This is a genomic window from Humitalea sp. 24SJ18S-53 (assembly GCF_050632385.1).
In the GTDB taxonomy this organism is placed as follows: Bacteria; Pseudomonadota; Alphaproteobacteria; order Acetobacterales; family Acetobacteraceae; genus Humitalea.
Genome location: NZ_CP192599.1, coordinates 4,640,807 through 4,695,241, shown reverse-complemented (window position 1 = coordinate 4,695,241; position 54,435 = coordinate 4,640,807). Strand labels below are relative to the sequence as shown.

General features: G+C 69.3%; 55 protein-coding genes (2 of these 55 only partly in view). 20 read left to right on the top strand and 35 right to left on the bottom strand.

What is annotated here, in order from left to right; all coding sequences use genetic code 11:
• A protein-coding gene (locus tag ACQW02_RS22570) for a serine hydrolase domain-containing protein (RefSeq protein WP_431282158.1) crosses the window boundary here: on the bottom strand, positions 1–1,126 show its 5' portion. It extends 137 nt beyond the left edge of the window; 1,126 of the gene's 1,263 nt are visible here — the first part of the coding sequence; the start codon lies at positions 1,124–1,126; its stop codon lies beyond the left edge, outside the window.
• 175 nt (positions 1,127–1,301) lie between these two features.
• Between ACQW02_RS22570 and ACQW02_RS22565 the strand changes: the two genes are divergently transcribed.
• The 5 genes from ACQW02_RS22565 to ACQW02_RS22545 all read left to right on the top strand — a co-directional run bounded on the left by ACQW02_RS22565 (position 1,302) and on the right by ACQW02_RS22545 (position 6,341).
• On the top strand, positions 1,302–2,468 hold the full coding sequence (locus tag ACQW02_RS22565) for a M23 family metallopeptidase (protein ID WP_431282157.1): 1,167 nt from the start codon (positions 1,302–1,304) through the stop codon (positions 2,466–2,468).
• Between the two features lie 81 nt (positions 2,469–2,549).
• Positions 2,550–3,593, top strand: a complete 1,044-nt coding sequence (locus ACQW02_RS22560) for a permease (protein ID WP_431282156.1) — start codon at positions 2,550–2,552, stop codon at positions 3,591–3,593.
• Complete coding sequence (locus ACQW02_RS22555; RefSeq protein ID WP_431282155.1) at positions 3,590–4,162, top strand: cytochrome b; 573 nt, start codon at positions 3,590–3,592, stop codon at positions 4,160–4,162. Before ACQW02_RS22560 ends, ACQW02_RS22555 begins: the two co-directional genes overlap by 4 nt.
• Complete coding sequence (locus tag ACQW02_RS22550) at positions 4,159–4,389, top strand: thioredoxin family protein (RefSeq protein WP_431282154.1); 231 nt, start codon at positions 4,159–4,161, stop codon at positions 4,387–4,389. Before ACQW02_RS22555 ends, ACQW02_RS22550 begins: the two co-directional genes overlap by 4 nt.
• Complete coding sequence (locus tag ACQW02_RS22545) at positions 4,386–6,341, top strand: heavy metal translocating P-type ATPase (RefSeq protein ID WP_431282153.1); 1,956 nt, start codon at positions 4,386–4,388, stop codon at positions 6,339–6,341. The genes ACQW02_RS22550 and ACQW02_RS22545 overlap by 4 nt, the downstream gene beginning before the upstream one ends.
• Here the strand turns inward: ACQW02_RS22545 and ACQW02_RS22540 are convergent.
• Positions 6,338–7,405: a c-type cytochrome gene (locus ACQW02_RS22540; protein ID WP_431282152.1), complete on the bottom strand. Its 1,068-nt coding sequence runs from the start codon at positions 7,403–7,405 to the stop codon at positions 6,338–6,340. The two genes, ACQW02_RS22545 and ACQW02_RS22540, sit on opposite strands and share 4 nt — an antisense overlap.
• Positions 7,406–7,460: 55 nt before the next feature.
• Positions 7,461–8,696 carry an MFS transporter gene (locus tag ACQW02_RS22535; RefSeq protein ID WP_431282151.1) on the bottom strand — a complete coding sequence of 412 codons (1,236 nt, stop codon included), beginning with the start codon at positions 8,694–8,696 and terminating at the stop codon, positions 7,461–7,463.
• A 147-nt stretch (positions 8,697–8,843) separates the two neighbouring features.
• Between ACQW02_RS22535 and ACQW02_RS22530 the strand changes: the two genes are divergently transcribed.
• From ACQW02_RS22530 to ACQW02_RS22510, 5 genes are all read left to right on the top strand, one after another.
• On the top strand, positions 8,844–9,425 hold the full coding sequence (locus ACQW02_RS22530; RefSeq protein WP_431282150.1) for a cytochrome P460 family protein: 582 nt from the start codon (positions 8,844–8,846) through the stop codon (positions 9,423–9,425).
• A gap of 45 nt (positions 9,426–9,470) precedes the next feature.
• Positions 9,471–10,382 (top strand): AEC family transporter, encoded by a 912-nt coding sequence (locus tag ACQW02_RS22525; protein ID WP_431282149.1) that lies wholly within the window; start codon positions 9,471–9,473, stop codon positions 10,380–10,382.
• A gap of 97 nt (positions 10,383–10,479) precedes the next feature.
• A complete protein-coding gene (locus ACQW02_RS22520) occupies positions 10,480–11,517 on the top strand; it encodes an aspartate-semialdehyde dehydrogenase (protein ID WP_431282148.1) in 1,038 nt (345 codons plus the stop codon).
• A gap of 106 nt (positions 11,518–11,623) precedes the next feature.
• Positions 11,624–12,517 carry a metal ABC transporter solute-binding protein, Zn/Mn family gene (locus ACQW02_RS22515; RefSeq protein WP_431282147.1) on the top strand — a complete coding sequence of 298 codons (894 nt, stop codon included), beginning with the start codon at positions 11,624–11,626 and terminating at the stop codon, positions 12,515–12,517.
• A 130-nt stretch (positions 12,518–12,647) separates the two neighbouring features.
• Complete coding sequence (locus ACQW02_RS22510) at positions 12,648–12,806, top strand: peptide chain release factor 1 (protein ID WP_431282146.1); 159 nt, start codon at positions 12,648–12,650, stop codon at positions 12,804–12,806.
• Positions 12,807–12,815: 9 nt separating this feature from the next.
• Here ACQW02_RS22510 and ACQW02_RS22505 read toward each other — a convergent pair whose 3' ends face one another.
• The 6 genes from ACQW02_RS22505 to ACQW02_RS22480 all read right to left on the bottom strand — a co-directional run bounded on the left by ACQW02_RS22505 (position 12,816) and on the right by ACQW02_RS22480 (position 17,914).
• On the bottom strand, positions 12,816–13,580 hold the full coding sequence (locus ACQW02_RS22505; RefSeq protein ID WP_431282145.1) for a TlyA family RNA methyltransferase: 765 nt from the start codon (positions 13,578–13,580) through the stop codon (positions 12,816–12,818).
• A gap of 5 nt (positions 13,581–13,585) precedes the next feature.
• The gene (gene dxs / locus ACQW02_RS22500; protein ID WP_431282144.1) at positions 13,586–15,508 is read right to left on the bottom strand and encodes a 1-deoxy-D-xylulose-5-phosphate synthase; all 1,923 of its coding nucleotides are present in this window, start codon (positions 15,506–15,508) and stop codon (positions 13,586–13,588) included.
• Positions 15,505–16,416 carry a polyprenyl synthetase family protein gene (locus ACQW02_RS22495; protein WP_431282143.1) on the bottom strand — a complete coding sequence of 304 codons (912 nt, stop codon included), beginning with the start codon at positions 16,414–16,416 and terminating at the stop codon, positions 15,505–15,507. The genes dxs and ACQW02_RS22495 overlap by 4 nt, the downstream gene beginning before the upstream one ends.
• Complete coding sequence (locus ACQW02_RS22490) at positions 16,416–16,652, bottom strand: exodeoxyribonuclease VII small subunit (protein ID WP_431282142.1); 237 nt, start codon at positions 16,650–16,652, stop codon at positions 16,416–16,418. Before ACQW02_RS22490 ends, ACQW02_RS22495 begins: the two co-directional genes overlap by 1 nt.
• Before the next feature lie 87 nt (positions 16,653–16,739).
• A complete protein-coding gene (locus tag ACQW02_RS22485; RefSeq protein ID WP_431282141.1) occupies positions 16,740–17,675 on the bottom strand; it encodes a histone deacetylase family protein in 936 nt (311 codons plus the stop codon).
• Entirely contained in the window at positions 17,672–17,914 is a 243-nt protein-coding gene (locus tag ACQW02_RS22480; RefSeq protein WP_431282140.1) for a sulfurtransferase TusA family protein, read from the bottom strand. The genes ACQW02_RS22485 and ACQW02_RS22480 overlap by 4 nt, the downstream gene beginning before the upstream one ends.
• A 77-nt stretch (positions 17,915–17,991) precedes the next feature.
• Here ACQW02_RS22480 and ACQW02_RS22475 point away from each other — a divergent pair, with 77 nt between their 5' ends.
• Positions 17,992–18,894, top strand: coding sequence for an ROK family protein (locus ACQW02_RS22475; protein ID WP_431282139.1), 903 nt, complete (start codon positions 17,992–17,994; stop codon positions 18,892–18,894).
• On the opposite strand, the gene corA is transcribed toward ACQW02_RS22475, so the two are convergent.
• The 5 genes from corA to ACQW02_RS22450 form a co-directional block, all read right to left on the bottom strand.
• Positions 18,872–19,858 carry a magnesium/cobalt transporter CorA gene (corA, locus tag ACQW02_RS22470; RefSeq protein WP_431282138.1) on the bottom strand — a complete coding sequence of 329 codons (987 nt, stop codon included), beginning with the start codon at positions 19,856–19,858 and terminating at the stop codon, positions 18,872–18,874. The genes ACQW02_RS22475 and corA overlap by 23 nt on opposite strands.
• A gap of 64 nt (positions 19,859–19,922) precedes the next feature.
• Complete coding sequence (mtnC, locus tag ACQW02_RS22465; RefSeq protein ID WP_431282137.1) at positions 19,923–20,618, bottom strand: acireductone synthase; 696 nt, start codon at positions 20,616–20,618, stop codon at positions 19,923–19,925.
• The gene (locus tag ACQW02_RS22460) at positions 20,615–21,154 is read right to left on the bottom strand and encodes a 1,2-dihydroxy-3-keto-5-methylthiopentene dioxygenase (protein ID WP_431282136.1); all 540 of its coding nucleotides are present in this window, start codon (positions 21,152–21,154) and stop codon (positions 20,615–20,617) included. Before ACQW02_RS22460 ends, mtnC begins: the two co-directional genes overlap by 4 nt.
• Positions 21,151–21,768 carry a methylthioribulose 1-phosphate dehydratase gene (locus tag ACQW02_RS22455; RefSeq protein ID WP_431282135.1) on the bottom strand — a complete coding sequence of 206 codons (618 nt, stop codon included), beginning with the start codon at positions 21,766–21,768 and terminating at the stop codon, positions 21,151–21,153. Before ACQW02_RS22455 ends, ACQW02_RS22460 begins: the two co-directional genes overlap by 4 nt.
• 42 nt (positions 21,769–21,810) lie before the next feature.
• Positions 21,811–22,077, bottom strand: a complete 267-nt coding sequence (locus tag ACQW02_RS22450; protein WP_431282134.1) for a twin-arginine translocase TatA/TatE family subunit — start codon at positions 22,075–22,077, stop codon at positions 21,811–21,813.
• Positions 22,078–22,460: 383 nt separating this feature from the next.
• Between ACQW02_RS22450 and ACQW02_RS22445 the strand changes: the two genes are divergently transcribed.
• The gene (locus ACQW02_RS22445; RefSeq protein ID WP_431282133.1) at positions 22,461–23,429 is read left to right on the top strand and encodes a TerC/Alx family metal homeostasis membrane protein; all 969 of its coding nucleotides are present in this window, start codon (positions 22,461–22,463) and stop codon (positions 23,427–23,429) included.
• Between the two features lie 123 nt (positions 23,430–23,552).
• On the opposite strand, the gene ACQW02_RS22440 is transcribed toward ACQW02_RS22445, so the two are convergent.
• A complete protein-coding gene (locus tag ACQW02_RS22440; protein ID WP_431282132.1) occupies positions 23,553–24,521 on the bottom strand; it encodes a Bug family tripartite tricarboxylate transporter substrate binding protein in 969 nt (322 codons plus the stop codon).
• Here ACQW02_RS22440 and lpdA point away from each other — a divergent pair.
• On the top strand, positions 24,511–26,031 hold the full coding sequence (gene lpdA / locus ACQW02_RS22435) for a dihydrolipoyl dehydrogenase (protein WP_431285959.1): 1,521 nt from the start codon (positions 24,511–24,513) through the stop codon (positions 26,029–26,031). The genes ACQW02_RS22440 and lpdA overlap by 11 nt on opposite strands.
• Before the next feature lie 94 nt (positions 26,032–26,125).
• Positions 26,126–26,425: a hypothetical protein gene (locus ACQW02_RS22430; protein WP_431282131.1), complete on the top strand. Its 300-nt coding sequence runs from the start codon at positions 26,126–26,128 to the stop codon at positions 26,423–26,425.
• Here ACQW02_RS22430 and ACQW02_RS22425 read toward each other — a convergent pair.
• The 7 genes from ACQW02_RS22425 to ACQW02_RS22395 all read right to left on the bottom strand — a co-directional run bounded on the left by ACQW02_RS22425 (position 26,422) and on the right by ACQW02_RS22395 (position 33,817).
• Positions 26,422–26,997 carry a phosphonate degradation HD-domain oxygenase gene (locus tag ACQW02_RS22425; protein ID WP_431282130.1) on the bottom strand — a complete coding sequence of 192 codons (576 nt, stop codon included), beginning with the start codon at positions 26,995–26,997 and terminating at the stop codon, positions 26,422–26,424. The genes ACQW02_RS22430 and ACQW02_RS22425 overlap by 4 nt on opposite strands.
• A gap of 68 nt (positions 26,998–27,065) precedes the next feature.
• Complete coding sequence (locus tag ACQW02_RS22420; protein WP_431282129.1) at positions 27,066–27,953, bottom strand: TAXI family TRAP transporter solute-binding subunit; 888 nt, start codon at positions 27,951–27,953, stop codon at positions 27,066–27,068.
• 24 nt (positions 27,954–27,977) lie between these two features.
• Complete coding sequence (locus ACQW02_RS22415) at positions 27,978–28,412, bottom strand: MaoC family dehydratase (protein WP_431282128.1); 435 nt, start codon at positions 28,410–28,412, stop codon at positions 27,978–27,980.
• Positions 28,409–29,941 (bottom strand): acyl CoA:acetate/3-ketoacid CoA transferase, encoded by a 1,533-nt coding sequence (locus tag ACQW02_RS22410; RefSeq protein ID WP_431282127.1) that lies wholly within the window; start codon positions 29,939–29,941, stop codon positions 28,409–28,411. The genes ACQW02_RS22415 and ACQW02_RS22410 overlap by 4 nt, the downstream gene beginning before the upstream one ends.
• Positions 29,938–31,950 (bottom strand): dipeptide ABC transporter ATP-binding protein, encoded by a 2,013-nt coding sequence (locus tag ACQW02_RS22405; RefSeq protein WP_431282126.1) that lies wholly within the window; start codon positions 31,948–31,950, stop codon positions 29,938–29,940. The genes ACQW02_RS22410 and ACQW02_RS22405 overlap by 4 nt, the downstream gene beginning before the upstream one ends.
• On the bottom strand, positions 31,950–32,810 hold the full coding sequence (locus ACQW02_RS22400; protein ID WP_431282125.1) for an ABC transporter permease: 861 nt from the start codon (positions 32,808–32,810) through the stop codon (positions 31,950–31,952). Before ACQW02_RS22400 ends, ACQW02_RS22405 begins: the two co-directional genes overlap by 1 nt.
• Positions 32,807–33,817, bottom strand: coding sequence for an ABC transporter permease (locus ACQW02_RS22395; protein WP_431282124.1), 1,011 nt, complete (start codon positions 33,815–33,817; stop codon positions 32,807–32,809). Before ACQW02_RS22395 ends, ACQW02_RS22400 begins: the two co-directional genes overlap by 4 nt.
• A gap of 79 nt (positions 33,818–33,896) precedes the next feature.
• On the opposite strand from ACQW02_RS22395, the gene ACQW02_RS22390 reads away from it, so the two are divergent.
• Positions 33,897–34,664, top strand: a complete 768-nt coding sequence (locus tag ACQW02_RS22390) for an enoyl-CoA hydratase/isomerase family protein (RefSeq protein ID WP_431282123.1) — start codon at positions 33,897–33,899, stop codon at positions 34,662–34,664.
• On the top strand, positions 34,661–35,638 hold the full coding sequence (locus tag ACQW02_RS22385; RefSeq protein ID WP_431282122.1) for an NAD(P)-dependent oxidoreductase: 978 nt from the start codon (positions 34,661–34,663) through the stop codon (positions 35,636–35,638). The genes ACQW02_RS22390 and ACQW02_RS22385 overlap by 4 nt, the downstream gene beginning before the upstream one ends.
• On the opposite strand, the gene ACQW02_RS22380 is transcribed toward ACQW02_RS22385, so the two are convergent.
• The gene (locus ACQW02_RS22380; protein ID WP_431282121.1) at positions 35,625–37,238 is read right to left on the bottom strand and encodes an ABC transporter substrate-binding protein; all 1,614 of its coding nucleotides are present in this window, start codon (positions 37,236–37,238) and stop codon (positions 35,625–35,627) included. The two genes, ACQW02_RS22385 and ACQW02_RS22380, sit on opposite strands and share 14 nt — an antisense overlap.
• A gap of 129 nt (positions 37,239–37,367) precedes the next feature.
• On the opposite strand from ACQW02_RS22380, the gene ACQW02_RS22375 reads away from it, so the two are divergent.
• Together ACQW02_RS22375 and ACQW02_RS22370 are read left to right on the top strand one after the other, a co-directional pair.
• A complete protein-coding gene (locus ACQW02_RS22375) occupies positions 37,368–38,348 on the top strand; it encodes a Gfo/Idh/MocA family protein (RefSeq protein WP_431282120.1) in 981 nt (326 codons plus the stop codon).
• On the top strand, positions 38,345–39,148 hold the full coding sequence (locus ACQW02_RS22370) for a shikimate dehydrogenase family protein (RefSeq protein WP_431282119.1): 804 nt from the start codon (positions 38,345–38,347) through the stop codon (positions 39,146–39,148). Before ACQW02_RS22375 ends, ACQW02_RS22370 begins: the two co-directional genes overlap by 4 nt.
• On the opposite strand, the gene ACQW02_RS22365 is transcribed toward ACQW02_RS22370, so the two are convergent.
• From ACQW02_RS22365 to ACQW02_RS22355, 3 genes are read right to left on the bottom strand one after another with little or no spacing between them, the layout of a single operon-like run.
• Positions 39,115–39,582: a MaoC family dehydratase gene (locus tag ACQW02_RS22365; RefSeq protein WP_431282118.1), complete on the bottom strand. Its 468-nt coding sequence runs from the start codon at positions 39,580–39,582 to the stop codon at positions 39,115–39,117. The genes ACQW02_RS22370 and ACQW02_RS22365 overlap by 34 nt on opposite strands.
• Positions 39,579–40,715 carry an acyl-CoA dehydrogenase family protein gene (locus ACQW02_RS22360; protein ID WP_431282117.1) on the bottom strand — a complete coding sequence of 379 codons (1,137 nt, stop codon included), beginning with the start codon at positions 40,713–40,715 and terminating at the stop codon, positions 39,579–39,581. The genes ACQW02_RS22365 and ACQW02_RS22360 overlap by 4 nt, the downstream gene beginning before the upstream one ends.
• The gene (locus ACQW02_RS22355) at positions 40,712–41,713 is read right to left on the bottom strand and encodes a LacI family DNA-binding transcriptional regulator (protein WP_431282116.1); all 1,002 of its coding nucleotides are present in this window, start codon (positions 41,711–41,713) and stop codon (positions 40,712–40,714) included. The genes ACQW02_RS22360 and ACQW02_RS22355 overlap by 4 nt, the downstream gene beginning before the upstream one ends.
• Before the next feature lie 160 nt (positions 41,714–41,873).
• Here ACQW02_RS22355 and ACQW02_RS22350 point away from each other — a divergent pair, with 160 nt between their 5' ends.
• The gene (locus ACQW02_RS22350) at positions 41,874–42,710 is read left to right on the top strand and encodes a substrate-binding domain-containing protein (RefSeq protein ID WP_431282115.1); all 837 of its coding nucleotides are present in this window, start codon (positions 41,874–41,876) and stop codon (positions 42,708–42,710) included.
• A 61-nt stretch (positions 42,711–42,771) separates the two neighbouring features.
• Here the strand turns inward: ACQW02_RS22350 and ACQW02_RS22345 are convergent, their stop codons facing one another.
• The 4 genes from ACQW02_RS22345 to ACQW02_RS22330 all read right to left on the bottom strand — a co-directional run bounded on the left by ACQW02_RS22345 (position 42,772) and on the right by ACQW02_RS22330 (position 46,052).
• Positions 42,772–43,746 carry a Bug family tripartite tricarboxylate transporter substrate binding protein gene (locus ACQW02_RS22345; RefSeq protein ID WP_431282114.1) on the bottom strand — a complete coding sequence of 325 codons (975 nt, stop codon included), beginning with the start codon at positions 43,744–43,746 and terminating at the stop codon, positions 42,772–42,774.
• Positions 43,747–43,775: 29 nt separating this feature from the next.
• Complete coding sequence (locus tag ACQW02_RS22340) at positions 43,776–44,435, bottom strand: hypothetical protein (RefSeq protein ID WP_431282113.1); 660 nt, start codon at positions 44,433–44,435, stop codon at positions 43,776–43,778.
• A 70-nt stretch (positions 44,436–44,505) separates the two neighbouring features.
• The gene (locus ACQW02_RS22335) at positions 44,506–45,414 is read right to left on the bottom strand and encodes a tyrosine recombinase XerC (RefSeq protein WP_431282112.1); all 909 of its coding nucleotides are present in this window, start codon (positions 45,412–45,414) and stop codon (positions 44,506–44,508) included.
• Entirely contained in the window at positions 45,411–46,052 is a 642-nt protein-coding gene (locus ACQW02_RS22330; protein WP_431282111.1) for a hypothetical protein, read from the bottom strand. The genes ACQW02_RS22335 and ACQW02_RS22330 overlap by 4 nt, the downstream gene beginning before the upstream one ends.
• 87 nt (positions 46,053–46,139) lie before the next feature.
• Here ACQW02_RS22330 and ACQW02_RS22325 point away from each other — a divergent pair, with 87 nt between their 5' ends.
• Entirely contained in the window at positions 46,140–48,251 is a 2,112-nt protein-coding gene (locus tag ACQW02_RS22325; protein WP_431282110.1) for a protein-disulfide reductase DsbD family protein, read from the top strand.
• A gap of 16 nt (positions 48,252–48,267) precedes the next feature.
• On the opposite strand, the gene ACQW02_RS22320 is transcribed toward ACQW02_RS22325, so the two are convergent.
• The 5 genes from ACQW02_RS22320 to sucC form a co-directional block, all read right to left on the bottom strand.
• Positions 48,268–48,537, bottom strand: coding sequence for a hypothetical protein (locus tag ACQW02_RS22320; RefSeq protein WP_431282109.1), 270 nt, complete (start codon positions 48,535–48,537; stop codon positions 48,268–48,270).
• Between the two features lie 92 nt (positions 48,538–48,629).
• A complete protein-coding gene (gene odhB, locus ACQW02_RS22315; protein WP_431285958.1) occupies positions 48,630–49,871 on the bottom strand; it encodes a 2-oxoglutarate dehydrogenase complex dihydrolipoyllysine-residue succinyltransferase in 1,242 nt (413 codons plus the stop codon).
• Between the two features lie 50 nt (positions 49,872–49,921).
• Positions 49,922–52,810 carry a 2-oxoglutarate dehydrogenase E1 component gene (locus ACQW02_RS22310; protein WP_431282108.1) on the bottom strand — a complete coding sequence of 963 codons (2,889 nt, stop codon included), beginning with the start codon at positions 52,808–52,810 and terminating at the stop codon, positions 49,922–49,924.
• 171 nt (positions 52,811–52,981) lie between these two features.
• Entirely contained in the window at positions 52,982–53,872 is an 891-nt protein-coding gene (gene sucD, locus ACQW02_RS22305) for a succinate--CoA ligase subunit alpha (protein ID WP_431282107.1), read from the bottom strand.
• Between the two features lie 3 nt (positions 53,873–53,875).
• Positions 53,876–54,435 carry the final stretch of an ADP-forming succinate--CoA ligase subunit beta gene (gene sucC / locus ACQW02_RS22300; RefSeq protein ID WP_431282106.1) on the bottom strand. 637 nt of this gene lie beyond the right edge of the window, so the window shows 560 of its 1,197 coding nt (coding positions 638–1,197); its start codon lies off the right edge, out of view; its stop codon occupies positions 53,876–53,878.

Below are 54,435 nucleotides of genomic sequence, written 5' to 3'. Positions count from 1 at the left end.
AGGAATAGGTGCCGACCGGCTGGCGCGTATTGGCCGCCGCCGGATCGGTGACAACGGCGAAGCCGAAGCCGAAGTCATTGCCCGGCCCGCGCAGGTTGATCGCCATGCCGCCCGTCTGCGGCGCCCGCATCGCCGCCACCGTTTCGGCCCGCAGGATGCGCGCGCCATCCAACGCACCCTCGTTCAGCAGCATCCGTGCGAAACGAGCGTAATCGCCGATCGTCGCGGTCGCGCCGGCGCCGCCGGAGGGATAGGCGGTGGCGCTGAAGGCGCGTTCCGGGTCCGCCGTCCAGGTGCCGCGCGACAGCGGGTAGGGCACCGTCTGCGGGCTGGCCATCGGGATCAGGCCGCGCCCATCCTCGGGGAAGACCGGCACCACCATGCGCGGCCGTTCGGCGCCGGCGACGCGAAAGGTGAAGCTGTCCAGCCGCAGCGGCGCCGCCACATGTTCGCGCAGATAGGCATCGAGCGGCTGGCCCGTGACCTTCGTCACCACCGCGCCCAGCACATCGGTGCTGAGGCTGTAGCGCCAGGCGCTGCCCGGCTGCACCGCGAGCGGGGCCTGCGCCAGGCGTGCCATGTTGTCGTCCAGCGCGCGATCCGGCTGCGCCAGGCCGTCATCGACGCCAAGCCGCCGGTATTCCTCCACGACACCAGGCAGGTTCAGGAAGGTGTAGGACAGGCCCGAGGTGTGCCGCAGCAGGTCGCGGATCGTGGGCTCGCGCGCCGCGGGTTCGGTGGCCCCGCCCTCGCGCACCACCCGCAGGTTGGCGAAGGCCGGCAGGTGGCGCGATAGCGGATCGTCGAGGTTCAGCCGCCCCTGCTCGATCAGTTGCATCACCGCGACCGAGGTGAAGGGCTTGGTCATCGAGGCCAGGCGGAACAACTGGTTGGCCGCGACCGGTTCGGCTGCGGCGGGGTCGCGGCGCCCGGCGGCGCCCTGGTACAGCACCTCCCCGTCGGCGCGCACCACAAGCGCGGTGATGGCGGAGACGCGGCTATCGGCCACGGCCTTTTGCAGCAGCGCGTCCAGTGTCGTCGAGCGCGAGGTATCGAAGGCGAGGCTGATCTGCGACCATGCCAGCAACGGCAGGGCCACAAGCATCCACAGGGTTCGACGCAACATGCTTTCCATCCCTTGTTCTTATCGTTACATTTTGATGGAAGCCTAACGCACAGGTCGTGCGGATTGGAAGCATTCATGCGCAGGTTGTGCATCGCGCCTCCGCAACGCAGGGCCGGTTGTCGTCACCTTCGCGCCGACCGCTTGATCGTTGCGCGGCATCGGTAGGAGGACGCCCATGCGTCGCGCCCTGTTTGCTGCCCTTCTCTGCCTTGCCTTGGCCCATCCCGGTCCTGGGCGGGCGCAACCCGTGCCGCAGCCTTTTCCCCTGGTCGCCGAGGTCCTGGCGCCCCCATGGATCTTTCCGGGTGCCGATGGGCAGCGGCACATGCTGTATGAGCTGCAACTGCTGAACGTGATGCCCGGCCCGGTGCATCTGCGCCGCATCACCATCAGCGACACCACCAGCGGCGCAACCCTGGGCACGCTGGACGAGGCCGAGATCGCCCGGCGGTTCGAAATCGGTGCCCAACGCGACAAGGGCGGCACGGTGCTGGGCGCGGGACAATTCGGCATCGGCTTCCTGCATCTGGCGCTACCAGCCGATGGCCCCACGCCGGCGGGGGTGGTGCATGACGTCGAACTCTACGCCGAGCCGGCGCGCCAGGTGTTGCGCCTGGCCATCGGGCAGAGCCCGGTGATCGTGACGCCGCCGCCGGTGTTGGGCCCGCCGCTGCGTGGCGGGCGCTACATCGTGGGCGATGGCTGCTGCGATTCCACGCGGCATATCCGCGCGCTGTTGCCGTTGAACGGGCGCTTTCGCCTGGCGCAGCGCTTTGCCGTGGATTGGGAGCGGCTGGACGATGATGACCGTATTTTCGTCGGCGAACGCACCGACCCGCGCAGTTATCGCATCCATGGCGCGCCGGTGCTGGCGGTGGCGGATGGGTCGGTCGTGGCGGCGCTGGACGGTTTGCCCGAACAGGTGCCCGGCACCTATCCGGCGGACCTGCCGATCGAACAGGCGGACGGAAACTTCGTTGTGTTGGACATCGGTGGCGGCGCCTTCGTGCTCTACGCGCATCTGCGGCCGGGCAGTGTCGCGGTGCAGGCGGGCGCGCGCGTCAAGCGAGGCGATGTGCTGGGCGCGGTCGGCAATACCGGCAATAGCGTTGCGCCGCATTTGCATCTGCATGTGATGGACGGCCCATCGGCGCTGATGTCGAATGGGATTCCCTCGGTCTTCGATGCCTTTGCCGTGACGGCATTTAACCCGGCGGGGACGGCGGATTTCGATCGGGCCGAGGGCACCGGGTCGCGCATGACGCTGACGCCCATCACACCACCGCGCCAGGTGCGCGGTGCGATGCCGATGGATCTGACCATCGTCGATTGGGGCCCCTGAACCGGCGCGCATTGCGACGGATCAAGGCGCGCCGTGGCGGGATGCGCCATGCAGCGGCGCCGCCGCCAGGATTACCCCCCAATGCCCGCCCGAGACTTGCGCGCCCCTGCCTTCGACCCCGTGCTGTTGTGGTTGCTGGCCCTGCCGGTCTGGGTGCTGCTCTATGCAAGCCTGGTGCCGATGGCGGATGCGGTGTTCTCGGCCTTGCCGCTGACACGCGGGACACGGCTGGGTGAGGCTGTTTGGTTCTTCCTCTACGACACGCCAAAGGTGCTTCTGCTGCTGACGGGCGTGGTCTTCGCCATGGGCATCGTCCGCTCGTTCTTTTCGGCCGAACGCACCCGTGCCGTCCTGGCCGGGCGCCGCGAGGGTCTGGGCAATGTGCTGGCGGCGACGCTCGGCATCGTCACGCCCTTCTGTTCCTGTTCTGCCGTGCCGCTGTTCATCGGCTTCGTCTCGGCCGGTGTGCCGCTGGGTGTCACGTTTTCCTTCCTGATCTCGGCGCCCATGGTGAACGAGGTCGCGCTGGGTCTGCTGCTGGCGATGTTCGGCTGGAAGGTCGCCGCTCTTTATCTGGTGCTCGGCCTGTCGGTTGCGATCGGTGCGGGCTGGGTGCTGGGGCGGATGCGACTGGAACGCTGGGTCGAGGATTGGGTGCTGGCGCAGCGCGCCGTGGCCGCCCCCACCGGCGACGCGCCCCTGACCTGGACCGACCGTATTCGCCTGGGGCGTGAGGCGGTGGTCGAGATCGTGGCCAAGGTCTGGCCCTGGATCGTCGTCGGGATCGCGGTCGGCGCCGGCATCCATGGCTATATGCCGGAGGAATTCCTCGCCTCCTTCATGGGGCGCGATGCCTGGTGGTCGGTGCCGCTGGCGGTGCTGCTCGGCATCCCGATGTATTCCAACGCCGCCGGCGTGATCCCGGTGGTGGAGGCGCTGTTGGGCAAGGGTGCTGCACTCGGCACGGTGCTGGCGTTCATGATGTCGGTGGTGGCGCTGTCGCTGCCGGAAATGCTGATCCTGCGCCGCGTGCTGAAGCCGCGGTTGATCGCGACCTTCGTCGCGGTCGTCGCCGCCGGCATCCTGCTGGTCGGCTTTGTGTTCAACCTGGTGCTGCGGACATGACGAACGACATCGACGCACGGCCCCATGGCATCGCCACCCGCGCGATGCATTGGGGTGTGGCGCTGCTGGTGGTGCTGGCCTGGCTGACCGGCAGCACGATGGAATGGTTCCCGCGCGGCGCCGGCCGCGATGCGGCGACGATGGTGCACTACAGCCTGGGCGTGCTGGTGCTGGGGTTCGCCGCACTGCGTGTGGCGTGGCGGGCGGTGTCGCCGCTGCCACCAGTGCCGGGCCAGCCGCGCTGGCAGCATCTGGCCGCGGTCGCGGTGCATGTGGCGCTGACGGTGCTGACGATCGCCCTGCCGCTGTCGGGGCTGTTCGACCGCTGGGCGCGTGGTCGCCAGGTCACGGTCTTCGGTAGCCTGGACCTGCCGGCCCCGTTGCCTATCCCTGGCGGCCGGCTTTGGGGAGAGGTGCATGAGGTGATGGGCAACCTGCTGCTGGCCGTCGTGGCCGCGCATGTCGCCGCCGCGCTTTGGCACCACGTCGTGATGAAAGACGGCACGTTGCGGCGCATGCTGCCGCCACGCCGGCCCGCCCAAACCCTTTCGTCAGGGAGCCCATCATGAACATCCAGATCCTCGGCGCCGGCTGCGCCAAATGCCGCACTCTGGCCGAGCACGCCGAACAGGCGGCGCGCACGCTCGGCCTGGCCTTCACGATCGAGAAGGTGACCGACCCCGCGGCGATCGCCGCGATGGGGGTGATGCGCACGCCGGCCCTGGCGGTGGATGGGGTGGTGAAGACCATGGGCCGCGTGCCAACGGCCGATGAGATCAAACCGCTGCTGGCGTGACCCGCGCCGCCGATTCCCACAGCCTGGCCAGTGTCGAACTGGGCTTCGCCCTGGCCTGCGGCACCTTGCTCGCCACCGGGGTCACGCTGTCGGTGCTGACGGCGGCGCCGGCCTGGTTGCCGCACGCGCTCTACATCCTGGCCTGCGGCTTTGGCGGCGTCTTCACCCTTCGCGGCGCGTTCCAGGCGCTGCGGGCGGGGCGGCTCGATATCGACACACTGATGCTGATCGCGGCGGTTGGCGCCGCCGTGCTGGGCGCCTGGGCCGAGGCCGCGTTGCTGCTGTTCCTCTTCACCCTGGGCCATGCGCTGGAACATTACGCCATGGGCCGCGCGCGGCGCGCCATCGCGGCGCTGACCGCGCTGGCGCCGCTGACCGCGGAAGTGCGCCGGGGCGACACCACGGCCGAGGTCCCGGTCGAGGATCTGGTGCTGCGCGACATCATCATCATCCGCCCCAATACCCGCATCCCCGCCGATGGTTTTGTCGTCCACGGCAGCAGCAGCGTGGACCAGGCGCCGATCACCGGCGAAAGCGTGCCGATCGACAAGCGCGCGGTGGATGATTTTTCGCGCGCGAGCCAGCGGCCGGATGGCGTGGCCGCGGAACACCGCGTCTTTGCCGGCACCATCAACGGCCATGGCGTGCTGGAGGTGATGGTGACGCGCATGGCCCAGGACAGCACGCTCGCCCGGCTGGTGCGGATGGTGAACGAGGCCGAAGCCCATAAATCCCAGACACAGCGTTTCACCGAACGGTTCGAGCGCGGCTTCGTGCCGGTCGTGCTCGGCATCGTCGGGCTGCTGCTGTTTGCCTGGGTGGTGGTGGACGAGTCGTTTGCCGCCAGTTTCTATCGCGCGATGGCGGTGCTGGTGGGCGCCAGCCCCTGTGCGCTGGCGATCTCGACCCCCAGCGCCGTCCTGTCCGGTGTCGCACGGGCGGCGCGGGGCGGGGTGCTGATCAAGGGGGGCGGGCCGCTGGAGATCCTGGGCGGGATCGGCGCCATCGCCTTCGACAAGACCGGCACCTTGACCGAGGGGCGGCCAAGGGTGACCGACGCGCGCCCGGCCCCCGGGGGGGACGCCGCCGAATTCTTGGCCGTCGCCATCGCGGTCGAAAGCCTGAGCGACCACCCCCTGGCCGCCGCGGTGGTGCGCGACGGGCGGGCCATGCTGCCGCCGGGCGCGGTGCCCCTGGTCGCCGACGACCTGCAAAGCATCACCGGCCGGGGGTTGAGCGCACGGATCGGGGACGACCCGGTCTTCGTCGGCAAGGCCGCGTTGTTCGGTGAGATCGACGGCCCGCCCCTGGCGACCCCGGTGCTCCGCATGATCGCCGATCTGGAACAGGATGGGCGCACGACCATGGTGGTGCGGCGCGGCGATCGCGTGCTGGGCGTGATCGGGTTGATGGACACGCCGCGCCCCACGGCGGCGGCGGTGATCGCGCGGCTGCGCGGCCTGGGCATCGCGCGGATGGTGATGCTGTCGGGCGACAATCCGCGCGTGGCCGGGGCCGTCGCGGGCCAGGTCGGGCTGGACGAGGCCTGGGGCGACCTGATGCCGGCCGACAAGGTCGCGGCCATCGGGTTGCTGCGGGCCGGGCATCGCGTGGCGATGGTGGGCGATGGGGTGAATGACGCGCCCGCGCTGGCGGTCGCCGACATCGGCATCGCCATGGGCGCGGCCGGATCGGATGTGGCGCTGGAAACCGCCGATATCGCGCTGATGGGCGATGACCTGGGGCGGCTGCCCTTTGCCATCGGGCTGAGCCGGCAGACCGGGCGGATCATTCACCAAAACCTGTGGATCAGCCTGGGGATGGTGGCGGTGCTGGTGCCATCCGCGATGCTGGGCTTGCCGCTGGGGGTGGCGGTGTTCCTGCACGAGGGTTCCACCGTCGCGGTGGTGGCGAATGCGCTGCGGCTGCTGGGGTATCGGGAAGCCGCTTAATTGGCGCGGGGGTTGTCGCGCAGCCAATCCAGGATCGGCTGCCATGGCCCAAACCGGTGCTGCGCCGCGGGGAAGGGGCCGATGAAGGGCGGGTAGCCGGCGTCCACGGGCTTCAGCGCATGGTTCGGGTAATCCGCCTCGGTCCCCGCCATATGCGGCCGTGGCTGGCTGTTGATGAAAGCCATGACGTCAAAAGCATCTTCGGCCGAGATCTGCGGCGTTTCGAAGGTGGTGCCCATCGGCATATTGGCATGCACGAAGCGCGCGGCGGTGATGACGCGCCCCATGCCGGCGCCGTCATTGTAGCTGTCCGGACCCCAGAGCGGCGGGAAGCGGTAGCGCCGGCCGGCAGTCGCGGCCTCGGCCGCATCCAGGCGCTGGCCCTGGCCGTCGTCGCCATGACAGACGGCGCAGGAGGCGGCGTGGACCGCTCGCCCCTTTTCGGGATCGGCCGCGCGGCTGGGCAGCGGCAGCACCGGGGAGCCCCGGCCGGTCAGCGACTGGCCGACGCGCTCATCGCCGCTGATGAAGCGGATGTAGCTCAGCATCGCCTTCATCTCGTCCCCGTCGGGGGCCAGGGCGCGGCCGTTCATGCTGCGCTGCATGCAGCCGTTGATGCGGTCTTCCAGGGTGCGGACCTCGCCCTCGCGCCCGATGAATTCGGGAAAGACCCCCCAGATGCCCGCCAGCGGCAGGGCGAATTGCTGCGTGCCGGCCTGCAGATGGCAGGATTGGCAGTCCAGCCCATTGCCGGCGAAGCGCCGCGCCGGATCGGCATTGTCGGGGCCGATCAGCGAGGAGGTCTTTGCGATCAGGTCGCGACCGTGGCGCACGCTGCGGGCGAAGGGGGTGTCGGGCAGGGCGTCGGGGTCGGGGACCTGCCAGGCGGGCGGCGCGGCGGCTGCTTGCATGGGGGCGGGGGCGGGCGCCAGGCCGATGGATGGCGCCGGGCGGCTTTGCGGCGGCGGTCCGCCGCGGCCGCCCGGCGTGACCGGGTGCCGCGCGAAAAGGGCCACGACGCCGACAGCGAAGATGCCGGCCACCAGGAGTGTTGCCGTGCGCATGGGAGGTCCCTCTCAGATGCCGCCTGGCCAGCATCGCGCCGATGGCATCCGGGCGTCACGCCTCTTTTGGCGAAAGGCGTGCGTGGCTGCCGGCGGTGGTCAGGTCGGGCGATGTTTCCGGCATCATCCGCCAGAACACCAGCGCCCCCAAGACCGCGATGCCGGCCAGCACAAGGAAGGCCATCGAATACCCGCCCCAGACCACGATGAACCCGGCGGCCCCGACGCTCAGGCTGGCGCCGATGCCCTGGGCCGTGGCGATCGCGCCCAGGGCCGCGCTGAAATGCCCGGTGCCGCGCGTCAGGTCGGCGACGATGATCGGGAACAAGGCCCCGAACAGCCCCGCGCCGACACCATCCAGCAACTGCACGCCGACCAGCCAGAAGGGATCATCCGACAGGGTGTAGAGGCCACCGCGCGCCGCCAGCACGCAGAACCCGCCCAGGAACAGCGCCTTGCGGCCCCAGGTATCGGCCCTGGCACCGACCAGCAGCGCCATCGGCACCATCACCACCTGGGCCGCCACGATGCAGACCGACATCAGCGCCGTCGCCTGCGCCGCATCCGTCTGGGCGAGTTTCTGGCCGACCAGCGGCAGCATCGCGGCATTGGCCGCGTGGAACAGCGCGACGCATCCGGCGAAGACCAGCAGCGGGCGGGATGCCAGGAGCGCCGACCAGGCCGAAGGGGCGGAGGCAGCGCGGGCGCCCCCGGCCTCCAGCCCGCGCGCCACGTCGTGGTCGATCGCCGCGGCCGGAATGCGCAGCACGGCGGCGATGCTGAGCACCGCCATGATCGCCAGCAGCCAGAACACCACGATCGGGCCGAAAAAATACGACAGCCCGCCCGCCGTCGCCGCGGCGAAGGCGTTGCCGGCGTGGTTGAAGGATTCATTCCGCCCGGTGCGTCGGGTGAACGCGGCCCGGCCCGCGACCCCCAGGGTCAGCGCCGCGATCGCCGGGGCAAAGACCGAAGCCGCGGCGCCCGACACGACCTGTGACAGCAGCACCGGCCAAAAGCCGGGCATCAGCGGCACCGCGATGCAGGTTGCGGCGACGATGGCCGCCGCGACCGCGATCAGCCCGCGCCTGGCCCGCAGCGCATCCACCAGCATCCCGCCCGGGGCCTGCGCCAGCAGCCCCGCGACGCCTGACGCCGCCAGGGCCACGCCGATGCTGCCCGCATCCCAGTTATGGGCCGCCAGAAGATAGACCGCCAGGTAAGGCCCCAGCCCGTCGCGGACATCGGCCAGGAAGAAATTGAGCGCATCGAGCGCGCGACCCGTGGTCATGCAGGCATCCTTGTTCGCGGCGCCCCATGCGCATCGATCGCGCCGGATGAACACGCGCGCTGCCCGTGGGTTGCAAAGTGCCGCGGCGTCAGCATCTGATTGCCGCAACCTTCACCGCCAAGCCGACGCCCAGCCCGGAGGTTTCCCATGATCCCATCGTTTCGCCTCGCCGCCTGCCTCCTGGCCCTTGGGGCCGTCGTCGCGGGCGGTCCGTCCTGGGTGCCCGCCGCCGCCCAATCGCCCGCACCGGTGGCCGGGCCGCTGAACATCGACCTGCCGCCCGACTGGGAAAGCCGTTTCATCCGCTATGCCACGGTGGACAAGGCCGACCGCAAGATCATCCGGTTCCTTTTTGTGAACCCGGAAGCCTTTGCCGCCGCCCGGCCCGGCCAGCCGTTGCCGAACGATACGATGATCGTGATGGCCGACCGGCGCGCCAGGCTCGGCCCCGATGGCAATCCGCTGCTGGACCAGCAGGGCCGCTTCATCGCGGAGCCGAACTACATCGCCATCGCCGTGCAGCAGAAACACCAGGGATGGGGCGAGTCCTACCCGGCCGAGTGGCGCAACGCCGATTGGGAATACGCCCGCTTCAACCCGGACGGGACGCGCCTGGCCGGTGCCACGACGCCGGAATCGGTCCGCGCCTGCTTCACCTGCCATATCGGAACCCGCCCGGCGCAGGATTTCGCCTTCAATTTCTGGGACTACGTGCAGACCCGCCGCTGATCGGCCGCTTGTCCTGGCGGGCTGGCCGGGCCACACCCCGGGCCGATGACCGCCTGGATCGATGCTTTTGCCCCGGCCTTCGGGCTGCTGGCCCTGGGGGCCGTGCTGCGGGCGCGGCTGTTGCGCGACGACGCGATCTGGGCGGGGATCGAGCGCCTGGTCTTCTGGGTGCTGCTGCCGTCGCTGCTGGCCTATGGCATCGGCGGTGTCGATCTGGGGGCGCTGCCGCTGGGCCGGATGGCGGCGGTGTTCTGGGGGGCGCTGTCGCTGGGGGCCGTGCTGTCGGTGCTGCTGGCGCGGGCGCTCGGCCATGGGCATCCGGCCATGACATCGGTGTTGCAGGGCGGCATCCGCTTCAACAACCTGATGGGCTTCGCCATCGCGGGCAGCGTCTTTGGCGGGCCGGGCATCGCGCTCGGGGCCATCGCCACGGGGCTGATCGTGCCCTTCGTGCAGGTCGCGACGACGCTGGCTTTTGCCGTCGGCGGCGGGCGGCGGCCGCGGCCGGTCGCGGTGCTGCGCCAGATGGTGCTGAACCCGCTGATCATCGGATGCGCCGCGGGCTTCGGTTTTTCCGTCCTGGGTGGGGTGCCGATCGGCCTGTCGCCCATCCTGCGGGTGCTGGGCCAGGCGTCAGTGGCGCTAGGGCTGCTGACGGTGGGGGCGGCGCTATCGGCCGATGCGCTGCGCGACCGGATCGGCACCCAGGCGCTGACCGGCGCGCTGAAGCTGCTGGTGATGCCGCTGATGACCTGGGGGCTGTGCATCCTCTTCGGGCTGGACCCGCTGGCGACGGCGATCTGCGTGCTGTTCATGGCGCTGCCGACGGCCGCGACATCCTATGTCATGGCGCGGGCCATGGGCGGGGATGCGCCGCTGATGGCGGCCATCACCACGACCGAGCACCTGGCGGCGGTGCTGACCCTGCCGCTGTGGATGCTGTTGATGGCGCCCTGACGCTTGCCGCATGGGCGCCCTGCGCAAGGCTTTCTTGCGGTGCGCCGTGGATTCCCCTAATCGCGCGCTGTTATCCACACACGCAAGGAACAGGGTCATGGGTTACAGGATCGCAGTCATGGGCGCCACCGGGGCGGTCGGGCGCGAGACGCTGAAAACCCTGGCCGAGCGCGAGTTCCCCGCCAGCGAGGTCATTGCCCTGGCCTCCGCCCGTTCGGTCGGGCGTGAGATTTCCTACGGCGAGAAGACGGTCCTCAAGGTCCGCAACCTCGACACCTTCGATTTCACGGGCACCGACATCGTGTTCGGCGCGGCGGGGTCCTCCGTCTCGGCCATCCATGGGCCGCGCGCGGCCGCCGCCGGCGCCATCGTGATCGACAAGACCAGCCAGTTCCGCATGGAGCCCGACGTCCCCCTGGTGGTGCCGGAGGTGAACCCGCAGGCCCTGGCCCAGGTGCGCCGCCGCGGCATCATCGCGGTGCCCAATTGCTCGACCATCCAGATGGTCGTGGCGCTGAAGCCGCTGCATGAGATCGCCCGCATCAAGCGCGTCGTCGTCGCGACCTACCAGGCCGTGTCCGGCGCCGGGAAGGATGCGATGGACGAGTTGTTCAACCAGACGCGCGGCGTCTACGTGAACGATCCGCCGACGATCGAGCAGTTCACCAAGCCGATCGCGTTCAACTGCATCCCGCACATCGACAAGTTCCTGGACGATGGTTCGACCAAGGAAGAATGGAAGATGGCCGTGGAGACGCGGAAGATCCTCGATCCGGATATCCAGGTCATCGCGACCTGCGTCCGCGTCCCGGTCTTCATCGGCCATGCCGAGGCGATCCATGTCGAGTTCGAGACGCCGATCACCGAGAAGCAGGCCTGGGACGCCTGGCGCGCGCAGGAGGGCATCACCGTGCTCGACCACCGCGAAGACGGCGGCTACGCCACCCAGAGCGAGACGGCCGGCGAGGACCCCGTGTTCGTCTCCCGCCTGCGCCGCGACCCGACCGTGCCGCATGGCCTGGCCTTCTGGTGCGTCGCCGACAATCTGCGCAAGGGTGCTGCGTTGAACGCGGTGCAGATCGCCGAGACGTTGGTGGCGCAAGGCCTGATTGGAACCTGGAAGGCGGCGGCCTAAGCCGTCCATAAGGCGGCGCGCCATCGGCGCGCCGCCACGGACAGCCACGGGATGATGCTGTAAGCGCCGTCTGGACAGGCGCGTTGTGCAATAGTATATCATTCCAATGAATCGTCGTTCCCTGCTCCTCGCCCCGCTGCTCGCAGCCCCCGCCATCGCCCGGACGGCGCAAGGCCAGGCCGCCGCGCCCGTCGTCGCCTCCTTCAGCATTTTGGGCGACCTGCTGCGCCAGACGGGCGGCGAGGCGGTGGCGGTGCGCGCCATCGCCGGGCCGGATGCCGATGCCCATGTCTTCCAGCCGCGCCCGTCGGATGCCGGGTCGCTGCGCGGTGCCAAGATGCTGCTGCGCAATGGCTTGGGCTTCGACCCCTGGTTCGACCGCCTCGCCCGCGGGGCCGCGCCGACCGTGCCCATGGTCACCGCCGCCGAGGGCCTGCCGCGCCGCATGATGCCCGGTCACGCCCATGGTGGTGCCGCACCACGTGAGGTCGCGGACCCCCATGCCTGGCAGGATGTGACGGCCGCTGCACATTACGTCCGCAACATCGCCGCCGGGCTGGCCGCGGCCGGGATCACGGCATCGGGAGCAGAACCCTATCTGGCACGTCTGGCCGCCCTGGATGCCTGGGTCCGGGCGGAGATCGCGCGGGTTCCGGCGGCGCGGCGGGTGGTCGTGACCAGCCATGACGCCTTCGGCTGGTTCGCCGCCGCCTATGGCGTGCGCTTCCTGGCCCCGCAGGGGGTTTCGACCGATGCCCAGGCCAGCGCCGCCCAGGTCGCCCGCCTGATTCGCCAGTTGCGGCAGGACAACATCACCGCGGTCTTCATCGAGAACATGAGCCAGCCCGCCACCTTGCAACGCCTGGCCACGGAGGCCGGGGTGCGCGTGCAGGGGCGGTTGTTCGCCGATGCCCTGTCGCCCCCGGATGGACCGGCCCCGAGTTATGAGGCGATGATGCGGCACAATGTCGGGCTTATGGTCCCCGCGATGCTGGGCTGATCCGCCGCCGGCGCATCTCACGCACGCGGGTGTGATCGCACCCCTGGTGCCGGGATGGCCTAAACAGACTGACCTTTGGGGTCACCGACGACGGCCTGCCTTGAGGGGATCACGTCTGGAGTGACAGGCCATGAATCAACAGGAGCGCGATCGAAAGATCGCTGAATTGGAGACCCTGTTGAACGACCCCGCGATCCGTATGGATCCCGAACGCATCTGGTCGCTGCTGGCCGAGGTTTCGGGCGGGCTTGGCCCGGCGCCGCCGGTGAAGCGGCCGGCCCAGGGTTAGGCTGAAGGGTTAGTTCGTTTCGTCCCGCTGCGCCGCGATCAGGAATTCGCGGTTGCCTTCCGGTCCCAGGATGGGGCTCGGCTCGATCCCCAACACCGTCCAGCCGGGCAGCGCCGACCACCAGCCGCGCACCCGATCACAGACTTCTTGGTGGATCGCGGGGTCGCGCACCACCCCGCCCTTGCCGACCTGGCCGCGCCCGGCCTCGAACTGCGGCTTGATCAGCGCCACCGCCCAGGCCCCCGGCGCGCAGAGCGACAGCGGTGCCGGCAGCACCGTCCCCAATCCGATGAAGGACGCGTCGCAGACCAGCGCGCCGGCGGGTACGGGCACCTGTTCGGCGCTCAGGTGGCGGGCATTGACCCGTTCCAGCACGGTCACGCGCGGGTCGTTGCGCAGGTTCCAGGCCAGTTGCCCGTGGCCCACATCCACCGCGATGACCCCGGCGGCCCCGCGCGTCAAAAGAACGTCGGTAAAACCGCCGGTCGAGGCGCCGATGTCAAGGCAAAGCCGCCCGGTCGGGTCCAGGCCGAAATGCGTCAGCGCATGGTCCAGCTTCAACCCGCCCCGGCTGACCCAGGGGTGGTCCTGGCCGCGCAGGTCCAGCGGTTGGTCGGGGCGGATCAGGTCGCCGGGTTTGTTGATGCGGGCTTCGCCGGAAAACACCTTGCCCGCCAGGATATAGGCCTGGGCGCGGGTGCGGCTTTCGGCGAGGCCGCGTTCGACCAGCGCCAGGTCGGCGCGTAGCCGCTTGGCGGGCACGGCGCCTTCCATGGCGGTCAGGCCCGTGCCGGCAGCGCCCGCGCGTCGGTCCCGAGGGCGGCGAGCGTCGCGGCCACGATCTGCGGCGCGTTCAGCCCCGCCTCGTCATACTGGCGGCGAGGGGTGTCGTGGTCGATCAACCGGTCCGGCAGGGTCAGGGTGCGGATCTTCAGCCCCCGGTCCAACAGCCCGCGCGAGGCCAGATGGTGCAACACCAGGGCGCCGAAGCCGCCGATGGAGCCTTCCTCGACCGTCAGCAGCACTTCGTGATCGCGGGCCAGGCGTTCGATCAGGTTGGTATCGAGCGGCTTGGCGAAACGGGCGTCCACGACGGTGCAGGACAGGCCATGGGTGGCCAGGTCCTCGGCCGCCAGCAGGCATTCGGCCAGGCGCGTGCCGTAGGACAGGAGCGCGACGGAGGTGCCTTCGCGCAGCACCCGGCCGCGTCCGATCTCCAGCACCGTGCCGCGTTCGGGAATGGCCAGGCCCGTGCTGTCGCCGCGTGGGAAGCGCAGGCCGATGGGGCCACCGTCGAAGGCGGCGGCGGTGGCGACCATATGGGTCAGTTCCACCTCATCGGACGGCGCCATCAGGGTCATGCCCGGCAGGCAGCCCAGGAAGGCGATGTCATAGGCGCCCGCATGGGTCGCGCCATCGGCCCCGACCAGTCCCGCGCGATCCATCGCGAAACGCACCGGCAGGTTCTGCAAGGCGACGTCATGCACGACCTGGTCGTAGCCGCGTTGCAGGAAGGTCGAATAGATCGCGACGAAGGGTTTTAGGCCCTCGGTTGCCATGCCGGCAGCAAACGTAACTGCGTGCTGTTCGGCGATGCCGACATCGAAGCAGCGGGTCGGGAATTTTTTGGCGAAGGCATCCAGGCCGGTGCCGTTCGGCATGGCGGCGGTGACGGCGACGATGCGGTCGTCGAGAGCGGCCTCGGTGATCAGGGCCTGGGAAAACACCTTGGTATAGGCGGGCGGGCCGGGTGGGGCCTTCTGCTGTTCGCCGGTGATGACGTTGAATTTTTGCACGCCGTGGTATTTGTCGGCCGAAGCCTCGGCCGGCGCGTAGCCGCGGCCCTTTTGCGTGACGGCATGCAGCAGGATCGGCCGCGCATCCTCGGCATCGCGCAGGTTGCGCAGGATCGGCAGCAGATGGTCGAGTTCGTGACCGTCGACCGGGCCGACGTAGTAAAAGCCCAATTCCTCGAACAACGTGCCGCCGGTCAGCAATCCGCGGGCGTATTCATCGGCCCGGCGCGCGGCGCGTTCCAAGGGCGCCGGGAAGCGGCGGGCGACCTTGGCCATCACTTCCCGCAGCGACAGGAAGGGGCGGGAGGAGATCAGCCGCGACAGATAGGCCGATAGCGCGCCCACGGGCGGTGCGATCGACATGTCGTTGTCGTTCAGGATGACGATCAGCCGCGCCTTCTGGCTGCCGGCGTTGTTCATCGCCTCATAGGCCATGCCGGCGCTCATCGCGCCGTCGCCGATCACCGCGATCACATGGCGATGGTCGCCCTTGAGGTCGCGCGCCACGGCCATGCCGAGCCCGGCGGAGATTGAGGTCGATGAATGCGCCGCGCCGAAGGGGTCGTATTCGCTTTCCGACCTGCGGGTGAACCCCGACAGCCCGCCCGCCTGGCGCAGGGTGCGGATGCGGTCCCGCCGCCCGGTCAGGATCTTGTGCGGATAGGCCTGGTGCCCGACGTCCCAGATCAGCCGATCATTCGGCGTTTCGAACACGGCATGGATCGCGACCGTCAATTCCACCACACCCAACGAGGCGCCCAGGTGACCGCCGGTTGTGGAGACCGTGTGGATCGTTTCCGCCCGGAGTTCATCGGCCAGTTGCTTCAACTGATCGGGCGAGAAATTCCGCAGGTCCGAAGGGATCTGGACGCGATCGAGGAGCGGGGTCGCGGGGCGAGCGGTCATGACCGGCGGCCAAGCACGTACTGGGCGAGCATCCTTAAATTATCGCCACGTTCGCCGAAACTGTCCAGATGCCTGATCGCCTGGTCCACCAGGCGCTCCGCCTGGGCGCGGGCGCGGTCGGGGCCGAGCAGCCCGACCAGGGTCGCCTTGCCCTGCGCCGCGTCCTTGGATGTGCGCTTGCCGGCTTCCTCGGGGGTGGCCGTCAGGTCCAGCAGGTCGTCGGCGATCTGGAAGGCGGCGCCTACGTCGCGGCCGAACAGGGCCAGCGCGTGGCGCTGGGCGCTGGGGGCCTTGCCGAGCAGGGCCCCGGCCTCGGCCGAGAATTCGATCAGCCGGCCGGTCTTCATCATCTGCAACCGGCCGACCTGGGCCTCGGTCAGCGGGCCGCCGGCGGTTTCCGACAGGATGTCCAGCATCTGGCCGCCGCACATGCCCCGCGCCCCGGCCGAACGGGCCAGGCAGCGCACCAGTTCGGCGCGCACGGAGGGGTCGGAATGGGTGTCTTCCTCGGCCAGGATCTGGAAGGCCAGGGCTTGCAGCGCGTCGCCGGCCAGGATCGCCGTCGCCTCGTCGAAGGCGACATGGCAGGTCGGCTTGCCGCGGCGCAGGTCGTCGTCATCCATCGCCGGCAGGTCGTCATGCACCAGCGAATAGGCGTGCAGCATCTCGATCGCCGCCGCGACCCGCAGGGCGGATTCGCGGGCGACGCCGAATTGCTCGGCACCCTCCAGCACCAAAAAGCCGCGCATCCGCTTGCCGCCGCCCATCGCGGCATGGCGCATGGCGGCGTAGAGGCGGGCCTCGTCGCCCTCCTCGATCGGCAGCAGCGCATCCAGCGCGCCCTCGATCTCGGCGCGGGCCAGGGTGAGGGCGGCGTTCAGCGCGGTGTCGTCCAGCGTGTCGGGCATCACGCGAGGTCCCGCACGCCGGCGGCTTCGCCATCGGGGCCGAGGGTGATGGCCTGGACCTTGGCCTCGGCATCGGCCAGCAGGCGTTCGCAATGCCGGCGCAGCGCGTCGCCGCGCTCATAGGCGCCGATCGCCTCGGCGAGCGCGCCTTGGCCGCCCTCCAGGCCCTTCACGATCTTTTCCAACTCGGCCAGCGCGGCTTCGAAGGACAAGTCGGCAATCTCGGCATCGGCCATGCCTGGCGGCTCCTGTGGTGTCGGGTCCCGACCCGGCGTGGGCAATCGATAGGGTCCGGACGCAACCTCGCCCCCAAGTGGGGCGGTTCAGGCTTCCATCAACGCCCGGACATGCGCCGCCGACGAGGCGGCCAGCGCGGTGAGGTCGTAGCCGCCTTCGAGCATGGAGACCACCCGTCCCCGCGCCGACCCGGCCTGCGCCAGGTGGCACAACTCGGTGGTGATCCAGGTGTAGTCAACCTCCCGCAACCGGCATTGCGCCAGGGGATCGGCCGCATGGGCGTCGAAGCCGGCCGAGATGATCAGCAATTCGGGGTCGAAGGCGGCCAGGGCGGGCAGCAGGTCATCCTCCCAGACCGCACGGAATGCCGCCCCATTGGCGCCGGGATGCAGCGGGCCATTGGCGATGTTGTTGAACCGGCCGCGTTCGGCGGCCGCCCCGGTGCCGGGATAGAGCGGCATCTGGTGCGAGGAGGCGAGGAACAGCCCCGGCTTGTCCCAGAACGCCGCCTGGGTGCCATTGCCGTGGTGGACATCGAAATCTGCGACCGCGACGCGGGCCAGGCCATGCGCGACCTGGGCATGGCGCGCGGCGATCGCGGCGTTGGAAAACAGGCAAAACCCCATCGGCGCGTCGGGTTCGGCATGATGCCCCGGCGGGCGCACGGCGCAGAAGGCGCGCAGCACCTCACCCCGGCAGACGGCGTCCACCGCGGCGATGCCGGCGCCGGCGGCGCGCAGGGCGGCCTCGGCGCTGCCGGCACACATCACCGTGTCGGCGTCCAGCGCCACGCGGGCGTCGCCTTCGGGGCGCACCGCCAAAATGGCGTCGACATGGCTTTCGGGGTGGATCAGGCACAATTGTTCACGCGTCGCGCGCGGGGCTTGGTCGCGGTGGAGCATCATGAACTCCTCCGCCTCCAGCGCGCGCAGCACGGCGCGCAGGCGGTCGGGGCATTCGGGATGCTCGTCGCCCATGTCGTGGTCGAGGCACGCCCGGTGGGTCAGCAGCAGGACGGTCATGTGGTCGGCGCATCCTCACGCCGGCGCAGGGTGAAGCGCCAGGCGCCTTTCTGTTCGCTGACCGAGACCAGCGCGTGGCCGGTTTCCTTGGCATAGGCGTGGAAATCGGCGACCGAGGCGGGGTCGGTCGCGATCACCGTCAGCCTGGCGCCCGGGGGCATGCCGCGCAGGGCCTTGTTGGCCTTCAGGACGGGCAGCGGGCAGGTCAGCCCGCTCAGGTCGATGGTTGTCTCGGACATGAGATGACTCCACCACTCCAGAGGGCCGCCCGCAAGCCGGGGTTGCCTGCGCGTGGCTGGCCCCGCAGGCTTGGGACATGAGAATTGGCATCGACCTGGGCGGCACCAAGACGGAAATCGTGGCGCTCGGCGCCGATGGGCGTGCGCTGCTGCGCCGGCGGGTGCCGACGCCCTCGGGCGATTACGCGGCCATCGTGGAGGCGATCGCAGGCCTGGTCGCGGCGGCCGAGGCCGAGACCGGCACAAGCGGCACTGTCGGCATCGGCATCCCGGGCAGCCCGTCGCCGGCGACCGGGCTGATCCGCAACGCCAATACCCAGGCGCTGAACGGCCGCGCCTTTGGCACCGACCTGTCGGCCCGCCTGGGGCGTGAGGTCCGCATCGCCAACGACGCCAATTGCCTGGCGCTGTCCGAGGCGGCCGATGGCGCCGGCGCCGGGTTCGGTACCGTTTTTGCTGTCATCCTGGGCACTGGGGTCGGTGGCGGGATCGTCGTCAATGGGCGCGTGCTGGAAGGGTTGAACGGCATCGCCGGCGAATGGGGCCATACGCCGCTGCCCTGGATGACGCCCGGCGAATACCCCGGGCCGCGCTGCTGGTGCGGCCGCGCCGGCTGCACCGAGACCTTCCTGCCAGGCCCCGCGCTGGCCGCCGATGCGGGGACGGCGACGGGGCATGAGGCGGTGTCGCGCGCCAAGGCTGGCGATCCCCGCGCCACGGCGGCCATCGCCCGCCACGCCGACCGGCTGGCGCGGGCGCTGGCGATGATCGCCAATATCCTGGACCCCGATTGCATCGTGCTGGCGGGCGGGTTGTCGAACCTGCCGCATCTGTATGAGCAGGTGCCGGGGCTGATGGCGCCCTGGATCTTTGGCGATGTGAAGCAGGTGGTGCTGCGGCCCGCGCAGCATGGCGACAGTTCGGGCGTGCTGGGGGCGGCGCGCTTGTGGGACGACGCTACAACCACCCCTTCCGCTTGAAATACAGCAGCGGCAGGATCGCCGTGCAGAGCATGACGCCCAGCGCCACGGGGTAGCCGAAGCTCCAGTCCAGTTCCGGCATGGACCGAAAATTCATGCCGTAGATGCTGGCGACCAGGGTCGGCGGCATCAGTGCGACCGAGGCCACCGTGAAGGTCTTGATGATCGCGTTCTGCTCGACATTGATGATGCCGAGCACGGCATCGAGCAAAAACCCTGCCTTGGCGTTCAGGACATTGGCGTGTTCGACCAGGCTTCGCACGTCGCGCACCAGCGTCTTGATCAGCGGCTGGTTTTCCTTGCGCACGGCGGTCGCCTTTTCCGCGCCGACGAAGGTCAGGATCCGGTTCAGGCCGAGCAGGGTTTCCGAGGCACGGGTCGTGACTTCCCCCACTTCACCCAGGACGATCAGCGCGTTCTTCAATTCCCGGTCGCGCACGGAGGCTTTCATCTCACCACGCGCGGTGCGGAAGGCGGCCTTGCTGGCGCGGTCCATGTCGGCGCCGATCCGTTCCAGGATATCGGCGAGCCGGTCCACGACCTGTTCGAACAGATGCAGCATCACCGCATCGGGGCAGCTCAGCAGCGTCTGCGGCTGGCGCGTCAGCCGCGCGATGAAGGAGGGGAAGGCTTTTGGCGTCGCATAGCGCACCGTGACCAGGGCGCTGCTGGCGAGCACGAAGGAAATCGCGGTCGAGCCATATTCGCCGCTTTCCACGCCGTAGAGGAAGTTGGCGGTGAGAAAGAGCGTGTCTTCTTCCCGATACAGGCGGGAGCTGCTCTCGATCTCCTGCATTTCCTCGCGCGTCGGGATTTCCAGGCGCAACGCCTCCTGCACCGCGCGTTCTTCTTCCAATGTCGGGTTCAACAGGTCGAGCCAGACGGCGCGCGACAAGACGTCGGTCGGCTGGACCCCCAGCCGTGTGACGACGATGCCGTTTTCCAGCGTGTAGGTGGTCAGCATCGTGGGCTCCCGTGGCTCGGGGGGTCGGGTGGCGGGCGCACCCTACGCGGTCGGTGGGGCCGAGTCAGCCCGGGCGCGGCAGCCCGAATGCCGCGGCGACGGCCGGGAAATCGACGGCTTCCGGATGCGTGCTGCCTGGCAGGGTGCCATCACCGGGGCGCACCAGGCGGCAGGTTTGCAGGCCGGCGGTGCGGGCGGCGTCGCATTCCTCGGCGATGTCGGACAGGAACAGGACTTCCTGCGCCGGCAGGTTCAAACCCGCGGCGATGCTGCGGTAGGAGGCCGGGTCGCGCTTCGGCCCGACCGCCGTGTCGAAGAAGCCCCCAAACAGCCCCGCCAAATCGCCCGCGACAGAATGGCCGAACAGCAGCTTTTGGGCACGGGTCGAGCCCGAGGAATAGACGTAGAGCCGCAATCCGGCCGAGGACCAGGCGCGCAAACACGCCGCCACATCGGGCCAGAGGTGGCCCTGGAGGCGGCCGTCTTTGAACCCCGCCTCCCAGATCATGCCCTGGAGGGTTTTCAGCGGCGTGACCTTGGCATCCGCCGCCATCCAGCCGCGCAGGGCGGCCGCCGGATCCTGGCCGGGGGCCAGGGCGCGCACGTCATCGACCAGTGCCGCCACCGCCGGGTCCTTGGCGTGATCCGCCAGGAAATTGTCGAGTGCGGCCTCCGCGAAGGGGAACAGGGTGTCCTTCACGAAGGCGATGGCGCTGGTGGTGCCCTCGATATCGACCAGGATCGCGGTTGGGCGCGTCACTGCGTGTCGGCGGGGAAGCGCTTGGCCATGTCCGTGCCCGTGTAATGCGGCGTCCAGCCGCTTGTGTCGGTGAAGACACGCAGGGCGGTGAAATTCGGTGCCTCACCCGCATCGAACCAATGCTTGTAGTCGGCCGGCACGCTGATCAGGTCGCCCGCGGTGCAATGCGCGTCATAGACGCGGCCATTGGCGTGGATGACGAAATTCCCCGAACCTTCATGGAAGAAGCGGATCTCGTCCTCGGTATGGATGTGCTCGTCCAGGAATTTCTGGCGCAGCGCATCCTTCATCGGATGATCGGGGGTCAGGCGGATGACATCGCTGCTGCCGGCGGCGGTGCCGTCCATGAAGGCATCCAGGCGCGGGCGATAGGCCGCCAGCACATCCTCCGCCGAGGCGCCCGGCGGCAGCGGGGCGATGTCCCAGCGTTCGAAGCGGACATTGATATCGGCCAGGATGCGGGCGATGTCGGCCGCGTCCTCGGTGGTGGTTTCGACGCTGGTGTCGCCAGCGTTCCAGACGGTCAGGCGGCTCACGGGATCCTCCTTGTGGCGAGTTCGCAGGCGAGCATGAATTCCAGCGCCTCGAACCGCGCCAGGGCGGCGGGCATGCTGTCGGCCCAGATATAGGATCCGTGGCCGCGGATCAGATACCCCGGCGGGGCCGCACCGCCCATGTCGCGCCAGCGGGTCTCCACCACGCGCTGCATGCGGGCGATGTCCTGGTCATTGTCCACCACGGGCACCGCGACGCGGGCTTCGTGGGTGGCCAGACCCGGAAACGCCTTCAACAATTCATAATTTTCCAGGATCAGATCATCGCCGGCGGCGCACGACAGCACCGTATTGGCAATGGAATGGCCGTGCAGCACGGCACCGGTTTCCGGAAAGCGGCGATAGATGCCGCAATGCAGGCCGGTTTCGGCCGATGGCCAAAGGGCTGCGTCTTCCGGCCGACCGTCCAGGTCCACGACCATCAGGGCCGCAGGGGTCAGGAAGCCCTTATGGAAGCCGGATCGCGTGACGGCGATCCGGTCCGCGCCCAGGCGCATGGAAAAATTGCCGGCCGTGGCCGGAACCCAGCCACGCGCATCCAACCGGCGCCCTGCGGCGCAAATGGCTGCCGCGATGCCGCCGGGAATGGGCGTCATGACGAAAACCCGATCTCCAGCCCCAAGCGGGGCTGGATCGGATCAGGCGGCCGGGCGGCTCGACGCGGCCGGCTGGGCGGTCGTCGCCTGGGCCGTCGCACCGGCGGGGCCGGGGATGCTGCCGGCCGGCGGCGTCGCCGGGGCCTGCGCCTCCATCGAGGCGTCCTTTTCGTCTTCCTTCATGTTTGCCTTGAAGGATTTGATACCCTTGGCCAGATCGCCCATCAGGCCGCTGATCTTGCCGCTGCCGAACAGCAGCAACACGACCATCAGCACGATCAGCCAATGCCAGATGCTGAAGGAACCCATCGTCGCGCCCCGATTTTTACGCGGCGGGCGCTTCTGCCCTGGCCGCTGTGTGTGACTTCCCGGGTATCTAAGCGTTCATCCGGCCGGGCGCAAACCGCCCCGCCCACGCACCGCCCGGTTCGGCCCGTGGACGCCTGACATGGTCGCACGCCCCGCCCGACTCAAGCGGCGCGGGGCAATGTTCCGCCAGGCAATTTCCCACTTGCCACCTGTCCGAAAGATTACTAGATGGACACCTGATCCGGGCCCCTCTGGCGCCGGCATCCCCCAGGAGCGATCCCCAGGGGGTGCCCGCGTGATGTCGGATCGCCATCCGTTGGGTGGCCGAGAGCGGGGGCCCGAAGTCTGTCGCCCACTCCGGCCGTATGGGGAGATTTTTGGGCGTGGAAGCGAACATCTGGTTTTGGGTGATTTTCAACGGCGGCGTGCTGCTGCTGCTGCTGTTCGACCTTGGGCTTTTTTCGAAGAAGGGGCCGGACGGCCAGCCGGTCGCCGTGCCGGTCACGACGGCGCTGATCAAATCGGCGGCCTATGTCGGGCTGGCGCTGCTATTCTTCGTGTATCTGCGCATGACCTATGGCGCGACCGAGGAGATACGGCATACCCGCAGCCTTGAATTCCTGACCGGCTACGTCATCGAATGGGCGCTGTCGGTCGACAATATCTTCATCTTCGTCCTGATCTTCGCCAAGTTCGGCGTGCCCCCGGCCTATCAGCATCGCGTGCTGTTCTGGGGCATCCTGGGTGCGCTGGTGATGCGCGGCGTGATGATCGTGGTCGGCACATCGCTGATCCGCGAGTTCGACTGGATCATGATCCTCTTCGGCGCCTTCCTGATCTACAGCGGCTGGAAGATGCTGCGCAGCGTGGGTGAGGAGGACGGCGACCCGACCCAGAACCCGCTGATGCTGTGGATGCGCCGCAAACTGCCGGTGACCAGCGATTTCCGGGGCAGCGCCTTCACCTGGCGTGAGAATGGCAAGTGGATGCTGACGCCGCTCGCCCTGGTGCTGGTGCTGGTCGAGTTGACCGACCTGGTCTTTGCGTTGGACAGCATTCCCGCGATTTTCGCCGTCACCGACGACGCCTTCATCGTCTACACGGCCAATGTCTTTGCCATCCTGGGCCTGCGGGCGATGTACTTTGCCTTGGCCGGGATCATCCACCGCTTCAAGTATCTGAAGCATGGGCTGTCGATCGTGCTGATGATCGTGGGCGCGAAGATGCTCGCCAACTGGTTCGCGGGTGGCAAGGCGGTACCGGTGGAATACGCGCTGGTGGTGACCTTCGGCATCATCGCGGGGTCGATCGCGCTGTCGCTCTACAAGACGCGCGGCCAGCCGGCGCATTGAGCATTTTCAAGTCAGGTGCCTTCACCTGACGACTCCGGAAATGCGTCAAAACAACAGGCTGGACCATTTGAAGTAAGCCTCGGCGAACGGAAAATGGTCCAGGCGCCGGCGGGCGGGTGGGGCTTATGCGTCCGGCTTGATGTCCAGCCGGCGCACCAGCCCGCCCCAGCGCTCGGCCTCGGCGGCGATATAGGCCGCCGCATCGGCCGGGCTGCTGGCCACGATCTCGAAGCCGGTGGCTTCCAGCGTCGCCTTGGTCCGTGGGTCGGCCAGGGCAGCCTGGGCTTCCTGCGCCAGGCGCGCGACCCGCGGGGCGGGCGTGGCGGCGGGCGCGATCAGCGCGATCCAGCCATAGGAAGCGGCGCCGGGCAGCCCGGCCTCGGCCAGGGTCGGCACGGCGGGGAGCTGGGTGATGCGGGTATCCGACGTCACCGCCAGCGCCCGCACCTGGCCTTCGCGCACCTGTGCCAGTACCGCTCCGCTGGAGACGAACATCGCCTCGATCCGCCCGGCCACCAGGTCCAGCACCGCCTGGGGGAAGCCGCGATAGGGCGCGTGTTCCATGCGGGTTTCGGTACGGGCCATGAATTCTTCCATCGCCAAATGGCTGCCCGATCCGGCGCCGACCGAGCCATAGGTCATCTTGCCCGGGTTGGCCCGGGCATGGGCGATGAAGCCCGCGACATCGCTGGCCGGCACCGAGGGATGCACCACCAGCAGTTGGGGCAACCGCGCCAGCAGCGAAATCGCCACCAGGTCGCGCCGCGGGTCGTAGGGCAGGTTGGGGAAGAGCGCCGGGGCCACGGCCAGGGGCGAGTTGATCGACACGCCGATCACATGCCCGTCCGTCGCCTTGGCGACCGCATCGGTGCCGATATTGCCGCCCGCGCCCGCCCGGTTGTCGATCACGAAGGGCTGGCCGAAGACCGTGGTGAAATGCGCCGCGACCGCCCGGGCCGCGATGTCGGGCGTGCTGCCGCCGGGGAAGGGGACGACCACGCGCACCGGGCGGTCGGGCCAGGCGGGTTGGGCGATCGCGGGTGTCGCGGCCAGTGCCAAAAGGGGCAGCGCGCGTCGGGTGATGGCGGTCATGGGGGCTTCCTCCGGCTTTGCCGTTTCATCGCAGGCCCCATGCGCGCCGCCAAGCCTTGCCCGGCGTGGCGCATCGGGCCATGAAGCGACGAACGACCAGCAGGATGCCGCCTTCATGAGCGAAACAGGCTTCGACGTTATCGTGATCGGCGCCGGCCCCGGCGGCTATGTCTGCGCCATCCGCGCGGCGCAGCTCGGCCTGAAGGTCGCCTGCGTGGAAAAGCGCGACACCCTGGGCGGCACCTGCCTGAACATCGGCTGCATCCCGTCCAAGGCGCTGCTGCATTCTTCCGAGCATTACGAGGAAGCGGTCCACAAGCTGGCCGACCATGGCGTGAACGTCGGCCCGGTGACCCTGGACCTGGAACGGATGCATGCCCGCAAGGGCGAGGTCGTGTCGGCCAACGTCAAGGGCGTCGAATTCCTGTTCAAGAAGAACAAGATCACCTGGCTGAAGGGCGAGGGCCGGATCACCGCGCCCGGCCAGGTCACCGTGGGCGACACCGCCTATGCCGCCAAGAACATCGTCATCGCCACGGGGTCGGACAGCATCAACCTGCCGGGCGTCGCCGTGGACGAGAAGCAGATCGTGACGAGCACCGGCGCGCTGGAGCTGGCCGCCGTGCCGAAGCACCTGGTGGTGATCGGCGGCGGCGTGATCGGGCTGGAACTGGGCAGCGTCTGGCGCCGCCTGGGCGCCGAGGTGACGGTGGTCGAATTCCTCGATCGGCTGGTGCCGACGATGGACAATGAACTGGGCAAGGCGTTCGAGCGCATCCTGGGCAAGCAGGGGTTCAAGTTCCGCCTGAAGACCAAGGTGACGGGCGCCACCACCGACGACACGGGCGTGACCCTGACCCTGGAACCCGCCGCGGGCGGCGCCGCCGAGACCTTGCAGGCCGATGTGGTGCTGGTCGCCATCGGCCGGCGCGCGCATACGGCATCCCTGGGCCTGGCCGAGGTCGGGGTGGCCATGGATGACCGCGGCCGCGTCGCGACCGACGGGCATTTCGCCACCAACGTCCCCGGCATCTGGGCCATCGGCGACGTCATCGCCGGCGCCATGCTGGCCCATAAGGCCGAGGAAGAGGGCGTCGCCCTGGCCGAGATCCTGGCCGGGCAGACGGGGCACGTGAACTACGGGGCCATCCCGGGCGTGGTCTACACGTGGCCCGAGGTCGCCAGCGTCGGCGAGACCGAGGAAGAGCTGAAGGCCCGCGGGCAGGCCTACAAGGTCGGTAAATTTCCCTTCATGGCCAATGCCCGCGCCCGCGCCATGGGCGATGTGGATGGGTTCGTGAAGATCCTGGCCGACAAGGACACGGACAAGGTCTTGGGGGCGCATATCATCGGGCCGGATGCCGGGACGCTGATCGCGGAAATCGTCCTGGCGATCGAATTCGGCGCCAGCAGCGAGGATATCGCCCGCACCTGCCACGCCCACCCCAGCCTGAACGAGGCGGTGAAGGAAGCGGCCCTGGCGGTCGAAGGGCGCGCGCTGCACATCTGATTGGTTGCCGGGTCTTGGCGATGCATTGCATCATCGCCATCTTTCCTTCACCCGTGGGCGGCACTCTGCCGCATCTGAAGGAGTGCCCGGCCCAGTGAGCATCATGTGCCCCTGCCCGAAGCGAAAGGCCATGGGCTATGGGCTGATGGCGTTGGGGCCTGTCGGGCTGATCCTGCCGATCCTGCCTGGGCTGGTGTGTTTCGGGCTGGGCGTCTTCGTCCTGCGCGACCAGCATACCTGGGCATTCCGCCTGTTCGGGCGTTTCGCCGAGCGATGGCCGGGCATGGCCATCAAGATGGAAGGCATGGAGGAGACAGCCTGGCAGAAGGTGCGCGGCCTTGGCGCGCGCTGCCGGGCGATGCTGCCGTTCGGGCGCCGGCCGCCACCGGGTTAGACGGCGGCCGCGGTCGCCGGCGGGTTTATGCAGCCCGCCACATAGGTCATGAAATGCGCGACCCGGGGCGTTTGCAGCCCTTTGACCTTCGCCTGTTCGTCGAAGCGCCGCAGTTGCACCGCCGCCGCGGCATGCGGCATGGCGTCGAAGGCGGCCACCTCCGCCGCCGACATCGGCCCGCCCTGGAGGGATAGGCTCAGCACCGAATCCCCGGACAGCTTGGCGAAGTAATCGGCCTCGGTCGCGCAGAGGTAGCGCTTGGCCGCGACATGCAGTCGCACGGGTTCGGTCACGGCGGGGCCGAACCAATTGGCCAGGAAGGCATGGCCGAGCGCTTCGTGCTGGTCGTCCACACCGTCCTCAGCGGGGTTTTCGCCCAGGTTGTGCACCATGTGGCCGATATCGTGCAGCAGGGCGGCGGCGATCAGCGTGTCCGGGCAGCCCGCCTGTTCGGCCAGCAGCGCGCATTGCAGGGCGTGCTGGCGCTGGTTGATGGCGCTGAGCCCGTAGTTGCCATCGGCCTTCAAGGTCAGGAGATCGGCGATCTGGCTTAGCCGTTGGTCCTGCGTCATGACGCGCTCCGGTGGTATCCCCGCCGAGGTATCGCCCCGGCACGCCGGCGGCAATGCGGCGCGTTGATTCAGGGCAGCAGACCGGCATCCCGCAGGAAGCGCCGCACACCAGGATGGATCTGCGCCGGGTCGGGCGCCGCGGCGGCGGTGTTTTCGGGGGTGGTTTCCGCCGCCTGCGGCAAGAGCGCGGCAAAACCGGGTTGGGCCGCGTGCAATGCGCTGGCGAGGTGGAAGCCGGCGGCGTCGTCGAGCCCCGGCCGGGCAAGGACCAGGCTCCAGGTGCCGACCGAGGCGACCGGTGCCGCCTGGCCGGCATAGCTGCGGGCGGGCAGGGACATCGGCCGCAGGCCCGGGTCGGCGGCCAGGATGCCTTCGCACTCCACGGCGTTTGGCGCCAGGAAGCGCAGGCCCATCGGCCCGGCGGCGATGGCGGCAAACCCCGGCCAACCCGCACCCCCGCCCCAGAGCGCCGCGGCCCTGCCATCCAGCACCATCGCCGGCCCATCCCCCGCGCGGTCCAGCAGCACGGCGTCGAAATCGCGTTCGATGTCGAGGCCAAGCCCCGCCATCACCTGCCGCGCCAGCACGATGAAGCCCGACCCGCGCGCGCCCCAGGCGATGCGCTGCCCGCGTAGATCGGCGATGGTCCGGGCCGGGTGGTCGCCACGCAGGGCGAACATCCCCGGCGTCGCATACATCGCGGCGGCCAGGGTGATTCCGCTGCCGTCGTTGAGGGCCGTCGTCGCGGCGTCACCGGCAACCAGTCCAAGATCGATCCCGCCGGCCGCCAGCAGCCGCGCGTTTTCCAGGCTGCCGGCGGTGTTGCGCGGCAGGATGGTGACGCGGGGATCGGCCGCATGCACGGCGGCGGCGAAGGCCGCGCCATAGGCGGGGAAGCCGCCGCCGGGCGTTGCGGTGCCAAGGCTGAGGGTGATGGGCAGGTCGTTGTCCTTCATGGGCCTTTTCATCGGTGCGGGCGCCTACGCGGCGGGAACCCAGGCCAGGATATGCGTGGCGATGACGCAGGTTTGCCCAGCGTCGTTCACAACCTCGACCCGCGCGCGGGTGCGGCCGGCGGTGTCGTCCACCGCCTCGATCGTGTAGCGCGCGGTCAGCCTGTCGCCAGCAAAAACCGGGCGGGTGAAGCGGATACGGTCGTAGCCGGCCGAAACCGGCGTGCCGGTGGCGCCCCGTTCGACGGAGCGCTTGGACATCATGGACGCGGTCGCCGAGGGCAGCCCCATCACCAGCGCGCCATGCGCGATGATGCGCCCGAAGGCGGTCGTCGCGGCATGGGCGGCATCGGTGTGGATGGGGTCATGGTCGCCGCTGATGTCGGAGAAGGCGGCGATATCGGCCGCCGACAGCGTTTTCGTGAAGGACACGGATTCGCCGACGGCCAGGTGCGTCGTCACGCGAAGCGCGCCAGGGCCGGGCGGGGTGTCGCGCGCGGCAGGTCGATCCCCATCGGCGCGTCGGCGAAAAGCCGCGCATCCATCAGCCGCAGATTGGGGGAAACGGCGGGACGGAACGCCATGGCGCCGATCACATCGGTTTCCAGGTCGGCCCCCGGCGCGATTTCGATCAGTTCCGGCCCCTGCGCGCCAAGTTGGAAGACCGCGCGTTCGGTCACGTAGAGCACGCGCTGGCCGCGCGCCTGCGCATAGCCGCCGGAGAAGGTGACCTGTTCGACCCGCTGCACCGCCTTCGGCACACCACCGGCGCTGAGCGTGCCGCCGAACACCACCGAGCCCGCGCCCTGGCTGATGTTGATGAAGCCCCCCGGCCCGACGATGCGGCCGCCGAAGCGGGAGACGTTCACATTCCCTTCCGCGTCGAATTCGGCGAAGGAAAGGAACGCGAGGTCCAGCCCGCCGCCATCGTAGAAATCAAACTGGTAGGGCTGGTCCACCTGCGCATCGGGCGACATCGCCGCCCCGGCCTCATTCCCGCTAGCCGGCGCGCCGCCGATATTGCCCTGTTCGTTGGTCAGGCAGATGCGCCGCAGGATACCTTCCTCGGCCGCGACATTGGCGATGCCGGTGGAGATGCCGGAGCCAAGGTTGCAGATGGCGCCTTCGAACAATTCCAGCGCGCCGCGCCGCGCGACGATGCGGCGCGGTCCGGGCGGCAGGCGGGGAATGTCCTCCAGCGCCACGCGGGCGTGGCCGGAGTACGCAGCGCTGTCTTCGGTTTCGAAGGTTTGCCACTGGTCGGGGGCGAGGACCACGGCATCGACCAGGATGCCCGGCACCTTGACCATCTTGGGGTGCAGCGATCCCGCCGGCACGATGCGCTTGACCTGGGCGATGACGATGCCGCCGGCGCGGCGTGCGGCTTGCGCGATGGAGAGCATTTCGAGGGTGACGGCCTCATGCTCCATCGAGATATTGCCGTTGGCATCGGCGGCGGAACCGCGGATGAAGGCGACGTTCACGGGATAGGGTTTGTAGAAAAGATATTCTTCCCCGCGGAAGTCCTGAACTTCAATCAGGTCTTCCGTCGCCCGCGCGCTTTGCCGCCCGCCGCCGAGGCGCGGATCGACGAAGGTGTGCAAGCCGATGGTCGTCAGCAGCCCGGGCCGCCCCGCCGCCATTTCCCGCATCAATTGCGACATCGCACCTTGCGGCAGGGTATAGGCCTCGATCTTCTCATCCAGCGCCAGGCGCGCGATGCCGGGGGAATTGACGAAGGTGCCGGATACGGCGCGCTTCAACAGCCCTTCCTGCGCCAGGTGGCCCGCACCGCGCGTCTTGCCATCGCCCAGGCCGACCGGATGCACGGCGGTCAGGTTTTTGGGGGCGCCCGTGGCGCGGAAGCGATCGCCAACTGCCGCCAGCAAGGCATCCGGCACGGCATGGCCGCCGCCGGACCCGCCGACCAAGAGGGTGTCGCCATCGCGAACAAGGGCGGCGGCTTCGGCGGCGGTGATCTGGCGCATCATGGACGGAAGGATCCTGGGAAGTGACAGGCAACACGACGGCCGGGCGCGACCTCGACCAAGGGGGGCGGGGCTTCGCAGGCGGGGCGGGCGACGGGGCAGCGGCCGCGGAAGGCGCAGCCGGTTGGTAGGACAAGCGTCGATGGCGGCTCACCGCCCAACACCACGCGTTCGCGCCCGGGTTCGGGCACGGCGGAGGTCAGTGCGACGGTGTAGGGATGCAGCGGCGCGGAAAAGACGTCGAGCGCCGGACCTTCCTCGACAAATCGGCCGAGGTACATGACCGACACGCGGTCGCAGAACGCCCGCACCACGGCGAGATCATGCGCGATGAACAGGTAGGACAGGCCAAGCCGTTCCCGCAGGTCCAGCATCAGGTTCAGCACCTGCGCCTGCACATTCACATCCAGCGCCGAGACCGGCTCGTCGGCGACCACCAGATCAGGTTCCAGTGCCAGCGATCGCGCGATGGATACGCGCTGCCGCTGGCCGCCGGAGAACTCATGCGGGAAGCGTTCCGCCCATTCGGGCTTGAGGCCCACCGTTGCCATCAGATCCAGGATTTTTTCGCGCGCTTCGGCGCGGGAGGCCACGCGGTTGTGCGCCAGCAGCGGTTCGGCCAGGGCATCGCCCACCGTCATGCGCGGGTTCAACGAGGCATAGGGGTCCTGGAACACCATCCCCATGCGTGGCCGCAGCGGGCGCATTTCGGCGGAGGACAGGTTCGTGATGTCCTGCCCATCGAAACGCAGCGTGCCGGATGTCGGCGCATGCAGCCGCGTCACCAACCGTGCGAGGGTGGACTTGCCGCAGCCGCTTTCGCCGACAATGCCCAATGCCTCACCCCGGCGCAGGCGAAGATCGACGCCATTCACCGCATGCACGGTGCCGGGTTTGCCGAACACGCCACTGCGGGGCAGGGCGAAATGCTTGATCAGGGCTTGCGCTTCGAGAAGGGGGCGTTCCTCGGGCGCCGGGGCGCGCGTGATGGCTTCGGCGGCGATGGGCGGGGGTGGTAAAGGACGGCCGTCGGCGGTGACCCAACAGCGCGCGCGACGGCCGGGGGCGACCTCCATCAACGGGGGATGGTCGGTTTCGCAGCGGGCGATCTTGAACGGGCAGCGGGCGGCGAAGCGGCAGCCGGGCGGCGGGTTCAGCGCGTTGGGGGGTGACCCCTCGATCGCGACCAGCCGCGCACCGGCCGGGCTGTCCAGGCGCGGCACGGCATTGACCAGGGCCCAGGCATAGGGGTGGCGCGGATCGGTCAGGACGGCGGCGGTTTCGGCTTCCTCGACGATCTCACCACCATACATCACGGCGACCCGGCGACAGACCGTGCCGATGACGCCGAGGTCGTGGGAGATCAGCACGATGGCCGTGCCGAATTCCTCATTCAATCCACGCAGCAGGTCGAGGATCTGCGCCTGGATGGTGACATCCAGCGCGGTCGTCGGTTCGTCGGCGATCAGCAGCACCGGGTCGTTGGCGACGCCGATCGCCATCATCACGCGCTGGCGCATGCCGCCGGAAAATTGGTGCGGGAAGGAGGCGGCGGCGCGTTCGGGTGCTGCCACACCCATGCGGCGCAGCAAATCCACCGCGCGGGTCTTTGCCGTGGCCGGTGTCTGGCGGCCGTGGGAGATCATGTGCTCCGTCACCTGGCGCAGGATGCGGATAACGGGGTTCAGCCCGGTCATCGGGTCCTGGAACACCATCGCCGCGCGATCGCCGCGCCAGTTGCGGAGTTCCTCGCCGGTCATCGCCAGCACGTCGCGGCCCTGGAAGCGCACACTGCCGCAGATGATGCGGGCGGGTTCTTCCAGCAACCGCATCAGCGACAGGGCCGTGACGCTTTTGCCGGAGCCGCTTTCGCCGACGATGCCGAGGGTTTCACCGGGGCCGACGGTGAAGGACACGCCATCGACCGCACGCACCGCGCCGGCGTCGGTCAGGAAGACGGTGCGCAGATCCTCGACGTCGAGCACGGGGGTCAACAAGGGCGTGACATCCATCAGCGTGACCGCGTCTTCGGATCGAGCCAGTCGCGCAGCCCATCCCCCAAAAAGTTGAAGCCGACGACGACGGTCAGGATGGCGAAGCCGGGGAAGGCCGCGACCCACCATTGTTCGACAAGTTCACGACCCTCCGCGACCATCGAGCCCCATTCCGGCGTCGGCGGCACCACGCCAAGGCCTAGGAAGGACAGCCCGGCGAAGGTCAGGATCGCATTGCCGAGGTCCAGCGTGATCAGCACCGCCAGCGGCCCCATCGTATTCGGCAGGATGTGTCGGCCGAGGATGCGCACCGGGCGCAGGCCGAGGACGGTCGCGGCCTCGACATACTCCTGGCTGCGCTGCACCAGCGCGAGCGCCCGCGCCAATCGCGCGAATTTCGGCCACCAGACGACAAGCATGGCGAGGATGGTGTTGGTTGTGCCGATGCCCAGGGCCGCGGCAATGGCCAGCGCCAGGATGATCGGCGGGAAGCACAGCACCAGGTCGGTGAAGCGCATCAGCGCCTCGTCCACGATGCCGCGCGACCAGGCCGCGACGATGCCGACCGTGATGCCGATGGCGGCCCCCAGCAGCACCACCGTGAACCCAGCCGTCAGCGACAAGCGCGCGCCATAGAGCAGGCGCGAAAACACATCGCGCCCCAGCACATCGGTGCCGAGCCAATGGGTCGCGGAGGGCGGCGCCAGCCGGTTCACGATGTCCTGCGCATCGGGCGGGTAGGGCACGATCCAGGGCGCGAGAAGGGCGACCAGCAGCCAGGCGACGACGATCGCCGTGCCGGCCCAGGCGGGGCCGTAGCGTTGCAGGCGGCGGCGCCAGCGCGGCCGCGCGACCGGCATGACCACGGTGGCGCTCATCGGCGCACCCGCGGGTCGAGCGCGGCATAGGACAGATCAACCAGCAGGTTCACCAGCAGGTAGGTCGCCGAGACGACGAGGGTGATGCCCATGATCGCCGGAAAATCCAGCGCCGCGGCGGAGCGGAATGTGTAGCGGCCAAGGCCTGGCCAGGAGAACACCGTCTCGGTCATCACCGCCCCCGCCAGCAGGTTGGCATAGGCAAGGCCGCCCAGGGTCACCACGGGCACCAGTGCATTCGGCAGCGCGTGGCGCAGCACGATCACCCGCGCCCGCAATCCCTTGGCGCGGGCCACGCGCACGTAATCCTGGCCGAGGCTGTCCAGCATCGCCGCACGCGTCGTGCGGGTGATCAGCCCGATGGTCGCCGCGGCCAGGACAATGGAGGGCAGCACGAGATGCGTGGCCGCGTCCCAGAAGGCTTCCCAGTCCCGCGCCAGCGCCGCATCCAGCAGGAACAATCCGGTCGGGCCGTCGGGCGGGAAGGCGATCGGGTCCATCCGCCCCGGCCCGGGCGCCCAGCCGAGCCAGCCATAGAAAATCGCCAACATGATGAAGGCGAGCCAGAAGGTCGGGGCCGAGACGCCGAGCAGGGAGATGACGCGGGCCAACGAATCGACCCAGGTGTCGCGCCATACGGCGGCTGCGATCCCAAGCGGAATGCCGACACCGATGGCGAGCATGAAGGCGATGGTCGCGAGTTCCACCGTCGCCGGCGCATACTGCACGATGTCGTCCAGCACCGGCCGCCGCGTGGCGATTGAGATGCCAAGATCGCCATGTGCGAGGCCATATAGGAAAATCCCGTAACGCTCCCACAAGGGCAGGTCGAGGCCCCATTTCGCGCGCCATTCCAGCACGGTCGCCGGGTTCGACGCAGCGATGTCGCCCATCTGCGCCAGCACCGGATCGCCCGGCACCAATGCGGAAATGAGAAAGACCACGAGGCTGGCCAGCAAGGCCATCGCGAGCGCGGACAACAGACGGGTCGCGATGTAACGCGGCAATGGACGCGGCCTCCCCCGCTTGCCCCTATCCTGCCCCAGTTAGAACGATACAATCAAGTCAACCAAGGGAGGATATGCGATGGACGGCGATGTGAGGCTTGAGGTCTCCGACGGGGTGGCCGAGTTGGTGCTGGATCGGCCCGCCAAGCACAATGCGGTCACGCCGGCGATGGCGAAGCGCCTGACCGATCTTTGCCGCACGCTGGATGCTGATGACGCGGTGCGTTCGGTCTTGCTGCGCGGCGAAGGCCATCGCGCCTTCTGCGCCGGCAGCGATTTGAACGCGCTGGCCGGCTACGCCTCGGCCTGGCATTTCCGCAACAGGATTGAATACTCGACGGCGGTGCGGGGGTTGCGCAAGCCCGTGGTCGCGGCGTTGCAAGGCTGGACCTTGGGTGGCGGGGCGGAGACGGCGCTTTCGGCGGATCTGCGCATCGCCGCCGACACGCTGCGCCTGGGTTTTCCCGAAGTGCAGCGCGGCTGGGTCGGTGGTGGCGGTGCGTCGCAGATCCTGCCGCGCATGATCGGCCAAGGGCGCGCCGCGCGCCTGCTGATGCTAGGCGATCCGATCGGTGCCGAGGAAGCACTGCGGCTTGGGCTGATCGAGGAGATCGTGGCCCCCGACGCCTTGCTGCCGCGCGCCCGCGAACTGGCCCAGAAACTCGCGGGCCTGAGCCCCGTTGCCGTGCAATCGGTGAAGGCCGCGATGCGTATGGCGATGGAGGCGCCGCTGACAACCGGCCTCGCCTACGAGAATGAAATGAATGTGCTGTGCTTTTCGGCGGGCGATCATTTGGAAGGCATCCGCGCCTTCAACGAAAAACGGGAGGCGAGTTTCGAGCGATGAAGGTCTTTCTATCCCACACACCAGAGAACTTCCCCGGCTACTTTGGCGATCGCGCCCTTGCGGCGCTCGCCCAACACGCCAAGATCGTGCGCAATCCGACCGACCGGGACCTGCGTGATGCCGAACTGGCCGAGGCGGCGAAGGGTTGTGATGCCATCATCGCCTATCGCGGTTCGCCCGGGACGGCGGCGACGTTCGATGCCACGCCCGACCTCGTGGCCTTTCTGCGCTGCGCGGTCGACATCAGCACCATCGATGTCGCGGCCGCGTCGGCACGGGGCATCCTGGTCACGCGCGCGACGCCCGGGTTTGTCGATGCCGTTGCGGAACTCGGCATCGGGATGATGGTGGATCTGGCGCGCGGCGTGTCGCGATCGGTCATCGCCTATCGGCAGGATGCGGTGCCTGTGCCAGTGGTGGGGCGGCAGATGTCGGGTGCGTCGCTCGGCCTGGTCGGCTACGGCCGCATCGCGCAGCGCCTGGCGGAGATTGCCCGCGCGATGGGCATGCATGTGCTGGCGCATGACCCGAAGGCCGCGCCGGATACGCCGCTGGACGACGTGCTGGGCGCGGATTTTGTGGTGTGCCTCGCGGCATCCTTGCCGGAAACGGCGAACCTGATGGACGCTCGCGCCTTTGCCGCGATGCGGCGTGGAGCATTCTTCATCAACCTGTCACGCGGCGAGTTGGTCGATGAGGCGGCGTTGGAAGCAGCGCTGGACTCGGGCCACCTTGGCGGTGCCGCGATGGATGTGGGGCGCGCGCCGGACCAGATGCCAAGTCACCGACTGGCCCGACGTGCAGATGTCATCGCTACGCCGCATCTGGCCGGCATGACGCCACAGGCGGCGGAACATCAGGCGATGGACACGGTCGCCCAGATCGCCGCCCTGGCGTCAGGACGGATGCCCGAAGGGGCGGTGAACGGCCCTGCCGCTCACCGCCTGCAGAAACTCGGGATCAGGCCGGGGTGACGCCGCCCGTATCCAACTGCCAACCCGCCGCGGTCAGCGGGAAGGCCTTGATGCTGTTACGCACCGCGATCTGGTAGATCGGCTGGAACAGGATGAAGTGGTGGGCGACGTCCACCACCTGGCGCTGCCACTCAACCCAGAGCTCGGCGGCCTTCGCCAGATCCTGTTCCTCCGACGCCTGCTTGACCAGGTCGGTCGTCGCCTGCGGCACGGTCCAGTGCACGCGGCGCGCGACGCGCTCCACCACCGCACTCGCCCACAGATCGTTAGACACGGCGGGCGGGTTCCAGAAAGTCAGGATACCGCCGGCGCCACGGCCCTGCGTATAGACCGTCCGGATGTTCACCTGATCCATCGGGTTCAGCTTCACGCGGATGCCGACACGCGCCAGGTCGGACTGCAACTTCTGGCCCAGCACCTGGTAGGAAATGCCGGCGACAGCCGCGTTGCCGTAGGCGATTTCCATCTCGAACCCTTCGGGCACGCCAGCCTGCTGCAGCAGCTGGCGGGCGCGGTTCAGGTCCTGCTTGTAGCCGATGCGGCGGGCGATTTCCTCAGTGCTGCCATTGACCCCGATCGGCAGGAAGTGCGCCGGGCGCAGCGCGCTGCCACCCAGCAGGCTGCCCAGGATGCCGTCGTAGTCGATGGCATGGCCGATCGCCTGGCGCGCGGCCTTTTGGGCCAGCGCCGGGTTGGCCGCCGGATTCTCCGTCACCGCCATGTAGACGAAGTCCAGGCTCGGCAGCCTGTCCACGCGCACGTTCGGTTCCGAGCGCAGGGTCGAAAGCTGCTCCGGGATCAGGTTGAACGCGGCCTGCACGTCGCCGCGCCGGACGGCCAGCAACTGCGCCGCGCTATCGGACAGATGCCGGATCACCACGCGTTCGAAGGCTGGCGTACCGCGCCAGTAATTCGGGTTGCGCTGCAACTGAATCTGGCCGTTGCGTTCCCAGCGAACGAGGCGATAGGGGCCGGTGCCGGCGGAATTGCCGTTCAGCCATTCGGTCGCACGATCCGTGTCCTTGGCTTCGACACCCTGCACGGCGCCATGCTGCAACATGACGGCCTTTTCCAGGACCGAACACCCAGGGTTGCAAAGGATCGGCAGGATCGGCGCGTTCGGCGAGTTCAGGACGAAGTCCACCGTATTGGCGTCCACAACCTCCACGCGATCGACCGACTTGATATACTGCTGGGTCTGTTCACGCATGTTGATCAGCCGGTCGAAGGAGAATTTCACATCCTCCGCCGTCATGGTCGCGCCACTCGCGAATTTCACGTTCGGGCGCAGGGTGAAGCGCCAGCCATCCCCGCCGGGTCGCCGCGCCCAGGCGGTCGCGAGCGACGGCTTCGGATTGACTAGGTCATCCGGTTCCAGGGTCAGCAGGCTGTCGTAACAGGCCGCGAGCGTCAGCGGCGGCGTGTATTGTGCCTGGCGCACCGGGTCGAAGGTAATGGTGTCGGAGATGTCGATCCCGATCACCAGCGTGGTGCCGCGTGCCTGGGCAAAGGCCTTTCCGCCCGGCAGCAGCGGCAGGGTCGCGGCGGTGGCGCCGAGCAACCGGGCAAGGTCGCGGCGTGAAAGTGAGATGATGCTCATGGACAATTCCCTTGTGTCGCCCGATCGTGCTTGTCGGATCGTTCCAATGAAGGACGATAGGCGCGAGGTGGGGAGCCTGTGAAGCGGGAAACGGATCGGCCCATTGGGGTCGGGATCATCGGGCTTGGCATGGCCGTCGCACCGCACATGCTGGCGTTGCAGGACCTGGCCGCCGCGGGACGTGTCACCATCATCGGCGGCCATGCGCGCAGTGCCCCGGCACGGGCGGCTTTTGCCGCCCGCTGGAACGCGCCGGTTTTTGCCGAACAGGCGGCCTTGCTGGCGGCTCCTGGGCTGGACCTTGTGCTGGTGCTGACGCCACCCGGCGCGCATCTGCCGGTGGCCGAGGCCGTTATCGCGGCGCGGCATCACCTCATCGTCGAGAAGCCCCTGGAACTGACCGTCGCGCGTGGCGAGGCGCTGGTGGCGACGGCCGAGGCCGCGGGGGTGCGCTGCGGTGTCTGCCTGCAACACCGCTTCCGACCCGCCGCGCTGCGGCTGAAGGCGGTGCTGGAGGCCGGTGGGCTGGGCCAGGCGCTCTCCGCCAGCGCCAGTATCCGCTGGTGGCGGGACGCGGCATATTTCGCCCAGGCCGGCCGGGGCACCATGGCGCGCGATGGCGGCGGCGTGCTGTTGACCCAGGCGATCCATACGATCGACCTGTTGCTGCACCTGATGGGACCGGTGCGGGATGTCGCAGGCTTTGCCGTCACCTCGCCCTTGCGGGCCATCGACACCGAGGACATTGCCGCCGCGGCGCTGCGCTTCGAAAGCGGCGCGATTGGCGTGCTCGATGCGACCTCGGTCGCGCGGCCGGGCTTTGCCGAACGGATCGAGATCGCGGGGACGCAAGGCTCGGCCGTGCTATCCGCGCATCAGTTGGAACTGCACGGCGCCGATGGCGCCCCGCCGGAGTTTTTTGGCGAAGGTGGTTCGGGTGGTGGCGGCGCTGACCCCATGGCCTTCGACCATGGCCCCCACCGTGCGTTGATCGCCGAGATGCTCGACGCGATCACACAGGATCGCGAGCCATCCAATAGCGCCCGATCCGCCCTGCCGGTGCAGCGGTTGATCGAGGCGTTGCTGGCCGATGCGGCGAAGCGCGCATGATCAGCGGCCGCACACGCCTCTTCGGCATCGTCGGCGACCCTGTGGCGCCGCTGCGGTCGCCGGCGCTGTTCAACGCGGAATTCGCGCGGCTTGGGATGGATGCGGTCTTCGTGCCCTTGCAGGTGCCACAGGGCGTGCTGGCCGAGGCATGGGCGGGTCTGACGCGGCTCGACAACCTCGATGGCCTGGTGATCACCATGCCGCACAAGGCGGCGGTGGTGCCGCTGCTGGACGCGCTGGGCCCGGTCGCGCGGGCGACCGGCACGGTCAACACCGTCCGCCGCGCCAAGGACGGCGGGTGGGAGGGTGAGATGTTCGACGGCGCCGGCTTTGCCGCCGGGCTGGACAGCTCCGGTCACCCGCCGCGCGGGCAATCGATCTTGCAGGTTGGCTGCGGTGCGGCGGGCAGCGCGATTGCCTATGCGCTGGCCGGCGCCGGCGTCGCGCGGCTGGTGCTGTGCGATGTCACGCCCGGCAGGGCGGATGCACTTGTCGCCTCGCTGCGCGCGGGGTTTCCCGGCGTGGCGATCACGGCCGGCACCGCCGATCCCGCCGGCCACGGCATCGTGGTGAATGCAACGCCCATGGGGCTGCGCCCGGGCGATCCGATGCCCTTCGATCCCGCGTCACTGGTCGCGAGCCAGGTGGTGGCCGATGTGATCCCGAACCCGGAGGTCACGCCGCTGATCGCCGCCGCCCGCGCCATCGGCTGCGCCACCGTCACCGGCCGCGCCATGCACGAAGGCCAGGCGCGGCTGGCGGCGGCCTACCTGGGGATCGCGGGCTGGGTGGGGCGGTAATGCACCATCATGTCGTTCTCGCCGGCCTGCACGGTGGCGCCTTGGCCGTTGCGCAGATCCAGGTCGATGGTGACGATGCCGCGATCCGCGTGCCGGGTCGTGCGCTTTGACAGCACGGTGATGCGCGCGGCGATCCGGTCACCCGCCAGGATCGGCCCGGTGAAACGCCAGCGCCAGCCCAGCGACACGATCGCCGCGAGCCGCACCGTGGCGCGGTTCTTCAACCCATCGGCCAGCGCCAGGCCGAGGATGCCATGCGCGACCTTGCTGGGGTAACCCAGCGAACGCGCGTAATCATCATCGATGTGCAGGTCGTAGAAATCGCCGGACAGGCCGGCAAAAGCCAGGATATGCGACTCGGTCACCGTGATGCCGCCGGTGTCCCAGGCTAGGCCCACGGAAATTTCCTCGAAATGCAGCCGGTCGTCGGTCATGCCAACAATGTCCGCGCCATGATCATGCGTTGCACCTGGTTCGTCCCCTCGTAGATCTGCGTTATTTTTGCGTCGCGATACAGGCGTTCGACCCGTACCCCGCGGATGTAGCCGGAGCCGCCGTGGATCTGCACCGCATCGGCGGTGCGGGCGACGGCGGCGTCGGAGGCGAAGCACTTGGCCATGCTGGCCTCAAGCGTCGCGCGACCGCCTGCGTCCAGCAGGTTGGCGGCGTGATGCACCATCAGCCGCGCGGCATGGGCGTCCTTGGCCATGTCGGCGATCATCCATTGCACGGCCTGGAAGTCGGCGATGGGCTGACCGAATTGGCGGCGCTGCTTGGCATAGGCGATGCTGTCCTCCAGCGCCGCGGCCAGCAGTCCGACGGCCAGGGCGGCGATGCCGATGCGCCCCTTGTCCAGCACCGACATCATCATGTGGAAGCCACGGCCCTCGACACCCAGCAGCGCATCCGCCGGCAGGCGCACGCCATCGAAGCGCAAGCCCCCGACGGGCGATGCGCGCTGGCCCATCTTGTGTTCCTTGCGATCGCGCGTGACGCCGGCGCGATCGAGGTCCACCAGGAAGATCGACATGCCCCGATGCCCCGCGGCCGGATCGGTGCGGGCCAGCACGGCGGCGAAATCCGCGACGGGCGCGTTGTGGATCCAGAGTTTCGCGCCATCCAGCACCCAGCCATCGGCATCGCGCCGCGCAGTGGTCTTCAACCCGGCGAGGTCGGATCCCGCCTCGGCCTCGGTCAGCGCATAGGCGCAGCGCCGGTCGGCGCGCAGCAGCGGGCGCAGGTAGGTTTCGCGTTGCGCCGGTGTGCCGTGCTGGGTCAGCAAGGTCCCCAACAATTCGACCAGCCCGACCTGGTCGGCGACCGAGGCATAGCCGCGCGAAATTTCCTCCATCACCAGCGCATAGGCCAGCGCATCCGCGCCCGCGCCCCCGAATTCATCCGGCACGGTGATGCCGAAGAGGCCGGCCTGCGCGAGGCGGGCGTAAAGCTCGGCCGGGAAACGTTCGGTCTCGTCCAATTCCACGGCCATGGGGGCGACCTCGGCCTCGGCGAAGCGGCGGGCGGCGTCGCGCAGGGCCAGGTGCGTGTCGGACAGGTTCTGCGTCATGGCACGGCCCCACAGGATTCGCGGATGATCAGTTGCGGCGCCAGGATCTCCCGGCAGGGCGGCGCGGCCGGGTCGGCGATGCGGGCCAGCAGGACGCGCGCGGCGGCCATGCCCATCTCGGCCGGTGCGGTCCGCACCGTGGTCAATGCGGGGGTCCAGGCGGCGGATTCGCGAATGTCGTCGAAACCGGTGACGGCGACATCTTGGCCCGGCCGCCGCCCCGCCCGCATCAGCCCCAGCATCGCGCCGAAGGCGACGGAATCATTGAAGCAGACCAGCGCGGTTGGCCCATCTTTTGGCAGGGCCGCGCCGATGGCTGAGGCCTCGCCAATGTCGGTGCGGCAGGTCAGGTGCTGCGGCGCCAGCTCCGCTTCCGCCATCGCCGCGCCATATCCGGCCAGCCGGCCGACGGAGACCGAACTTTTCGCGCTGCCGCCCAGGAAGGCGATACGCCGATGGCCCAGCGCCACCAGATGGCGGGTCGCGAGCACCATGCCGGCGCGGTTGTCGCAACCGGCATGGGCGCCACGCCGGAAGCCGCGGCCGAGCGTCGCATGCGGCACGCCCCAGGCATCCAGCTCATCGACCAGCGACGCGGGCGTGCCGGCCGCGGGCATCCAGATCAGCCCATCCACCGGCTGTTCGCGGAAGCGTTCCAGCATCCGGCGCTGCCGCACGGTGGATTCGGCGGTATTGGCCATGATGGTGACGTAGCCCGCGGCATCCAGCGCCGCCTCAACGCCCGCCGTCAGCTCGGCATAGAAGGGGTTGGTGATTTCACAGACCAGCAGCCCGATCGTGTAGGATTTTCCGGACCGCATCTGCGCCGCCGAACGGTCGTAGACGTAGTGCAGGCGGGTCGCCGCCGCATGGACCGCCGCGCGGGTTTCGGCGCGCAACCGCGGACTGTCGCGCAGGGCGAGGGCGGCGGTGGAGCGGGCGACACCGGCCTCCCGGGCAACATCCTCGATGCGGGCGCGGCGGGGGATGGTGTCCATCAGGCCGAAATTGTTAGAACGATCCAACAAACGCGTCAACGCGGCGGCGCTGCGCGCCATCCGGCAGAATCCGGCAAATTTGGGTGTATGGCGGGTATGCTCGTCGATTGACGGGGCGCCTCGCCACCAACGACCCTGGCGGACCAAAGGGGGAAAATCCATGATCCGCTGTCTTCGCCGCGCCGTGTTCCTTGCCGCCCTTGTTGGCCTCGCGCAGCCGGCGCTGGCCCAGGACCGCACGATCATCGTCGCCTCCACCACCAGCACCGAGCAATCGGGGCTGTTCGGCCATATCCTGCCGGCCTTCACGCAGGCCACCGGCGTCACCGTGCGCGTCGTCGCCCTGGGCACCGGCCAGGCGCTGGATGTCGGCCGGCGCGGCGATGCCGATGTCGTCTTCGTGCATGACCGCGCCGCCGAGGACCGCTTCGTCGCCGATGGGTTTGGCGGCCCGCGCCAGCACGTGATGTTCAATGATTTCGTGCTGGTCGGCCCGGCCGCCGACCCGGCCGGTGTCAACGGCCTGCGCGACACGCCGGAGGCGCTGCGCCGCATCGCCGCCGCGCGGGCGCCCTTCGTCTCCCGCGGGGACCGGTCCGGCACGCATGCCGCCGAACTGCGCCTGTGGCAGCAGGCCGGGGTCGACCTGGCTACCGGGCGCGGTAGTTGGTACCGCGAGGTCGGGCAGGGCATGGGACCGGCGCTGAATACCGCCGCCGCGCAGAACGCCTATGTCCTGGCCGACCGCGGCACCTGGCTGGCGTTTCGCAATCGGCAGGATTTGCGGATCGTGGTCGAAGGCGATGCCCGGCTGTTCAACCAATATGGCGTGATGCTGGTGAACCCGCAGCGGCACCCGCATGTGAAGGTCGCGGATGGGCAGCGCTTCATCGACTGGCTTGTGTCGGCGGAGGGCCAGGCGGCGATCGCCGGCTACAAGATCAACGGCGAGCAACTGTTCTTCCCGAACGCGACGCAGCCTGAGCCGGTGTCTTAGCGTCGAGCGCGGATCAATCCGTCGCGCCGGCGGCGCGTCGGTCCATCGCGCCGGCGGCGCGTCAGTCCATCGTCGCGCCGCTCTGCCGCACCACATCGGCCCAGGCGGCGACCTCCGCCCGGACAAAGGCCTGGGCATCGTCCAGGAACACGCGCCCGGGCTGCGTCGCTGTATCGGCAAAACGGCGCTGGATATTCGGCGCGGCCTGGGCGGCGCGCACCGCTTCGGCCAGGCGTTCCAGCACCGGGCGCGGCGTGCGGGCGGGGGCGGCCAGCCCGGCCCAGCCATCGGCGTTCAACTGCGGCATGCCCAGTTCGGCAAAGGTCGGCACATCGGGGAAATCGGCGATCCGCGCCGGGGATGAAAACGCCAGCGCCCGCACAGCATTGACGCGCATATTGGCGCTGGCCGCGGTCAGGCTGTCGATCATGCTGGGCACCACCCCGGCGATCACATCCGTCGCCGCCTGCGACCCGCCGCGATAGGGGATATGGGTCAGGTTGATCCCCGCGGCCTGCGCCAGCCGCAAGCCCAGCAGGTGCGGCACGCTGCCGACGCCGCTGGTGGCGAATTCCAGCCCCTGTGGGCGACGCTTCGCCTCGGCGACGTAGTCGGCCAGGGTCTGGGCGGGAAAGCGCGGGTTGACCACCAGCAGGTAGGGCGTGCCGAGCAGCATCGCCACATGCGAAAAATCCCGGTCGGCATCCCAGGTGATGCGTTCACGGTACAGCGTATTGCCGACCGCCATGCCGGAAATGGTCGACAGCAGCAGCGTGTAGCCATCCGGCGCCGCCTGCGCGACCAGCCCCGTGCCGAGCGTCGCCCCAGCACCGGGCCGGTTGTCCACCACGATGGTCTGGCCCAGGAACCGCCCCATCTCATCGGCCATCAGCCGGCCGATGATGTCGGTCGTGCCGCCGGTGGCGAAGGGGATGACCAGCCGGATCGGCCGGGCGGGCCAGGCAGCCTGGCCGAGGGCGGGCGCTGCGAGGAGGGCGGTGCCGGTGGCGGCAAGCAGGCTGCGGCGGGCGATCATGGGGCGGGCTCCGGGAAGGTGGGGTCGGTTCAGCCGGGCCGTGCGCTGCCCGTGGCGGCCCGCAGCGCGTCGCGGGTGTCGTGCAGCAGGTCGTCCAGGCAATCCATCGGCATCGTCCCAACCGGGCGTTCGCAGGCATCGCGGCGCGCCAGGTAGCCCGTGCGGATGGCGCTGGGCGGTGGCGTGCCGCGCAGGCCGGCGGCCTGGGTGGCCAGGCGCGCGATCTCCTGGTCCAGAGCCAGCAGGTTGGGATTGGCGCAGATCGTGCGTTCGGCCCAGCCGCCGGGGGTGGCGCATCCGCCGCGCGCGGGGGCTGCCTGGGCGGCTGGTGGCACGGCACCAGCCTCAAGCACCCCGGCCCGGGCGGTCATCACCCGGCTGAGGCAGGCCTGCGGGGTTTCCCGCCCGGCCGGCTTGTTGCAGCCGCCGCGCTCCCGCAGCCAGGTGCGTTGTTCCGCCGCAAGCGCATCGCGCCGTGCCGGATTGGCATCGCGGGCGGCGGCGAAGGCGGCGGCGATGCGGCGATCCAGCGCCGCGAGCGTGTTGTCGCCGCAGATCGCCTGCTCATCCCAGGCGCGGGCGCGCTGGCAGTCGAAGGAGGGTGGCTCCGGCTTGCCGGCCGGTTGCTGGGCCAGGGCCGCCGGGCCGAGCGTCGCCAGCAGGAATAAGCCCAGACCAAGCAACCGCATCCCAAGGCTCCCTCCGCCGGAAGCTTGAGCGCAGCACCCGGCGGCGCCCCGCGCAAGGGCTGCTGTGGGGTCAGGTGCGTGGATGGGCGCCGCGCCAGGCGGAGAGCAATTGTTCCGTATCGACCGCCGTGTAGCGCTGGGTGGTGGACAGGCTGGCATGCCCGAGCAGTTCCTGGATCGACCGCAGGTCGGCGCCGCCCGCCAGCAGGTGCGTCGCGAAGGAATGCCGCATCGCATGCGGCGTCGCATGTTCCGGCAGCCCCAGGGCCCGCCGCCCGTCGCGCATCGCTTTCTGGGCCACGGCCGGGTCCAGCCGGCCACCGCGCGCGCCGATGAACAGGGGCGCGTCGGGCGTGCCGCCGTGCACCGCCAGCCAATCGGCCAGGGCATCTCGCACCGCGGGCAGCACCGGCACCAGCCGTTCCTTGTTGCCCTTGCCGCGCACGCGCAGGGCGACGTCGGCGCCGGCCGGCGGGGCGTCGCGGACATCCAGGGCCAGGGCCTCGGCGATGCGCAGCCCGCAGCCGTAAAGCAGGGTGAACAGCGCCCGGTCGCGCAGGGCCAGCCGCGCATTGGCCTGGGTGATATCGGTATGGTCGGGCAGCGCCTTGGCATCGCCGACCGTCAGTGCGCGCGGCACCGGCGGGTTGGGGCGGGGGCCGGTGATGCCGACCAGCGCCTTGGGGGTGACAGAGTAGGTCCGGGCGACCCAGCGCAGGAACGACCGCACCGCCGCCAATTGCCGGGCCCGCGTCGCCCGCCCGGCCCCCGCCGCCGCGCGAAACGCGAGGAAGGCGCGCAGGTCGGCCGGGCGCAGGGCGGCCAGTGCGGCCAGGTCCGGTTCCGCCCCCAGATGCCCGGTCAGGAAGCCCAGGAGGTCGGAGAGGTCACGGCCATAAGCCTCGACACTATGCGGGCTGGCGCGCCGTTCCTCGGCGAACCAGGACAGGAAGGCGCGGGTCAGTGCCAGCCCCGTCATCGCCCCAGCACCGCCGTCAGCGCCGCCGCCAGGAACAGCAGGGATGCGGTGCCGCCGCGCATCGGCAGGGTGCCCGGCGACCGCGCGCCAAGCACCAGCAGCCCGGGCACCGGCAGCGCCAGGCGCAACAGCGCCTCCCGCACCACCAGGGGGGCGGCTTCGCCATGCAGGGCGGCGGCGGCCGGGGCCGTGTCGCGCAGCACCAGGTCGCGCCCCGGCGACAGCAGGCCGGCGATGGTGCCCGGCGGCAGGGGGCGCGGGTGGGCAGGCGCCTCGGTCTGGACCGAACAGGCGGCAAGGCCCAGCAGGCGCGGCCAGTCCTCGGCCACGGTCGCGTATGGGTCGGGCTCGTCGATCAGCGCCAGCACGGCGGCGTGTACCCGTTCGCCCAGCGCCTGGACCCTGGCCCGCCCGGCGGCCGCGGCCTGCCCACCGGCACGGGCGGCGGCCAGCATGGCTGCCATGTGGTCGGCAAGCCTGTCGCCATGGACGCGTTGGGGTGGCTCCAGGGCGTCGTAGAGCCCGGGCCGCTCGGCCAGGAAACGCGGGTGCGCGGTCAGGTAGGCGGCCACGTCCTCGGCAAAGGGCTCTGCGTCGGCGGCGCGATTCGGCGGGGTGGCGACCGGGGGGTGGCTCATGCGGGATCATGTTGGCGGCGCGGGCGCCTGGCCGCAACGCTGATTGGGGGGTTGATCCGCGGCCGCAGGCGACCGTTCTATCGGTGCATGCGGTTCGGTCTCCCTCTCCTGGCGGGTTTTGGCGCGGTTTTGCTGGCCGGTTCGGCGGCGGCGCAGCCGGCGTTGTCCCGGCCGGCGGTCGTCGGGCGGTCGATGCCCGTGACGCAGGTTTATGAAAGCACGCCGGTCGTCTCCCCCCGCGCCGAGGTGGTTCTGGTGTCGGAGGCCGCGTCGGTCGCCCCCGGCGTGCCCTTCCGCATCGGGCTGCGCCAGCGCCTGGCGCCGGGCTGGCATACCTATTGGCGCAACCCGGGCGATGCCGGGCAGGCGACGGAGATCGCGCTGGACCTGCCGGAGGGCGGGGCCGCCGGGCCGATCGAATGGCCGTCACCCAGCCGCTTCGCCTTCGGCCCGCTGGTGAATTTCGGCTATGCGACCGAGGTCTTGCTGCCGCTGACCGTGACGCCGCCCGCGACGCTGGCCCCCGGCGGGGTGTTTTCCCTCCAGGCCGAGGCCAGTTGGCTGGTCTGCGCCGACGTCTGCATCCCAGAGGAAGGGCGGTTTTCGATCAGCCTGCCCGTCGCGGCCGTAGCCGAACCCAGCCCGGCCGCCGCGGCCTTCGTGACGGCCGAGGCCGCCACCCCGCGCCCCAGCCCCTGGGCAGTGACCGCCGGCTTCGACGGCCCGCGCGGCAGCGTGACCCTGTCCGGCCCGGGCCTGGCCCCCGGCACGGTGCGGGAGGCGTTTTTCTTCCCCGACGAGCCGGGGCTGATCGACAACGCGGCGCCGCAACCCATGCGGCTGCGCGACGGCGCCCTGACCCTGGGGCTGCGGCGGGACGCCAGCGCCGCGACGGCGTCCTTGTCGGGCGTGGTCGCGATGACCGACGCCGCCGGGGTCCGCAGCGCCTATCTGGTCGCGACCCCCATGGGCGCGCCGGAGCCCGAGGTCCCCAGCCTGCCGCTGTGGCAGGCTTTGCTGCTGGCGATGGCCGGCGGCCTGCTGCTGAACCTGATGCCTTGCGTCTTTCCCGTCCTGGCGATGAAGGCCATGGCGATCGCCCGCATGGGCGGTGCCGCGCGCGGCGCGGTCCGGGCCGAGGCGCTGTCCTATACCGCCGGGGTCCTGGTCGCCTTTGCCGTGCTGGGCGGCGCCATGCTGGCGTTCCGGGCGGCGGGCGGCCTGGCGGGCTGGGGGTTCCAGTTCCAGTCGCCCGTGTTCGTCGCCGTCATGGCCTGGCTGATGCTGGGGGTGGGGCTGAACCTGTCGGGCGTCTTTGCCGTGGGCGGGCCGGTGGGTGCGGGATCGGCGCTGGCCGCGCGCGGCGGGCACGCGGGGTCCTTCATGACCGGGGCGCTGGCGGTACTGGTGGCGACCCCCTGCACCGCGCCCTTCATGGCGGCGGCCGTGGGGGCGGCGTTCGCCTTGCCGGCGGCCGGGACGATGGCGGTCTTTTTGGCGCTGGGGCTGGGGCTGGCGGCGCCTTATGCGGCGCTGGCCGTCTGGCCCGGCTTGGCGCGGGGCCTGCCGCGGCCGGGCGCCTGGATGGAGCGGCTGCGCCAGGCCCTGGCCTTTCCGATGTATGCGGCGGCCGCCTGGCTGGTCTGGGTGCTGGCGCAGCAAAGCGGGCCGGATGGCGTGCTGATGGTGCTTGGTGGCGGCTTGCTGCTGGGGTTTGGCGCCTGGGCGCTGGGGGCGGCACAGGCCGCGACCGGCCGGGGGCGCCGGCTGGGCCAGGCCGTGGCGCTGGCGTCGGTGATCGGCGCCCTGGCGCTGCTGCCGCCGCTGCGTGTCGCATCCCCCGCCGTGGCCGTGACGCCCACGGGCGTCGAGACATGGTCCGCCGCGCGAATCGCCGCACTACGGGCCGAGGGCCGGCCGGCGCTGGTGAACATGACGGCGGCCTGGTGCATCACCTGCAAGGTCAATGACCGGCTGGCGCTGGAAACCGAGGCCACCCGCGCCCTGCTGCTGGCCGGAGGCATAGCGTATCTGAAGGGGGATTGGACGCGCGGCGATCCGGCCATCACGGCGCTGCTGCGCGAACATGGGCGGGAAGGCGTGCCGCTGTATCTGTTCTACCCCGCCGGTGGCGGGGCGCCGATGCTGTTGCCGCAGGTGCTGACCGAAGGGATCCTGCGCCGGGCGATCGGGGCCTGACGGCCCCGATGCCTGCTTAGAAGGTCACGCGCGGCCCGCGGCGGCGCGGGTTCAGCGCCGGATCGGTCAGGGCGCGCCGGTCGTCGCGTTCGCGCGGCGGCGGGGCGCTGGCGATATCGACTTCAAGTTCCTTGATCCGCAGCTTGATGGCGTCACGCGTGACCGCCGAGGCATGCGATTTCATGGTCGCGAGGGTTTCGCGCAGTTCGGCCACCAGGCGGCGCTTTTCCTCAAGCGTGCGGCGGATCGGACGGGCGTCGGAAAACTGGCTTTCGTGGGATCGCATCGCTGCCTCCTCATCTCAGGGCGGCCAGGGATAGGGCCGCAGAGGCGGAGGCTAGCACCCCCCGCGCGATTCGTCGCGGGGGGGCCGCAAACTCAGACCTCCAGCACGAGGCGCCGGGGGTCTTCCACATTCTCCTTGACCCGCACCAGGAAGGAGACGGCTTCCTTCCCGTCCACGATCCGGTGGTCGTAGGACAGGGCGATGTACATCATCGGCCGGATCACGACCTGGCCGTTCACCGCCATGGGGCGTTCCTGGATCTTGTGCATGCCCAGGATGCCCGACTGCGGCGGGTTCAGGATCGGCGTGGACATCAGGCTGCCGTAGATGCCGCCATTGGTGATGGTGAAGGATCCGCCGGTCAGGTCGGCCATCGCCAATTGCCCATCGCGGGCGCGGCGGCCGAAGTCGGCGATACCCTTCTCGATGCCGGAGAAGGACAGGCTATCGGCGTGCTTGAGCACGGGGACGACCAGCCCGTTCGGGCCGCCGACGGCGATGCCCATGTTCACGAAGTTCTTGTAGACGACCTCATCGCCGTCGATCTCGGCGTTCACCGCCGGGAATTCCTTCAGCGCGGCGACGCAGGCCTTCACGAAGATCGACATGAAGCCGAGCTTGATGCCGTGGCGCTTTTCGAAGGCGTCCTTGTATTCGGTGCGCAGCGCCATCGCCGCCGACATGTCCACCTCGTTGAAGGTGGTCAGCATCGCGGCGGTGTTCTGGGCTTCCTTCAGGCGGCGCGCGATGGTCAGGCGCAGCCGGGTCATTTTTACGCGCTCCTCGCCGGCATCCAGGGCGCGGGGCGCCTTGGCTGGGGCCGGGGCGGCGGCGGGCGCGGGGCCACGCGCCAGCATCGCCAGCACATCGCCCTTGGTGACCCGGCCATCCTTGCCGCTGCCGTCGCCGACCTGGGCGGGGGCAAGCTTGTTGTCGGCCATCAGCTTGGCGGCGGCGGGCATCGGCGCGTGGTCGCCGCCGGGGCGGGGCACGGGGCCGGCATGGGTATGCGGCGGCTCCACCGCCGGCGCCGCCTTGGGGGCGGAGGCGGGGACCGGTTCCGGCGCATGCGGCACGGCGCGTGCGGGGGCGCCGGCGCCGGCCTGGATGGTGCCGAGCAGGGCGCCCGGCTCGACCTCGGCGCCCTCGGCGGCGCTGATCGCTTCCAGCACGCCGGCGGCGGGGGCGTTGACCTCGACCGTGACCTTGTCGGTTTCCAGTTCCACCAGCGGTTCATCGGCCGCGACGGTGTCGCCCACGGCCTTCATCCAACGCGCGATGGTGGCGGTGGAGACGCTTTCGCCCAGGGTCGGGACAAGGATGTCGGTCATCAGCGATGGTCTTCCGTTCTGTCTATCAGCCGCGGCCGAGCCGCTTGTGTCGTTTAGGCGAGGCGGAGCGCGCTGCGAACCAGCGCGTCCTGTTGTGCCGCATGGACGCGCGCCAGCCCCGTCGCCGGGGAGGCCGCGGCCTCGCGGCCGACGTAGCGCGGGCGACGGCCCTTGATGTCGATGCCGAGCAGCACCTTTTCGATCCGCCGGTCCACGAACTGCCAGGCGCCCATGTTCTCAGGCTCCTCCTGACACCACACGACCTCGGCGTTCACGTAAGGCAGCAGCGCGTCCCGCAACCCGCGGTCGGGGAAGGGGTGCATCTGTTCCAGGCGGACGATGGCGACGTCCTTGACGCCCTGTTCCTGTCGCGCGGCCAGCAGGTCGTAGTAGATCTTGCCGGTGCAGATCACGACGCGCGTGACCTCCTCGGCCGGCGCGATCTCCTCCATCTCCGGATAGACGTATTTGAAGCCGCTGCCGGGGCCGAAGGCGGAGAGCGGGGAGACCGCCATCTTGTGCCGCAGCAGGGATTTCGGCGTCATCACGATCAACGGCTTGCGGTAATTCGCCTTCAACTGGCGGCGCAGCGCGTGGAAGTAATTGGCCGGGGTGGTGAAGTTGCAGACGCGCATGTTCCGCTCGGCGCAAAGCTGCAGGTAGCGTTCCGGCCGGGCGGAGGAGTGTTCCGGCCCCTGGCCTTCATGCCCATGCGGCAGCAGCATCACGAGGCCCGACATGCGCAGCCACTTCGTCTCGCCCGAGGCGATGAACTGGTCGATGATGACTTGCGCGCCATTGGCGAAGTCGCCGAACTGCGCTTCCCACAGCACCAGCGTATGCGGATCGGCCAGCGAATAGCCGTAGTCGAAGCCGAGCACGCCCATTTCCGACAGCAGCGAGTTGAAGGCATCGATGCGCGGCTGGCCGGCGCGGATGTTGTTCAGCGGGACGTATTCCGCCTGGTTGGTCTGGTCGATCAGCACCGCGTGGCGATGGCTGAAGGTGCCGCGCTGCACATCCTCACCCGACAGGCGGACGCGGTGGCCCTCCAGCAGCAGGCTGCCGAAGGCGAGCGCCTCGCCGGTCGCCCAGTCGATGCCCTCGCCGGTTTCGATGGCGGTCTTCTTGGCTTCAAGCTGGCGGACGATCTTTGGGTTGGCCTTGAAGTCGGCCGGAACGCGGGCGAGCGCCAGGCCGATTTCCCGCAGCACCTCGGGCTCGACGGCGGTCGCGTGCAGGGTTTCGACCTGCTCGTCGCTATTGCCGGCGGCCTTCAGCCCCGACCAATGGCCTTCCAGCCAGTCGGCCTTGTTCGGCTTGAAGGAGGTGGAGGCCTGGTAGGCGTCCTCCATCGTGGCGTTGAAGGCGTCCAGGATGGCGCGGCTCTCGGCGGCCGGGACGGCGCCGCTGGCGGCCAGGGCCTCGGCATACTTCACCCGCAGGGTCTTGGTTTCGCGGATGCGGGCATACATGGCCGGCTGGGTGAAAGCGGGCTCGTCGCTCTCATTATGGCCATGGCGGCGGTAGCAGACGATATCCAGCACGATATCGGCGCCGAACTGCATCCGGTATTCGGCGCAGAGGCGCGCGCAGAAGACCACCGCCTCCGGATCGTCGCCATTCACGTGCAGGATCGGCGCCTGGATGCTCTTGGCGACGTCGGTGCAGTAGAGGCCGGAATAGGCATGCGCCGGGACCGTGGTGAAGCCGATCTGGTTGTTCACGACCAGGTGCACGGTGCCGCCTGTGCGGTAACCGATGAGCTGGCTCATCGCCAGCGTTTCATAGACCAGCCCCTGGCCAGCGAAGGCGGCATCGCCATGCAGCAGGATGGCCATGGTGCCGCGGCGGGTCTTGGTGTCGCCGGCCATGTCCTGGCGCGCGCGGACCTTGCCGATCACGACGGGATCGACGGCTTCCAGGTGCGACGGGTTCGGCTGCAACGACAGGTGCACCATGCGCCCGCCGATCTCCACATCGGTGGAGGTGCCGAGGTGGTACTTCACGTCGCCCGAGCCCTGCACGTCGTCAGGATTGGCCGGGTTGCCCTTGAATTCGCTGAAAACCTGGGTGAAGGGCTTCTTCACCACATTGACCAGCGTGTTCAGGCGGCCGCGATGCGGCATGCCGATGGCGATTTCATTGACGCCGGCGGCGGCCGCGACCTCGATCACCGTCTGGATGGCGGGGATGGTGGCTTCGGCGCCTTCCAGCCCGAACCGCTTGGTGCCGACGTATTTGCGCGCGCAGAAGGCCTCGAAGCCCTCGGCTTCGGTGATCTGGGTCAGGATCTTGCGGCGGGCGTCGGTGTCGAAGGCGGTGAGCCAGGGCGCGTTTTCAATGCGGGTCTGGATCCAGAACTTCTGTTCCGGATCCTGGATGTGCATGAATTCGACGCCGATCGCGCCGCAGTAGGACGCGCGGCAGATCGCCACGATTTCCCGTAGGGTGGCGCTTTCGCGGCCGAGCACGCGGTCGATGAAGATCGGCCGGTCAAGATCGGCGTCGGTGAAGCCGTAGGTCTTCGGGTCGAGTTCGGAGTGCTTCTTCAACTCGGTCAGGCCGAGCGGATCCAGGCTGGCTTCCAGATGGCCGCGCACGCGATAGGCGCGGATCAGCATCAGCGCGCGAAGGGAATCCAGCACGGCGGCACGGGCGGCGGCGGGATCCGCCGGCTTGGCGGCGGCGGGGGCCGCGCCCTTCTTCGGCGCGGGGGCTGCCTCGGGCTCCGGCCCGAAGCCGCCGCGGGTGCGTGGCGCCCAGGAGGCACCCATCGCATCGGTCAGCACCGCGCGCGCTTCGTCGTTCAGGGCCGCGAAGAGCTCCGCCATCGAGGCATCGACGCTGTCGGGCTTTTCCACCCAACGCGCGTAGGTGTCCGCGAGGTAGGCGGCATTCGCGCCGGTCATGGCCGTTACAAGAACATCCACGCCTGCCATGGTCTTCTCTCCGTGCCCGCCCGTCGGGGCGGGTCTGCTGGTCACCCTATGGCCCAGGGGTTCTTAAGCACCTGTAGCCGCCCATGGCCGTTGGGCCATGGGATTTACCGTTCTGGGCCGTTCGGCCCTGGCAATGTTTGTTCGCGGCGGTTCTGCCGCGCAACGCTCGATTCAGCCGCGCATCGCCTTGATCATCGTCGAACCCAGCGCAGCCGGGCTGTCGGCGACATGGATCCCAGCCTCCCGCATCGCCGCGATCTTGGCCTCGGCGGTGTCCTTGCCGCCGGAGATGACCGCGCCCGCATGGCCCATCCGCCGCCCCGGGGGGGCGGTGACGCCGGCGATGAAGCCGACCACGGGCAGGTTGCGCTTGCCGGGCCCGAAGTTGTTTTCCTTCAGGAAGTTGGCCCCGTTCACTTCCGACTCGCCGCCGATCTCGCCGATCATGATCAGCGCTTCGGTTTCCGGGTCGGCCAGGAAGAGTTCCAGCACGTCGATGAAATCGGTCCCCTTCACCGGGTCGCCGCCGATGCCGACGCAGGTGGACTGGCCGAGGCCGGCCGCCGTGGTCTGCGCCACGGCCTCATACGTAAGCGTGCCGGAGCGGGAGACAATGCCGACCTTGCCGCGACGATGGATGTGGCCGGGCATGATACCGATCTTGCAGGCGTCGGGGGTGATGATGCCCGGGCAGTTCGGCCCGATCAGGCGGGAGTTGCTGCCGGACAGCGCGCGCTTGACCCGCACCATGTCCAGCACCGGGATGCCTTCGGTGATGCAGATGATCAGCGGCATCTCGGCGTCGATCGCCTCGAGGATCGCATCGGCGGCGAACGGCGGCGGCACGTAGATGACGGAGGCATTCGCAGCGGTCGCGCCAATGCACTCGGCCACGGTGTCGAACACCGGCAGGCCGATGTGGGTGGTGCCGCCCTTACCGGGGGTCACGCCGCCGACATAGGTGCTGCCGTAGGCGATGCCCTGTTCGGCATGGAAGGTCCCCTGGGCGCCGGTAAAGCCCTGGGTCATCACGCGGGTGTTCTCGTTGACGAGGATCGCCATGGCTCAGGCCACCTTCTTCACGGCGGCAACGACCTTCTGGGCCGCATCCGCAAGGTTATCGGCCGGGATGATGGCCAGGCCGCTCTCGGCCAGGATCTTCTTGCCCAGGTCCACGTTGGTGCCCTCAAGGCGCACGACCAAGGGAACCTTCAGTCCCAGGGTCTTGGTCGCCTCGACCACGCCGTTCGCGATCATGTCGCACTTGGCGATGCCACCAAAAATATTGACCAGGATGGCCTTCACATTGACGTCGGAGGTGATGATCCGGAACGCCTCGGTCACCCGCGCCGCCGTGGCCGTGCCGCCGACGTCGAGGAAGTTGGCCGGGGACGAGCCATAGAGCTTGATGATGTCCATGGTCGCCATGGCCAGGCCCGCGCCATTCACCATGCAGCCGATCTCACCATCGAGGGCCACGTAGTTCAGGTCGTTCTTGACCGCGTCGAGTTCCTTGGGGTCCATCTCGGTATCGTCGCGCAGGGCTTCGATGTCCTTGTGGCGGAACAGCGCGCTGTCGTCGAAGGACACCTTGGCGTCCAGCGCCACGATCTCACCAGCGCCGG

Bases quoted from the DNA above. Each gene is read 5' to 3' on its own strand.
- ACQW02_RS22510 (WP_431282146.1), top strand. From the start codon at position 12,648: ATGAATCAACAGGAGCGCGATCGAAAGATCGCTGAATTGGAGACCCTG.
- corA (WP_431282138.1), bottom strand. From the start codon at position 19,858: ATGCTGACCACCTACACGCTGGAAAACGGCATCGTCGTCACACGGCTG.
- ACQW02_RS22355 (WP_431282116.1), bottom strand. From the start codon at position 41,713: ATGGACACCATCCCCCGCCGCGCCCGCATCGAGGATGTTGCCCGGGAG.
- ACQW02_RS22385 (WP_431282122.1), top strand. From the start codon at position 34,661: ATGAAGGTCTTTCTATCCCACACACCAGAGAACTTCCCCGGCTACTTT.
- ACQW02_RS22450 (WP_431282134.1), bottom strand. From the start codon at position 22,077: ATGGGTTCCTTCAGCATCTGGCATTGGCTGATCGTGCTGATGGTCGTG.
- ACQW02_RS22365 (WP_431282118.1), bottom strand. From the start codon at position 39,582: ATGACCGACGACCGGCTGCATTTCGAGGAAATTTCCGTGGGCCTAGCC.
- ACQW02_RS22515 (WP_431282147.1), top strand. From the start codon at position 11,624: ATGAATCGTCGTTCCCTGCTCCTCGCCCCGCTGCTCGCAGCCCCCGCC.
- ACQW02_RS22310 (WP_431282108.1), bottom strand. From the start codon at position 52,810: ATGGCAGGCGTGGATGTTCTTGTAACGGCCATGACCGGCGCGAATGCC.
- ACQW02_RS22550 (WP_431282154.1), top strand. From the start codon at position 4,159: ATGAACATCCAGATCCTCGGCGCCGGCTGCGCCAAATGCCGCACTCTG.
- ACQW02_RS22505 (WP_431282145.1), bottom strand. From the start codon at position 13,580: ATGGAAGGCGCCGTGCCCGCCAAGCGGCTACGCGCCGACCTGGCGCTG.
- ACQW02_RS22440 (WP_431282132.1), bottom strand. From the start codon at position 24,521: ATGACCGCCATCACCCGACGCGCGCTGCCCCTTTTGGCACTGGCCGCG.
- ACQW02_RS22425 (WP_431282130.1), bottom strand. From the start codon at position 26,997: ATGACGCAGGACCAACGGCTAAGCCAGATCGCCGATCTCCTGACCTTG.
- ACQW02_RS22330 (WP_431282111.1), bottom strand. From the start codon at position 46,052: ATGAGCCACCCCCCGGTCGCCACCCCGCCGAATCGCGCCGCCGACGCA.
- ACQW02_RS22350 (WP_431282115.1), top strand. From the start codon at position 41,874: ATGATCCGCTGTCTTCGCCGCGCCGTGTTCCTTGCCGCCCTTGTTGGC.
- sucD (WP_431282107.1), bottom strand. From the start codon at position 53,872: ATGGCGATCCTCGTCAACGAGAACACCCGCGTGATGACCCAGGGCTTT.
- ACQW02_RS22340 (WP_431282113.1), bottom strand. From the start codon at position 44,435: ATGCGGTTGCTTGGTCTGGGCTTATTCCTGCTGGCGACGCTCGGCCCG.
- ACQW02_RS22405 (WP_431282126.1), bottom strand. From the start codon at position 31,950: ATGGATGTCACGCCCTTGTTGACCCCCGTGCTCGACGTCGAGGATCTG.
- ACQW02_RS22485 (WP_431282141.1), bottom strand. From the start codon at position 17,675: ATGACCGTCCTGCTGCTGACCCACCGGGCGTGCCTCGACCACGACATG.
- ACQW02_RS22490 (WP_431282142.1), bottom strand. From the start codon at position 16,652: ATGGCCGATGCCGAGATTGCCGACTTGTCCTTCGAAGCCGCGCTGGCC.
- ACQW02_RS22565 (WP_431282157.1), top strand. From the start codon at position 1,302: ATGCGTCGCGCCCTGTTTGCTGCCCTTCTCTGCCTTGCCTTGGCCCAT.
- ACQW02_RS22320 (WP_431282109.1), bottom strand. From the start codon at position 48,537: ATGCGATCCCACGAAAGCCAGTTTTCCGACGCCCGTCCGATCCGCCGC.
- ACQW02_RS22560 (WP_431282156.1), top strand. From the start codon at position 2,550: ATGCCCGCCCGAGACTTGCGCGCCCCTGCCTTCGACCCCGTGCTGTTG.
- ACQW02_RS22535 (WP_431282151.1), bottom strand. From the start codon at position 8,696: ATGACCACGGGTCGCGCGCTCGATGCGCTCAATTTCTTCCTGGCCGAT.
- ACQW02_RS22540 (WP_431282152.1), bottom strand. From the start codon at position 7,405: ATGCGCACGGCAACACTCCTGGTGGCCGGCATCTTCGCTGTCGGCGTC.
- ACQW02_RS22345 (WP_431282114.1), bottom strand. From the start codon at position 43,746: ATGATCGCCCGCCGCAGCCTGCTTGCCGCCACCGGCACCGCCCTCCTC.
- ACQW02_RS22400 (WP_431282125.1), bottom strand. From the start codon at position 32,810: ATGAGCGCCACCGTGGTCATGCCGGTCGCGCGGCCGCGCTGGCGCCGC.
- ACQW02_RS22410 (WP_431282127.1), bottom strand. From the start codon at position 29,941: ATGATGCGCCAGATCACCGCCGCCGAAGCCGCCGCCCTTGTTCGCGAT.
- ACQW02_RS22370 (WP_431282119.1), top strand. From the start codon at position 38,345: ATGATCAGCGGCCGCACACGCCTCTTCGGCATCGTCGGCGACCCTGTG.
- ACQW02_RS22525 (WP_431282149.1), top strand. From the start codon at position 9,471: ATGACCGCCTGGATCGATGCTTTTGCCCCGGCCTTCGGGCTGCTGGCC.
- ACQW02_RS22325 (WP_431282110.1), top strand. From the start codon at position 46,140: ATGCGGTTCGGTCTCCCTCTCCTGGCGGGTTTTGGCGCGGTTTTGCTG.
- ACQW02_RS22360 (WP_431282117.1), bottom strand. From the start codon at position 40,715: ATGACGCAGAACCTGTCCGACACGCACCTGGCCCTGCGCGACGCCGCC.
- ACQW02_RS22475 (WP_431282139.1), top strand. From the start codon at position 17,992: ATGAGAATTGGCATCGACCTGGGCGGCACCAAGACGGAAATCGTGGCG.
- ACQW02_RS22555 (WP_431282155.1), top strand. From the start codon at position 3,590: ATGACGAACGACATCGACGCACGGCCCCATGGCATCGCCACCCGCGCG.
- ACQW02_RS22480 (WP_431282140.1), bottom strand. From the start codon at position 17,914: ATGTCCGAGACAACCATCGACCTGAGCGGGCTGACCTGCCCGCTGCCC.
- ACQW02_RS22530 (WP_431282150.1), top strand. From the start codon at position 8,844: ATGATCCCATCGTTTCGCCTCGCCGCCTGCCTCCTGGCCCTTGGGGCC.
- lpdA (WP_431285959.1), top strand. From the start codon at position 24,511: ATGGCGGTCATGGGGGCTTCCTCCGGCTTTGCCGTTTCATCGCAGGCC.
- ACQW02_RS22380 (WP_431282121.1), bottom strand. From the start codon at position 37,238: ATGAGCATCATCTCACTTTCACGCCGCGACCTTGCCCGGTTGCTCGGC.
- ACQW02_RS22375 (WP_431282120.1), top strand. From the start codon at position 37,368: ATGGCCGTCGCACCGCACATGCTGGCGTTGCAGGACCTGGCCGCCGCG.
- ACQW02_RS22420 (WP_431282129.1), bottom strand. From the start codon at position 27,953: ATGAAGGACAACGACCTGCCCATCACCCTCAGCCTTGGCACCGCAACG.
- ACQW02_RS22335 (WP_431282112.1), bottom strand. From the start codon at position 45,414: ATGACGGGGCTGGCACTGACCCGCGCCTTCCTGTCCTGGTTCGCCGAG.
- ACQW02_RS22455 (WP_431282135.1), bottom strand. From the start codon at position 21,768: ATGACGCCCATTCCCGGCGGCATCGCGGCAGCCATTTGCGCCGCAGGG.
- ACQW02_RS22495 (WP_431282143.1), bottom strand. From the start codon at position 16,416: ATGCCCGACACGCTGGACGACACCGCGCTGAACGCCGCCCTCACCCTG.
- dxs (WP_431282144.1), bottom strand. From the start codon at position 15,508: ATGACCGCTCGCCCCGCGACCCCGCTCCTCGATCGCGTCCAGATCCCT.
- ACQW02_RS22520 (WP_431282148.1), top strand. From the start codon at position 10,480: ATGGGTTACAGGATCGCAGTCATGGGCGCCACCGGGGCGGTCGGGCGC.
- ACQW02_RS22390 (WP_431282123.1), top strand. From the start codon at position 33,897: ATGGACGGCGATGTGAGGCTTGAGGTCTCCGACGGGGTGGCCGAGTTG.